Source organism: Myceligenerans crystallogenes, assembly GCF_039529775.1.
In the GTDB taxonomy this organism is placed as follows: Bacteria; Actinomycetota; Actinomycetes; order Actinomycetales; family Cellulomonadaceae; genus Myceligenerans; species Myceligenerans crystallogenes.
Genome location: NZ_BAAANL010000005.1, coordinates 284,738 through 341,208, shown reverse-complemented (window position 1 = coordinate 341,208; position 56,471 = coordinate 284,738). Strand labels below are relative to the sequence as shown.

Genomic DNA, 56,471 nt, shown 5'->3' with positions numbered 1-56,471 from the left:
CTCGTGGTGGTGTCCGTCCGCTACGGCCTCGCCCCCGAGCACCCCTTCCCCGAGGGGCTGGACGACGCCGTCGCCGCGTACCGCTGGGTGCGCGCCAACGCGCGCCGGTGGCGACCGGAGCTCGGGGGCCTGCCCGTCGCCGTCGGCGGCGACAGCGCGGGCGGCAACGCCGCCGCCGTCGTCTCGTTCCTCACGAGGGACGACGACGGCCCCGGCGGGCCCGGGACGGGCGCGCCCGATTTCCAGCTGCTGCTGTACCCGGTGACCGACGCCACGACGACCTACCCCTCCCGCAGGCTGTTCGACGGGTACGGGCTGCCCGCCCGGCGCGTGGACTGGTACCTCGAGCGCTACCTGACGGACCCGGACCAGGCCAAGGACCCGCGCGTCTCGCCGATGGTCGCGGAGGACCTGACCGGCGTGGCTCCCGCGCACGTGGTGGTCGCCGGGTTCGACGTCCTGCGCGACGAAGGGCTGGCGTACGCGGACCGGCTGCGGGAGTTCGGCGTGCCCGCCACGGTGCAGGTGGCGAGCGGGCACATCCACGCGTTCGCCAACGCGACCGGCGTGAGCCGCAACGCGCGGCGCCATCTGGCGCGTGCGGCGCGCGTCACGGAACAGGCCCTGGCGCGGCGCTTACGGAGTGTCAGTCCGCCCAAGTAACATTGGCACTCGGAGATCGAGAGTGCTTGGGCGGAGGTGACCCATGAGTGATACGCGGCGGCTGGAGGTACTGCGGGCCATCGTCGAGGACTACGTGCACACGCAGGAGCCCGTCGGCTCGCGCGTGCTCACGGAGCGTCACCAGCTGGGCGTCTCGCCCGCCACTGTGCGCAACGACATGGCCGCGCTCGAGGAGGCCGGGTACATCGCCCAGCCCCACACCTCGGCCGGGCGCATCCCCACGGACAAGGGCTACCGGCTGTTCGTCGACAAGCTCGCCGAGGCCCGCCCGCTGACGCTGCCCCAGAGGCGGGCCATCGAGAAGTTCCTGTCCGAGGCCGTCGACCTCGACGACGTCATCGGCCGGGCCGGCCGCCTCATCGCCCAGCTCACGGGGCAGGTCGCCGTCGTCCAGTACCCGTCGCTGCGGAGGTCCGGGCTGCGGCACCTCGAGCTCGTGCCCACGGGCCAGGACCGCCTGCTCGTCGTCGTCATCACCGACAACGGCCGCGTCGAGCAGCGGTTCCTCGACGTCCCCGACGACGTCGACGAGGGCACGCTCGGCGAGCTGCGCGCGCGGCTCAACGCCGCCGCCGCCGGTCGCCGGCTCACGCAGATGGACGTCGCGTTCCGCGAGGTGGCCGACGTCGTCGCCCCCGAGCACCGGGCGCTCGTCACCGCGATCGGCGAGGTCGTGACCACCGCCCTCGACCAGGAACAGGAGGAACGCCTCGTCATCGCCGGCCAGGCCAACCTCGTGCGGCCCGGCATGGACTTCGAGCAGGGGCTCAGCCCGCTGCTGGAGGCGCTCGAGGAGCAGGTGGTGCTGCTCGGGCTGCTCACGGAGATGACCTCCGACGAGAACGTGGCCGTGAGCATCGGCCACGAGAACCGCGTCGCCGGGCTGTCGCGGGCGTCGGTGGTCAGCACCGGCTACGGGTCCGACGGCGACACGGTGGCCCTGCTCAGCTCCATCGGGCCGACGCGCATGGACTATCCCGGCACCATCGCCTCCGTGCGCGCGGTGGCCCGCTACCTCTCCCGGGTGCTGCCCACGTGAGCACCCTGCCCCCGACCTTCCAGCCCTCCGGCCTGGTGCACCCGCGGATCCGGATGCCCCGTGGCAGCCGGGTGCCGCTGCCTTCCGACCCAGAGCGAGCGAAGAGAGACTTGTGACCGACTACTACGAGATCCTGGGCGTCCCGCGGGACGCCACGCCCGAGCAGATCAAGAAGGCGTACCGCAAACTCGCCCGCACCCTCCACCCGGACGTCGCCGGGGCCGAGGGCGAGGAACGGTTCAAGGACGTCGCCCGCGCCTACGAGGTGCTCTCCAGCCCGGAGAAGCGACAGCAGTACGACATGGGCGTCGACCCGAGCGCCCCGGGCGGCGGCGCCGGCGGCGGATTCGGCAACGGGTTCGGGTTCCAGGACATCTTCGAGACGTTCTTCGGCGGCGGCCAGCCCACCGGCCCGGTCCCGCGCGCCCGGCGCGGCAACGACTCGCTGGTCCGCCTCGACATCGACCTGGCCGAGGCCACGTTCGGCGTCAAGCGCGAGCTCCAGGTCGACACGGCCGTCGTCTGCTCCACGTGCACCGGCGACGGCGCCCGCCCGGGCACGACGTCGCGCACGTGCGACGCCTGCCACGGGCGCGGCTCCGTGCAGCGGGTCGCGCGCTCCTTCCTGGGCCAGGTCATGACGACCGCGCCCTGCTCGGCCTGCGGCGGCTTCGGCACCGTCATCCCCGAGCCCTGCCCGGACTGCTCCGGCGAGGGCCGGGTGCGCTCGCGGCGAACCGTCACCGTGAACGTGCCCGCGGGCGTGGACACCGGGACGCGGATCAAGCTCTCCGCGCAGGGCGAGACGGGCCCCGGCGGCGGCCCGGCCGGCGACCTCTACGTGGAGATCCGCGAGAAGCCGCACGACACGTTCGTGCGCCGCGGCGACGACCTGCACTGCACGCTCCCCGTCCCGATGACCGCCGCCGCCCTCGGCACGGTCCTCGAGCTGGACACGCTCGACGGCGCGCAGGAGATCGACATCCGGCCCGGTACCCAGCCGGGCCAGGTGGTCACGCTCAAGGGCCTGGGCGTCGGGCACCTGCACAACGGCGGCCGCGGCGACCTCAACGTGCACATCGAGGTCCAGGTGCCGACGTCCCTCACCGACGAGCAGACCGACCTGCTGAGCAAGCTCGCGGCCCTGCGCGGCGAGGAGCGTCCCGAGCCCCGTCTGGCCGCGGCGCACCCGGGCGTGTTCTCCCGGCTGCGCGACAAGTTCTCCGGGCGCTGACGGGCACGCGATGAGCGCACCGGTCTTCCTCGCGGAGGGGGCGCGCCTGGGGGAGTACGGCGTCGGCTCGGTGTTCGTGCTCGACGGCGCCGAGGGGCGGCACGCGGGGGTCGTGCAACGCCGGGGGCCCGGCGAGCGGATCGACGTCGTCGACGGCTGCGGCCTGCGGCTGGAGGGCGTCGTCGAGGCGGTCGACGACGGTGACGTGCGGCTGAAGGTCCGGGCCGTGGTGGCCGAGCCCGCGCCCGACCCGGTCCTCACCCTCGTCCAGGCGCTGGCCAAGGGCGACCGCGACGAGCAGGCGATCGAGGCCGCGACGGAGGCCGGCGCGGACGCGGTGATCCCGTGGCAGGCCGAGCGCTCGATCGTGGTGTGGCGCGGCCCGCGGGCGGCGAAGTCGCAGGCGAAATGGGTCGCGACGGTCCGCGCCGCCACCAAGCAGGCCCGTCGGGCCCGCGCTCCGGAGGTCGCCGCCCCCGTCACCACCAGGCAGCTGGCCGCCCGCGCCCGCGAGGTGTGCGCGGCGGGCGGGGCGGTGATCGTCCTCCACGAGGAGGCGACGACGCCGCTGCGCGAGGTGGAGCTTCCGGTGCCGCCGGAACGCGTCGCGCCGCCGGAAGCCGGCGCCGCTGCGCCGGATGAGGCGACCGGACCGGACGACGGTGGGGTGCCGGCGCGCGACGGCGGGGTGCCGGAGCGGCACGGCGGGGCGCCGGTGCGTGAGCTGCTCGTCGTCGTGGGGCCGGAGGGCGGCATCGCCGAGAGCGAGGTGGACCTGCTGACCGCGGCGGGCGGGGTCACCGCCCGCCTGGGTCCCCACGTCATGCGGACCTCGACGGCGGGCCCGGTGGCGATCGCCCTCCTCAGCGACCGCCTGGGCCGCTGGTCCTGAACGCGGGGATCCAGCGGCCGTCCGGGCCGCCGTCCTGAACACGGAGCTGCCGTGCCCCCCGGCGGAGCGCGCCCTGGCCGCGCGCTGGTACGACGCGCGGCCAGGGCGCCCTGGTGCGCCCGGAGGCACTGCCTCGCCGGGGTGGATCCCGGTGGGTCAGTCGGTGACGACGAACTCGACCCGGCGGTTCTTGGCCAGGTCGGACGCGGCCGTGGCGTCCTTGACGACCGGGTCGGACTCGCCCAGGCCGCGGGCCGTCAGGCGCTCGGCGTCGACGTCCTGGGCGGTGAGCGCCTCCAGGACCGCGGTCGCGCGTCGCTTGCTGAGGGCCTTGTTGGCGCCCGAGGGGCCGACGCTGTCGGTGTGACCCTCGATCGTGACGCGGACGTTCTCGAACTCGTCGAGCGTGTCCGCGGCCTCCCTCACGGCGCGCTCGCCGTCCGCGGTCAGCTCGGCGCTGCCCGTGACGAACGTGATCGCCGCGGTCTTGTCCAGGGCTGCCTGGGCCTCGGACTTCTCCGCGTCCGTGGCCGCGCCGTCGTCGTCGCCGTCCGCCATGTCGTCGTCCCCGGCGGCGTCGTCGGTCGCGTCGTCCCCGGCCGCGTCGTCATCCGCCGCGTCGTCCTCGGCGTCGTCCCCCGCCCCGGCGGAGTCGTCGCCCTCGTCATCCGTGGCGTCATCCGTGGCCGTGTCGTCGGCGTCGTCCGTGCTGTCGCCCTCGGCGGCGGAGTCGAGTGCGACCTCGCCGTCCGGGCCCATGGCCGTGACTCCCTCGACGCCGTCGACGCCCGCGACCACCTCACCCGCGGCCGCGGCGTCGTCCGCGCTGTCGGCCTCGACGGTCGCCTCGCGGCCCTCGAAGCTGACCTCGGCCGAGTCGAGCCCGGCGTCCGACAGGGCCTGCGTCGCCTTCTGGGTGAGTTCGCCCTCGATGTCCCCGCCCTGGCAGCCGGCGAGCCCGATGACCAGGGCGGCGGCAGCGATGGGCGCCAGGAATGGCTTCGTCTTGCGCATGGTGTTTTCCCCCTGTGGCCTCGGCGACCTCTGCGCCTCGGCTTCCGGCACGGCCTGTTTTCCCGGCCGCGTCCCTGATGTCGTTCACGGGCAGCGTAATTCACCCCGTCCGGAATTTCTCGTTGAGGATATTCCGGGCAGTGATGGCAGGGTCGACCGCCGCCGCGGGCCCGCGGTCCCGGGCCCTGCCGCTGTCCCCGCACACGACAGGACCGCCGGGGCAGCGGCCTGTCGAGCCACTGCCCCGGCGGTCCGGGCCTCGCGGGGATCAGTCGGTGACGACGAACTCCACGCGGCGGTTCTTCTCGAGCTCCGCCAGATCGCGGGGGTTCTCCACGACGGGGTCGGACTCGCCGTAGCCCCTGGCGGTCAGGCGCGACTCGTCCACGCCCAGGCGGACCAGGCGGTCGAGAACCGTCTCGGCCCGGTCCTGGCTCAGCTCGCGGTTGTACGAGGTCGCGCCGACGTGGTCGGTGTGGCCCTCGATCCGCACCGTCACGTTCGGGTGCTCCTCCAGCAGCTCCGCCGCGTCCCGGACCACCGCGGCGCCTTCCGAGGTGAGCCTGGCGCTGTCGGTGACGAAGGTGATCGTCTCGATCTCGACGAGCTCCTCGAGCTCCTCCTGCGCCTCCTTCTTCTCCTTGGCGGTCGGTTCCTCGGTCTCGTCGCCGGACCCGGAGTCCTCCTCGCCGGAGTCCTCCGAGCCGGCGTCGCCGGACTCGTCGCCGGCCCCGCCGTCGTCGGACGAACCGTCGTCGTCCGACGCCGAACCCTCGTCCCCGGACGCCGAACCGCCGTCGTCCGACGACGCCTCGTCCTCCCCGGCGGGGTCGTCGGCCGCGGCATCCTCCGACGCCTCCGCGGACGCCTCGGCGCCCGCCTCCGCCGTCGCGTCACCGGACGCGGCGCCGTCGGCGTCGCTCCCCGCCGCGCCGCCGATCTCGACCTCCCCGTCCGGCCCGAGGGCCGTGACCACGCGCACGCCCTCGACGCCCTCGACCACCGCACCCGCCGCGGACGCCACGGCGTCCGTGCCGGCCTCGACGGTCCCGTCCCGCCCGACGAACGACACGTCGGCGCCGTCGATCCCGGCCTCGGCCAGGGCCGCCGCCGAGCTACCGGTGAGCTTGTCCTCGATGCCCTCGCGGAAGGCGGTGTCCTGGCAGCTCGACAGGCCCGCCAGGGCCACCACGGCCACCGCGATCGGAGCGAGGAACGGCTTCAGCTCGGTCATGCCTGACCGCCCTCGGCCTCGGCCTCGGCGACCTTCTTCGCGTCCGCCTCCAGCGCGGCCTGCTTGGCGGCCTCGCTCTCGATCTCGTCGACGTCGGTGTAGTCGACCTCGTCGACGAACTTGGTCCTGCCACGGTCCTGACCGCCGATGAGGTAGTCCTGGTACTCCTTGAGCCCGTCGTCGTCGCCGTTCACGAGGTACTCCGCCTGGGCGGCCCAGCTGGAGATCGACGGGGCGAACTTGATGCCGCTCTTGGCGATCGTCTCGCGCAGCGCGGCCTCGTCCATCCCCGCGACCTGCGCGTACGAGGTGATGCCGTCCGCCTTGAGCGCCTTCTCGATCTTCGGGCCGATGCCCTCGATCACCTTGAGGTCGTCGTCCGACGGCGTCGCGGCCGCGGTGTCCGTGGCCACGGCCGTTTCCTGGGACGCGGCGTCGGTGTCCTCGCCGGTCGCCTCGGCGACCTTCTCGGCGTCGGCCTCGAGCGCGGCCTCCTTGGCGGCCTCGCCCTCGACCTCGTCGACGTCCGTGTAGTCGACCTCCTCGACGAACTCCGCGCTCTTCCGGTCGCGGCCGGCGATCAGGTAGTCCTGGTACTCGGCCAGGCCCTTCTCGTCGCCCTCGGCCAGGTACTGCGCCTGCGCCGCGAACGACGACGCCGCCGGCGCGAACTTGATCCCCGACGCGGTGAGCGCGGCGCGGATGTCGTCCTCGGAGGCGGCGGCGACCTTCTCGTACGTGCCGTAACCGGCCGCCTCGAGCGCCTTGGCGATCTTCGGGCCGACACCCTCGATCCGCGTGAGGTCGTCCTCGGCGGCCTCGCTCGCGACGGCCCCGGCGGCGGCCTCCGGAACGGCCTCCGGAGCGGTCTCCCCGGTTCCGGAGACGACGGCGGCCGCGGCCCCGGTCCCGGCGAGAGCCGCGGTTCCCGCCGTGGCGGCGTCGGGCGCGGGCGCGCCGTCCGCCGCGGTGCCGGCGTCGGTCGCGTCCGTCTCGGGGGTGCCGTCCTCCACCGCGGCGGCGTCGCGCGTGGCGGCCTCCGCCTCGGCGACGACGTCCTTCTCGGCGCCCGCGTAGAGGGCGAGGTTCTCGTCCTCGATGTCGGCGGCGTCAGCGGTGTCGACGCCGGCGCCCCCCGGGGCGGCGTCGGACGCGGTGACGGGAGCGTCCCCGTCCGTGCCGTCGTCACCGGCCGAGGCGCCGCCGGTGACGTCGTCGCCGTCCTTCTCCTCGGTGAGCGTCGCGACGGCGGCCGTGCCGGCTTCCGTCCCGGCCTCCGCCGTCGTCGAGTCGCCGGAGGGGACCGCGAGGGCGGCGACGGGGGCGGGGGTGCTGGTCTCGGCCGCGTCAGCCGCGACGGTCGCGTCGGCGTCCGCCGGGGACGACGTCGTCGTCTCGCCGGCCGTTGCGGGAGCGGCCTCTGCCGCCGTGCCCGTTGTCGTCCGCTTCTCGCTGGTCTCGGCCGTGTGGCGTCCCGCCGCCTTCGAGCGACGAGCCCAGAGGATCCAGCCGACCCACAGGCCGAGCAGGAAGAAGACGACGGCCGCGATGATGATGAAAAGAAGCGATTGGGTGATGAACCAACCCACGCTGTACCTCCTGGGTTACGGACGGCCGCCGGTCAGGGCGACGGCATCGGGGAGTGATGGCGTCCGATCTGCGGGGGTCTGGGGCCACCCGTCGAACGCGCCAGACTCAACCACAGAAACCGATGTCTGGCACTTCGGACGAGGTAACAATTTCGACTATGCCGCCGATGGTAGTCGTGCGGAACCCGCCGGAGAAATGACTGAGATGACCCGTGGCCCCGCCCGGAGGCGCGGGACCGCGGGCCCGAGGCGACGCCGGCACCCCGCCCCCGGTAGCCTGCCGCCATGGCTAGCACCGAGAGCAGCACGACGGCCGGGACGGCGAGCCCCGCCGGCGCGGACTGCCTGTTCTGCAAGATCATCGGGGGCGAGATCCCGGCCGACCTGGTCGCGGAGTCGGCGACCACGGTGGCGTTCAAGGACATCAACCCGAAGGCCCCGGTCCACGTCCTGGTCGTGCCCCGTGCGCATCACGCGGACGTGAGCGCGCTGGCCGGATCGGATCCCATGGTCCTGGCCGACGTCGTCGCGCTCGCCGATCAGGTCGCCTCGGATCTCGCGGACGGCCAGTACCGGCTGATCTGGAACGTCGGCCCCAAGGCAGGCCAGACGATCTTCCACGCGCACGCCCACGTCCTGGCCGGGACCCAGCTCGGCGGCTTCTGACGCGGCGCCGGCCCGACCAGGAGAGCAACCCGGGAAGAAACCCGAAAAGGAGCGGTGCGAACGGTCCCTTCGCCGATAGGATGGGAACGTCAACCCAGCCCTTGACCAAGGAGCGAAGCGGCTCGCAGCCGGCCCATGACAACTTCCGCATCGCACGCCCCCGTCCGCACATCGCATCGCACCACCGAGCACCGCGTCGTCGTCCCGGCCCACGTCCCGATGGTCGCCCTGCTCGGCAGCCAGGACGCCGTGCTGCGTGCGATCGAGGGTGGGTTCGCGTCCGTCGACGTCCACGCCCGCGGCAACGAGATCGCCGTGTCCGGCCCGCCGGGCGACGTCGAGCTGGTCTCGCGCCTGCTCGACGAGCTGATCCAGGTGGTCGAGGCCGGGACGCAGCTCACGCCCGACGTCGTCACCCGCTCCATCCGGATGCTGACCGCCGCCTCGGCGCAGCGCCCGGCGGACGTGCTGACGTTCGACATCCTGTCGAGCCGCGGCCGCACCATCCGCCCCAAGACGCCGGGTCAGAAGCAGTACGTCGAGGCGATCGACGTCAACACGATCACGTTCGGCCTGGGCCCGGCCGGTACGGGCAAGACGTACCTGGCGATGGCCAAGGCGGTCCAGGCCCTGCAGGCCAAGCAGGTGAACCGGATCATCCTGACGCGGCCCGCGGTGGAGGCCGGCGAGCGGCTCGGGTTCCTCCCGGGATCGCTGACCGAGAAGATCGACCCGTACCTGCGCCCGCTCTACGACGCGCTGCACGACATGGTCGACCCGGAGCAGGTGCCCAAGCTCATCGAGGCGGGCACCATCGAGGTGGCGCCCCTGGCATACATGCGCGGCCGCTCGCTGAACAGCGCGTTCATCGTGCTCGACGAGGCGCAGAACACCTCCACCGAGCAGATGAAGATGTTCCTGACGCGCCTCGGCTTCGGCTCGAAGATGGTGATCACCGGCGACGCCACGCAGGTCGACCTGCCGGGCAACCAGACGTCGGGCCTGCGGGTGGTCGAGGACATCCTCGCCGGGGTCGACGACGTCGAGTTCTGCCGTCTCGGCTCGGCCGACGTCGTGCGGCACCGCCTCGTGAGCGACATCATCGACGCGTACGCGCGCTGGGACGTCGTCACGGAAGGGCGGCGGCCCGGGCGCCAGCCGCAGGATCACAGGCAGCCGCGCCGCCGCTGACGAAGGGCGCCGGGCGGGAGCCGGGGCTTCCGCCCGGCGCCGGGCCCGGGGAAGCGGTGGGAACGGCACTGCCGTCAACAGAGAAAGCAGCAACGTGAGTATCGAGGTCAACAACGAGTCGGGGTTCGAGGTCGACGAGGCGGAGTTCGCCGCGCTCGGCCGGCATGTACTGGACGAGATGCGCGTCCACCCGCAGTCCGAGCTGTCGATCCTGTTCGTCGAGCCCGACGCCATGAGCGACCTGCACGTCAAGTGGATGGACGAGCCCGGCCCGACGGACGTGCTGAGCTTCCCCATGGACGAGCTCCGCCCGGGCCGCGAGGGCGAGAACCTCGCGCCGGGCACGCTCGGCGACATCGTGCTGTGCCCGGACGTCGCGGTCAAGCAGGCGCGTACCGCCGGGCACAGCACGGTCGAGGAGCTCCTGCTCCTGACCACGCACGGCATCCTCCACCTGCTCGGCTACGACCACGCCGAGCCTGAGGAGGAGAAGGAGATGTTCGCGCTGCAGCGCCGTCTCCTGCTCACGTTCCTCGCGAACCGCTGACCGGCCGCCCGCCACCGCCCCCGACCCCACGGACACCGACGAACCACAGTGATCTCCCTCCTTCTCGCCCTCGCCTCCGCCGTGGGCTTCGTCCTGGCCAGCGTCCTGTCCGCCGGTGAGGCCGCGCTGCTCCGGGTCACCCGCTCGGGCCTGGCCGAATGCCTCGCCGAGGCCGAGCACGGCCCCGAACCGGACGAGCCCCGCGCCGCCCGCGCGCGGTCCGCGATGGCGCTGCAGGTCGAGCCGACGGCGACCGTGGCGTCGTTCGCGCTGGTGCGCGTCACCTCCGAGGTGGTGGCCATCGCCGCCGCGACGCTGCTGGTGCACCAGGCGCTCCCGGACGCGATGTTCGGGACGCTCGTGCCGGATCTCGTCACGATGCTCGTGGTGCTGGCGGTCGGCCTGGTGGTCGGCGTGCTCTTCGTGCGGATCTCGCCGCGCGCGGTCGCGTTCCGCCGCCCGGTCGAGGTGCTGCTCACGCTGGCGCCCGCCCTGACGGTGATCTCCCGCGGCGTCGCCTGGCTGACCCGATTCTCGGTCCCGCGCGTCCCGCAGCCGGCCCCGGAGGAGGACCGGCGCGACGTCGCGTACCGCGTGGGCGAGTCCGAGGACCTGGAGGACGAGGACCGCGAACTGCTGCGTTCCGCGATCGAGCTCGGTGACACGATCGTGCGCGAGGTCATGGTGCCGCGCACGGACATGATCACGGTCGCGGCCGGCACCCCCCTCGGCAAGGTGCTGCGCCTCTTCCTGCGGTCCGGCTTCTCGCGCGTGCCCGTCGTGGGCACGTCGGTCGACGACGTCGTCGGCGTCGCCTATCTCAAGGACGTCGTCGCCGCCGTCCACTGGCCGGTCGACGACGCCGAGGGCGCGGGCCTGCAACCCGCGGCGGAGGTCGCCCGCGAGGCCGTCTTCGTCCCCGAGTCCAAGCCGGTCGACGAACTCCTGCGGGAGATGCAGGCGTCGGCCTCCCACATCGCCCTGGTGGTCGACGAGTACGGCGGCATCGCCGGCCTGGTCACCATCGAGGACCTCCTGGAGGAACTGGTCGGCGAGCTCACCGACGAGCACGACACCGTCCCGGTCCCGGAGGTCGAGGAGCTCCCCGACGGCGGCTTCCGCGTCCCGGCCCGCATGCCGGTCGACGAGCTCGGCGAGCTCTTCGAGCTGCGCCTGGACGACGACGACGTCGACACCACGGGCGGCCTCCTGGCCAAGGCCCTGGGCAAGGTCCCCCTCGCGGGCTCCCGGGCCGAGGTCTCGGGCCTCCACCTCACCGCGGAACGCGTCGAGGGACGCCGCAAACAGCTCGCCACGATCCTGGTGAGGCGGGTGGGTCCGGCGGACGGCGCCAACTCGAACGGTGACGGGGGCGCCGCCGACGACCAGGGCGCATGATCCCTGCGCCCGTGTCGGCGATCAAGCTGGCCGGGTCGCTTTGAGCGGGTAGATGTTCCCGTCGAAGACGGCGGAGACCTGAATGGTGCCGCCGAGCGCGGCAACGTACCGTGCGATCACTGCAAGCGTCGAGACCTCGCCACGCTCGATCTGGGACACACGGCCCTTGGTGACACCCATCTCCTGGGCGACCTCAAGCTGAGTCATCCCGAGTTCCTTGCGGCGCTGCGCGAGGCGGTAGGCGTCGATGTAAGCCTGGTTCACCTTGCGAGCGTCGGCAAGTGCCTCTTCGCCGAACTCCTTGACGACCTCGGCGCGCATCTCGGACCACTTGGTGTAGTTACTCATCGCTGTCGTCCTTCCCGCGTTCCTTCAAGTATTCCGCGAACAGTCGCTCCGCCTGCGGTATCGCGATGCGGTACCACGAGGACCACTTGCCCGACTTGTCGCCGCCGATCAGCAGGATCGCCGATCGCCAGGGATCGAAGGCGAAGAGTGCCCTGATCTCGGTGTTTCCCTTCGACCCTGGCCGGAGTTCCTTCATGTTGTGCAGTTGTGACCCCTCGATGCGGTCGACCAGCGGCTGTCCCAGCTGCGGACCACGTTCGGCCAGCAGATCGATGGCGTCCGTGAGTTGCAACTTCGTGTCCCTGTCCAGGGTGTTGAACCACTGCCTGAACTCGTCAGTGGCTTGGATGTCCCACTCCTCCATGCTCGGAAGTCTAGTAAATCCTTCACCCGTTTGCTGGGTCAAGGGTGATGCGCATCACGCCGGAGCCCGGCATGCTCGCCTGTGGCAAGGCGACAATGGGACGACGGCGCGCCCGGCGTCGTCGGACATCAGGAGAAGACCACGCGTGAATGACCAGACCCCGACCATCCCGGACCACCGGTCCGGGTTCGCCTGCCTCGTGGGACGGCCCAACGTGGGCAAGTCCACGCTGACGAACGCGCTGGTGGGGGAGAAGGTCGCGATCATGTCGGCGCGGCCGCAGACGACGCGGCACACGATCCGCGGGATCGTGCACCGGCCGGACGCGCAGCTCGTGCTCGTGGACACGCCCGGGCTGCACCGGCCCCGCACCCTGCTGGGCGAGCGGCTGAACGACCTGGTGCGGGACACGCTGAGCGAGGTGGACGTCATCGCGTTCTGCTTGCCCGCGGACCAGAAGATCGGGCCGGGTGACCGGTACATCGCGCAGCAGCTGGCCGAGCTGATGCGCGGACGGCGCGGGATTCCCGTGGTGGCGGTCGTGACCAAGGCGGACCTCGTCGGGCGCGACGTCATGATGGAGCACCTGCTCGCGGTGCAGGAGCTGGCGAAGGCGGTGGAGCGGGAGTGGGCGGACATCGTCCCGGTCTCGGCGAAGGACGGGTACCAGGTCGGGGAGCTGTCCGACGTGCTGGTCTCGCACCTGCCCGAGGGGCCCGAGCTCTACCCGGGCGGCGAGCTCACCGACGAGCCGGAGGCCGTCATGGTCGCGGAGCTGGTGCGCGAGGCCGCGCTGGAGGGCGTGCGCGACGAGCTGCCGCACTCGCTCGCGGTGGTGGTCGAGGAGATCGTGCCGCGCGAGGGCAGCGGCGACGAGCAGAAGGGCCGCCCGCCGCTCCTGGACGTCCGGGTCAACCTCTTCGTGGAGCGCGACTCGCAGAAGGCGATCGTCATCGGCCGCGGCGGCTCGCGCCTCCGCTCGGTGGGCACGGAGGCCCGCCGCGGCATCGAGGCCCTCCTGGGCACCCGCGTCTACCTGGACCTCCACGTCAAGGTCGCCAAGGACTGGCAACGCGACCCCAAGCAACTGAGGCGCCTGGGCTTCTGACCGCGGCCGGCGGGGCCGGGACCGGACGGGCGGTCGATCGGGCCGTGGATGTGAAGCAAGTGGGCAGGTTCTCGAACAGGTGGCCGAACACACCGCGATTCGCAACGACATCCGCCCGCCGAGCCGGTAGAAACGATGGCGGACCCACACGCCGCCTGTGTCCGCGGCCTCACTCGCGGTACCGCGCCGGGTAGCACCACACCAGGAGTTGTGAATGACGGATATCCACGCCCCCGCGCGTGACGACCAGCAGACCCCGGGCACAGGCAAGGGCACGGAGGCCGGCGCGCCTGCCGTCTCCGCGACGTCGCCCTTCGCGACCTACCGCCCCGGCGACTACGTCCGGGACGTCGTGGCCGCGCTCCTGCTGTTCCTTGCGCTCGCCCTGCCCTGGATGGGCGGTGCGCGCGGCGCGGGCCGGGTCGAGGTGGTGCTGACGACGGCGCTCTCGCTGGCGTCCCTCGCCATCCCGTACCTCGCGCGGTTCGGGGCGCTGCCCGTGGCCTGGACCGTGCAGTCGACCCGCAAGTGGCGCGTGTGGGCGAACCTGCCCCTGGTCCTCGCCGGGCTGTTCGCCGTCGTCCTCGACCTGTTCACCGGGTCCGGCGTGGGGACGGGCCTCGGCCTGGCGCTCGCGGGCGCCCTGCTGGCGGCGACCCCGCGTGACAGCGAGCTCGGCCCGGCGGACCTCGACGGCCGCGTCCACGACCGCTGGCGCACCGTGCTGATCGCCGCGGGCGGCGTCGTCGCGGTCTGTGCGCTCATCTCCCTGGTGCAGACCTTCTTCACGGACCGCGACCTGGGCGCGATGCTGCGTGGGCCGGTCAACTTCGTGCTGGTGATCGGCCTGCTGCTGCTCCTGGTGCACAGCACCTGGCGCCGGGACCGCGCGGCCCGGCTGGTGCTCCTGGCGCTGGGCGTCGTGCTGAGCGTGTGCGCCGTCTTCACCGCCGGTGGCGGCCTGCGCGGCCTGGAGTCCACCCACGACCAGCGCTACGGCATCGTGCTGCTCCCCGTGCTCGCCGCGCTGGCGGCGGCCCCGGCCGTGCGTCGTTCGCCGTTCTGGGAGTCCCAGGGTGCCGGCGCGTCCGGGCAGGAGCCCGGGACGACGACGCCGGGTGACGTCGGCGTCTGGGTGCGCACCGCGGTCCGGTCCTTCGAGGTGCTCATCCTGGTGGCCGCGTGCGGCGCGGCCGGCGGGCTCGCGACGCTGGTGGGCGACGGGTTCGACGTCGTCGCCCTGCTGCGGCTCATCCTCTGCCTGGTGATCGCGGGGGTCGCGGCGTTCGCGCGCCGTTCCCTGAGCCGCGAGGCGTCCACCGGGCACGTCCCGGCCGTCGCGGCCGCGTGCGTCGCCGGGGTGCTCGGCCTCGTCGTGGTCTTCGCCGCGTCCGGCGTGAAGTCGGGCGTCCTGATCGTGGACCTGGTCATGGCGCTCGGCCTGCCGGGGATCGCCGCGGCGGCGCTCATGGTCCCCAAGGCCGTCCGCGAGCACTTCGACACCACCGGCATCGCCGGCGACGGCGAGGCCGACCACAGCCCGGCCTGGATCTGGGCCCCTGCCTCGGACGCCGTGCCCGCCAAGCTCCCCTCGGAGCCCGCCCGCGAGCGGCAGCAGTTCCCGCAGGGCGGCAAGGCCGACGCGCCGGGCGGCAGGTGGACGGGTGGTCAGGTCGGGACGGCGTCCGACGACGTCGCCGCCGGCCGGACCGGGACGGACGCCGACGCCGTGTACGGCGCCGAGACCTTCACCGACAACCACCCGGTGCCGGCCGGCGGTGGCGCGACCGCGGTACTCACCGGGGTGGCGGCCGCCGGTGCCGGGTCCGACGCGGACCGCACGCACGAGGTCGGTTCGTCGACCGGGGAAAACCGTCAGCTGTCGCCCGCCGCGGCCGGTCCCGCGTCGTCGGCAGGTACCTCGTCGCCGGGAACGGAAGCGACGCGCCCGCCGTCGTCGGCCACGCCGTCGCAGCCGACGGACGCGGTGCGCCCGGCGTCGTCGGCCGCGACGCAGCAGGGGACGGACGCAGCCCGCCCGGCGTCGTCGGACATCGACGACGCGCCGCAGGAGACGCGCGACATGACCGCGGTGCTCGGCTCGGGTGCCGGCCGCGGGCCGGAGCCGCGCGCCCAGGATGTCGAGGCGACGCCGGCGACGCCGTCCACACCGGCCACGCCGACGCCCGACCGGCCGCGGAAGCGGATCTCCTCGTCCAACTCCGTCAAGACCTACGCGGGTCAGGAGCGCCGCGGGTACCCGGGCGAGCAGCCGTCGGTCGCGCAGGTCGCGCAGGAGCCGACCGCGCGCGAGATGCAGGGCCTCGGCGGGCAGCAGTCCGCCGGGGACACCGCCGTGATGCAGCCGCTGGGCGCCACGGCGCAGCTGAACGCGCCGGCGGCGCAGTCCCGCTGGACCTCGGACATCGCCCTGAACCCGCACACGCCGCTCGCGGACCTCGCCGTCATCGTGCAGGAGGCGCCGCACCTGCGGCCGCACGTGGCGCGGAACCCGTCCACCTACCCGGCCCTGCTCGACTGGCTCGGCCAGCTCGGCGACCCGGATGTGGACGCCGCGCTGCGCTCCCGGCGGTGAATGAGAGAATCCCTTCTGTGCGCCCGATCACACAGTCCAGCAAGCTGCGAGATGTCCGCTACGACGTGCGCGGACCGATCCTGGTCGAGGCGGAGCGCCTCGAGGCGGAGGGCCACCAGGTCCTCAAGCTGAACATCGGGAACCCGGCGCCGTTCGGGTTCGAGGCGCCGGAGGTCGTGCTGGAGGGCGTGCAGCGGCACCTGCACGCCGGCGAGGGCTACTCCGACTCGCGGGGCGTGCTGCCCGCGCGCGAGGCCGTGGCCGCGTACTACACCGGCCGCGGCCTGGACATGGACCCCTCGGATGTGTTCATCGGCAGCGGCGTGTCCGAGATGATCTCGCTCGTGCTGCAGGCGCTCGTCGACGTCGGCGACGAGGTGCTCATCCCCGCGCCCGACTACCCGCTGTGGACGGGCGCGGTGACGCTCACCGGCGGCACCCCCGTCCACTACGCGACCGACGAGGCCGCCGGCTGGGCGCCCGATCTCGCCGACATCGAGCGCAGGATCACGCCGCGCACCAAGGCGCTGGTGGTCATCAACCCGAACAACCCGACCGGCGCCGTCTACCCGGCCGAGACGGTGCGGGCGCTGGCCGACCTCGCCCGGCGGCACGACCTGGTGCTCCTGAGCGACGAGATCTACGAGAAGGTGCTGTTCGACGGCGCGACGCACCACCACACCGCCACGTTCGCGGGCGACGACGTGCTCTGCCTGACCTTCTCCGGCCTGTCCAAGGCCTACCGGGTGGCGGGGTTCCGCTCCGGCTGGGTGGCGGTCACGGGGCCGCGGCACCTGGCCACGGACTTCCTGGAGGGGCTGACCCTCCTGTCGAACATGCGCATGTGCGCGAACGTCCCGGCGCAGTACGCGATCCCCGCGGCGCTGGGCGCCGGCCCCGAGATCGTCGACGAGATCCTGCTGCCCGGCGGGCGCCTGCTGGAGCAGCGCGACACGGCGGTGCGGCTCCTCAACGAGATCCCCGGCGTCTCGACGGTCGCGCCGCGGGGCGCGCTGTACTGCTTCCCTCGCCTCGACCCCGAGGTCTACCAGGTGGACGACGACGAGAAGCTGGTCCTCGAGCTCCTGCGCGACAAGAAGATCCTGGTCACGCACGGCACCGGCTTCAACTGGCCGCGGCCCGACCACTTCCGGCTCGTGATGCTGCCGAGCGTCGACGTGCTGACCGACGCCATCGGGCGGATCGCGGAGTTCCTGGAGACGAAGCGCGGGTAGCTCCGCGCGGGCCCGGGAGGGGTCGCGCGGAGCGCGCCGTCGCCGGTCCGGAATCGTCGCCACATCGTGGACGGCTGTGGTCCGCGACACCCTCGGAGGTAGAGTGACAGCGTGCACCCGGCGAAGAGCCTCCTCCTTCGGTGCCGCGGCGAGGCCCCATAAGAGGCCGGACTCCTCGCCGCGGTGGCTTCGTGATGCCGGCCGCGGCCCGTGACCCGGGCCGAGAGCCTGACAAAGGTCACTTCAACAGGAGGACTCGCCAGTCATGAACATCAGCACGGAGAACACGACCGACAACCCCGCGCGCGGAGCGACGCACGGTGACCCCGTGTACGGCACCGCCGGCGGGCTCATCGAGGACAACCCGCAGCGGCCCTCGGGGATGCCGGTCCACAAGTACCAGCCGTTCCACGAGCAGTTCGCCGTCGACCTGCCGGACCGCACCTGGCCCACCCGCCGCATCGAGCAGGCGCCCCGCTGGTGCGCCGTCGACCTGCGGGACGGCAACCAGGCCCTCATCGAGCCGATGGACGCCGAGCGCAAGCTGCGCATGTTCGACCTGCTCGTGCGGATGGGCTACAAGGAGATCGAGGTCGGCTTCCCGTCCGCGAGCCAGACGGACTTCGACTTCGTGCGCAAGCTGATCGAGGAGAACCGGATCCCGGACGACGTCGTCATCCAGGTTCTGACCCAGTCCCGCGCGCACCTGATCGAGCGCACGTACGAGTCGATCCGCGGCGCCAAGCAGGCGATCGTGCACCTGTACAACTCGACGTCGGTGCTGCAGCGCGAGGTCGTGTTCCGGACCGATCAGGACGGAATCGTCGACATCGCGCTGGACGGTGCGAAGCTGTGCCGCAAGCTCGAGGAGACCGTGCCGGACACGCGGGTCTACTACGAGTACTCGCCCGAGTCGTACACCGGCACCGAGCTGGAGTTCGCCGTCCGCATCTGCAACGAGGTGCTGGAGGTCTTCGAGCCGACGCCGGAGCGCAAGGTGATCATCAACCTGCCGGCGACGGTCGAGATGGCCACCCCGAACGTCTACGCCGACTCGATCGAGTGGATGTGCCGGCACCTGAACCACCGCGAGAACGTCATCGTCTCGCTGCACCCGCACAACGACCGCGGCACCGCCGTGGCCGCCGCGGAGCTGGGCTACCTGGCCGGTGCCGACCGCATCGAGGGCTGCCTGTTCGGCAACGGCGAGCGCACCGGCAACGTCGACCTGGTGACCCTCGGGATGAACCTGTTCGCGCAGGGCATCGACCCGCAGATCAACTTCGCCGTGGACGGCGGGATCGACTCCATCAAGCGCACCGTGGAGCACTGCAACCAGCTGCGCGTGCCGGAGCGCACCCCGTACGTGGGCGACCTGGTGTTCACCGCGTTCTCGGGGTCGCACCAGGACGCGATCAAGAAGGGCTTCGAGCACATGGCCGGGCGCGCGGAGGCGGCCGGCGTCGGCGTCGACGACCTGGTGTGGGGCGTGCCGTACCTGCCGATCGACCCGCGCGACGTGGGCCGCTCGTACGAGGCCGTGATCCGCGTCAACAGCCAGTCCGGCAAGGGCGGCGTCGCGTACCTGCTCAAGCACGACCACGGCCTGGACCTGCCGCGGCGCCTCCAGATCGAGTTCTCCGGGGCCGTGCAGCGCGTCACGGACACCGAGGGCCACGAGGTCACGGGCGAGGACATCTGGCGCATCTTCGCCGACGAGTACCTGCCGATCGACCAGGCCGGCGTCGGCGCGGCCGGCGCGGACCTGCAGCCGTGGGGCCGCCTCAGGCTGGAGCACACCCGCATCCGGGCGGCCGAGGGCGGCCCGGCGACGCTGGAGATCGACGTCGTCGACCGCGGCGAGAAGCACACCCTCACGGGCACGGGCACGGGCCCGGTCGACGCCTTCACGGACGCGATCAGCCACGTGGGCGTGGACGTGCGCGTCCTGGACTACACCGAGCACGCCCTGGCCGAGGGCGGCGACGCCGCGGCCGCGGCGTACGTCGAGTGCCAGGTGGGCGACGACGTCCTGTGGGGCGTGGGCATCGACCCGTCCATCACGACGGCCTCGCTGAAGGCGATCGTCTCGGCGGTCAACCGCGCGGAGCGCACGCCCTCCTGAGCAGGGCGGTGACCCGACCACCGGTGGCGCGGAGGCCACCGGTGGTCGGGTCACGGAGGGGTTCCCGGCCGCCCGGGCGTTCTTGAACCGGCGATCTCCTCGGTGACCGCGGACGATCGGCTAAGTTCAGGGGCGTGACTGACCTCCGGGCGCCCGAAGTACTGGACAGGCTGATCGTCGCGCGGCTGACCTGCGGATCCGCGGAGGCAGTCGTGCTCCGCGTGCCGGGGGTGCCCGACGACGCCGTGCCGGGCGGCTCCTCCGCCGACCGGTCCCCGGCGGACCTCCCCGACGTGCTGGACGACGCCGAGCGGGAGCGGATGTCCCGTTACCTGCGCGCCGCCGACCGGGCGCGGTACCACGTCGCGCACACCGCGCTGCGGCTCGTGCTCGGCGCGCGGCTCGACCTGCCGCCCGCGGCGCTGCGCTTCGACCGGGCCGCGTGCCCCGGGTGCGGGGAGCCGCACGGGCGGCCGGTGCTCGCCGTCGGGCACCTGCAGCAGCGGGCGGAGTTCTCGATCTCCCACGGCGGCGGCCTGGCCGCAGTCGCCGTCGCGCCCGCGGGCGTCGACGTCGGCGTCGACGTCGAACCCGTCGTGCCGGCGCGCACCTCCGACGAGATCATCGCCTCGCTGCATCCCCGCGAGCAGGAGCTCGTCGCGCAGGCGGACCCGGCGGGCCGCGCCGCGGCCTTCACCCGCATCTGGTCCCGCAAGGAGGCCTACCTCAAGGGCCTCGGGATCGGCCTCGGCAGATCCCTGGCCGCCGACGATCTCACCGTCGCCCCTCCGGGCTGGGACCTCGCAGAACGTGACGTCGACAACCACAAGGTGGCTCTCGCGGTCAAGAGCACCGTCCGGGATCTGGCACACTCACTGATGTGAAGCACGGCACACGAGCTGCGTTGTTCCTGACAGGGACGCTCGTCTATGTTGCCGCGATCGAGGCGCAGGGGACGCTCGCCGGGTGGTTCGACGGCGTGCTGCTCGCGATCGCCGTCATGCTGCTGGTCCTGGCGGTGCGCCATCCGGTGCACGACGTCGCCGAGCCGAAGGACTCCGCCGTGCGCATCCTCGACACCGGCGGGTCGTCGCGCGACCGCGTCCGCGCGATCCTGCGCCTGGAGCCGGCCGCCGCCGCCCGGCCGCCCGCCCTCGCGCGGCCCTCGGTGGCCGGCCGCGACGCCGCGGACGGCTGGATCGTGGCGCGCGGCCTGACGCGCGTGCGCTCCGAGCAGGCCGTGGCGCACCTCGCGGTGCGGGGGATCCGCGCCGTGCGCGTCACTGACGGTCACGAGCTCGCGCACCGCGCGCTGCTGCACGTCACGCCGGTCATCTCGGCGCCGCTGGTGCTGTCCGTGGCCGACCGGATCGAGCTGCTCCCGGTCATCGGGCCGATCGGCTGCGTCGCGGCCTGGGCCGCGGTTGTCTTCGTCGCCTACCTCGTGACCGACGTGCTCATGGCGCGCCGCGGCAGCTCCGAACCCGGGTTCTCAGTGCAGGGCCCCTTCACGGTGCGGCTCGTCGGGGTCGACGCCGAGCACGAGCTGGACGCCCACGAGCTGATCAGCGCCCTGCGCTCGGTCGCGGCGCTCGGCGTGGACGAGGCCCGCACGGTCTTCCGCCGGATCCCGACGACCGTCGCCGACCGGGTCACCGCCGCCGAGGCCCATCGCTACCGCACCGCCCTGGAGCGGGCGGGCGCCACCATCGAGGTCGTCGCGCAGTAGATCGGGCGCCGGGGCGCTTATGGTGAAGTCCGCAGGCCGAACGACGTGTGCGCGCCGGAGAACCGCACGCGGGCGGCCGCGAGACGAACAGGAGACATCATGACCGACGCCGACGACCGCTGGCTCGCCCGGGCGGTGGCGCTCGCCACGGAGAACGTCGCGGGCGGTGGCGGCCCCTTCGGGGCCGTCGTCGTGCTGGACGACGCCGAGGTGGCGGCCGGCGCGAACGACGTGACCGGCGGCATCGACCCGACCGCGCACGCCGAGGTCGTGGCGATCCGCCGCGCCTGCCGGGCGCTCGGCACCCACTCGCTCGCCGGCGCCACCCTCTACGCCTCGTGCGAGCCGTGCCCGATGTGCCTGTCCGCGGCGCTCTGGGCGCGCGTCGACCGGCTCGTGTTCGCCGCCGACCGGCGCGACGCCGCGGCGGCGGGGTTCGACGACAGCCTGTTCTACGACCTGCTCAGCGGCGCCCGGCAGGACTGGCCGACGGCGCTCGTCCCGCTCCGGATCGACGTGGCGCCGGAGCCGTTCGCCGCGTGGCAGGCGTCCGGGAACCGCCGGGAGTACTGACCCCTGGGCGAATCCCGGCCGGTTCCCGACCGGTAGCTACCCGACCGGTAGCCACCCAATATGTAGCCACGCTACTATTGCCGAGTGAGCGCCGCGGAACTCGCTCGCCTGGAGTTCGCTCTCCTGGCGGGAATCCACTTCCTCTTCGTGCTGGTGACGCTCGGGCTGGGCCCGGTCGTCGCCCTGTTCGGCACGCGCTGGGCGCGCGCCGAGCGGCGCGGGGCCTGGCAGGCCGGGGTGCTGGAGCGCGCCACCCGGTTCTGGGGGCAGCTCTACCTGGTCAACTACGCGCTCGGGATCGCGGCCGGGATCGTGCTGGAGCTGCAGTTCGGGCTGCATTTCCCGGGGCTGCTCGACGTGGTGGGCGAGGTGTTCGGGGCGCCGCTGGCGATCGAGACTCTGGGGGCGTTCTTCCTGGAGTCCACGCTCCTGGGGCTGTGGGTGTTCGGCTGGCACGTGATCCCGCGGGGCGCGCACCACCTGATCTTCTGGGGCGTGGTCGCCACGGGCTACGCCTCGGCGTTCACGGTGATGGTCGCGAACGGGTTCCTGCGCAACCCCGTCGGGTACGAGCTCACCGGCGACCCGGCCGCCGGCGGCGTGGCCACCATCACCGATCCGGTCGCGCTGGTCACCAACCCGGCGGCGCTCCTGTCCGCCCTGCACGTGCTCGGCGCCTGCCTCACCGCGGGCGGCTTCGTGCTGGTGGGGGTCGGCGCCTGGCACCTGCGCCGCGGCCACGGCCCCGGCGGGCCCTGGGGCGGGCGCGGGCCCGCGGACGCCGACGAGGACCTGTGGCGGCGTTCGATGCGCACCGGCATCGTGACCGGCCTGATCGGGCAGCTGCTCGTGCAGGGGTTCGGGTTCGCGCAGTTCAGCTACGTGCGCGGCCTGGACAGCCCCGGGGCCGCCGGCGGCGACCCCGGCGACGGGTTGCTCGACACCCTCGCCGCCGTCGGGCTGGGGTTCATGATCCTCGGCGGCGAGTGGATGTTCCTGGGCGCGATCACGCTCGCCCTGCTGCTCGCCGGCGGCGCGATCTTCCGGATGCACCGGCCGCTGCGCGTCGCGCTGTACTGGCTGGCGATCGTCGCGGTCCCCGCCCCCTTCGTCACCGCGATCCTGGGCTGGATGACGCGCGAGCTGAGCCGGCAGCCGTGGGTCGTGGCGGGCGTGCTGCGCACCGAGGACGCCGTCAGCGACCAGCCGGCCGCCGTGGTGCTGACCTCGCTCCTCGTGCTCGTGGCCGTCATGGTCACGCTCGCGGTCATCGACTGGACCGTGCTCGCCGGGCTCGCCGCCCGGGGCGCCGGCCGCCTCGTGCTGGGCGCGCCCCCCGCGGAGGTGCTAGGGCAGGAGCCCGGTGCCGACGCCGAGATCCTGCGGTTCGCCGGAGCCGCGCCGGAGGAAGCCCGATGACCGCCGCCTGGGGAATCCTGCTCGCCGTCCTGCTCACGGGCTGGGCCGTGCTCGACGGCGCCGTCGAGGGCGCCGGCGCCCGGAACCCGGGCGTGCGCGGCGACGCCGCCCGCCGGGTCCGCCTGGCCGCCGTCGGCCCGCTGCTGCTGCCGGGCGAGGTGTGGCTCGTGGCCGCCGCGGGCGTGCTGCTCGGCGCCTTCCCGCACGCCGAGGCCGAGCTGCTCCACGCCGGCTACCCGGTCGCGATCGCGCTGATCGCCGCGTGGGCGCTGCGCGACGCCGCGCTCTGGCTGCGCTCGCGCCGCCCCGGCCCGGCCTGGCGCACGGGCTGGGACGTGGTCCTGGCCGCGGCGTCCACCCTGCTGGCGGCCGCCTGGGGCGGGTTGCTCGGGGTGGCGTGGGGGAGCCCGGCCGACGTCGTCGTCCTCGCCGCCTGGACCGTCGTCGCGACGCGCCTGCACGGCGCCGCGCTCGTCGCGCGGCGCCTGCAGGAGCCGGCACGCCCCGGCCTGCGGACGACGACGGCGCTGGTGGCCGCGCCCGTTCTGGTGACGGTCGTGGTGGCCTGGCCGGAGCTCATGGACGGCACGGCAGCCGGCGGCCCCTCCGGGTTGCTCGGGGCCGTGGTGCTCGTGCTGCTCCCGTTCCTCGCCATCGTGCAGTGGTTCGCCTGGCGGTTGCTGCGGCACCCGCTGGGCCCGCGCGACGTCGTCTTCTTCTGACGATCCGCCCCCTGCGGCCGCCGCACGAGACCGGCGCGGGGTGTGCCCAGGATGTCCCCGGATTCACCGGCTGGTTGTGTCCGTGCCGCGACCCGGAATCGGTAGGGTTGGAGGCACCATGACCACGAAGAACCGGATCCTCACCGCCCTGCTCGGCGCGGCCGCCGTCAGCGTCACCTTCCTCATCCTCTCGTGGGCGCCCGGCGCCCTGACCTGGCTGCTCGGCGTCGGCGGATCCGTGCTGTTCCTGGTCTCGCTCGCCGTGCCCGGGCCCACCTACATGAAGCAGCCGCCGTGGCACAGCGTCACGATCCTCGACCGCGGGTACATGACGCCCGCCGAGGTGCACCAGATGCTCGGCATCTGGCTGCCCGCGCAGAGCGAGACGCTCGAGGTCAAGGGCGCGCAGTGGACCGTCGCGCGGCACGTGCCCCGCTGGCGCGCCGACCACGTCGTGCAGGTGCTCGACTACCGCGGCGTCGTGGCCGAGCGCCGGTTCGAGCTGCTGTCCGCGCTCCAGTGGGTGGGCGTGCACCTGTTCCCCGTCATCCTCGGCGCCGGCCTCACCGTGCCGCTGCTCGCGGTCATCCGGTTCGGGAGCTACGGCGACAACTGGCTCAAGGCGCTCCTGCTGTTCGCCGTGTGGGGCATCGTCTCCATGGTGGTGCGCATCGTGCTCGAGCGCTGGGTGATCCACCGCGTGGTGTGGGAGCCGGAACTGACGCCGGACGGGACGCGGTTCGTCGAGCGCTGAGGCCGCGGCAGACGGGTACGTGAACGCTCCTCGGGTCACCGGATCAGGGCATCGGTATCCAGTTGGCGTCGAAGGCCAGTGAGGTCGCCGGCGTCGTCCTGTCGTCCGTCGGATCGGTCGAGGGCGTGAGCAGGACGAGGCCGAAGCCGCCGACGAAGGTGAAGTCCAGGGTCGTCTGGTAGTAGCGGCGGTGCCCGGACTCCCCGGCACGCATGTCGAGGGCCGCGCAGGTCCGGTCCGCCACGTCGCGCGAGTCCCACATCCCGGTGAACTCCGGGCTCGCCTCCCGGAGCTCCCGGGTCAGCTCGCGGATGTCCGGGTCGTGCAGGTACCCGGCGGCGTGGGCCTGAAAGCGGGACACCGCGTGCCCGGCCTCGCGCCGCCAGTCGACGAAGCGGCTCTGGACCCTCGGGTTCGTGAAGAGGAGGCGAAGGTAGTTGCCGCTCGCGAGTTCCGGGCCGAACAAGCTCAGCGCGGCGCTGTTCGCGCAGAGGACGTTCCAGTAGCGGTCGACGATGTAGGCGGCGTTGGGCTGGTATCCGTTCACGACCTGGTTGAGCAGGTTCATGTCGTAGTGGGGCAGTTCGGACGGGGTTTCGGACAGGCCGGCAAGTCGCAGCAGGTAGCGGTGCTGCACGGCGTCGAGCTGCAGCGCATGGGAGATGGATTCGAGCACTTCACGGGAGACGTTCTTGGCGCGGCCCTGCTCGATCCACTGGTACCAGGAGGCGCCGACCCCTGCCAGCATGGCCACCTCTTCTCGACGGAGGCCGGGGCGTCGCCGTCGGGTCGTGGGGAGACCGACGGCCGTGGGTTGAATCTCGGCGCGGCGAGCAGCCAGAAAGCGACCGAGTTCAATGGCTGCGGAATCTGCCGGAGTTATCCGCTTCGTCATATCCTGAGCCTATGTGCCGCGGCGCGAACATACAATAGGGCGCCCGGGTGTGAGCAGCCTCACTTATCGAATAGGGTGAAAATTCATGTCTCGGATGCCGGCTGCGGCCCGGGCAGGCGGCGCCACCCTCGTCCCCGGGCGATCCGTGTGAGCGTCGAGTCGTTGCCGACCACGACGGCCTTGCCCACCGTGGTGAGCATCGGGACGTCGGAGACGTGGTCGCCGTACGCGGTGCAGTTCGAGGGATCCGCTCGGTGGCTGGTCGCCGCGAGCCGGACCGCCGTTGCCTTGTACTCGCCGATCATCGGCGGCGCGGCGAGCCGCCCCGTGTAGTTCCCGTTCCTGATCTCCGGGGACGTGCACCAGACGTCGTCCACGCCGAGGTTGCGCGCGATCGGTGCCAGGGCCGCCGGGAACGCGCTGGACACCAGGACGGTTCTGGCGCCGGAGGCGCGGTGCGCGCGCAGCTCGGCCAGCACCGGGGCATGGAACAAGGACCCCTGGCGGGACTCGGTCTGGAACCAGTCGTTCCCGAGCCGGAACACCTCCGCGCCCGGCGAGTCGGCCAGGCTGCAGAAATAGGCGCGGATCAGGTCGGCGCGGGGCTTCCCCTGCTCCTTCAGGGCGTCAAAGCGTCGTCGCGCGGCCCGGTACAGGTCCGTGCGGTTGTGCGCCTTGGTGAGATAGAACTCCAGGAACGACCACATCGTTGATCGTGCGGTCAGGGTTCCATCGACATCGAAGAAGGCCACGTTTGTCATCTGGGCCTACCTCTCTCGTGGTTCATTTCGTCGTGACCAGATGAATGTGCGCCGCGCAATTCCACCGCCGATTTCCGGCGGGTGCGCGGACGCATTCGGGGCTCCTCCGAAAGGCGTTGCCGGCAGGAGCCTCCCGGAAGGATCGAGCGGCCGCGCGGGAGGTCGTCACGACCTGCCCGCGCGACCTCGGGTTCACGGCCGGTCGACGTCAGGGACCTCGAGCGTGGGGTGGCCGAGCTGTCGCATGAGGTCGGCGATGTCGAACCAGGCCTCACGCTCGACGATGAGGTCGCCGTCGAACCGGTCGATCCCGACCGCCCCGAAATCGGCCCGGCGACCACTCGCCGGAAGGCCGCGGAACGGTCCGAGCTGCGTGCCGACGCAGCGGACCCGCGAGACCACGACGTCGCCCTCGGCGACCTGGTGGACCACGTGGTCCTCCATGTCGGGGAACGCGGTGCGGAACGCCCGCACCCAGGTGCGCACGCCCTCCGGGCCGCGCAGCCCGAACTGGGGCCAGACGAAGTCCGGCGCGAAGATCTCGTCCGCCAGCTCGAGCCGGTTGTTGGTGATGATCTCCTCGAAGAGCAGCGACGCGCGCTGCTTGCGGCGGGTCAGGAGGTCGGTTGCCGGAGTGACGGTCATGGTGCTCTCCTTCGATGGGTGGGACGTGGTCGGCCGGGTCAGCGGCCCTGCAGGGCCGCGAGGACGGTGGATTGCGAGAGCGGGAGACGGCGCAGCGGCCCGGCCAGGCCCAGGGCGTCACGGACGGCGTTCATCACCGCCGCGCCGACGCCGGCGATCCCGGCCTCCCCGACGCCGCGGACTCCCAGGGGGTTTCCTGGCGCGGGAACGTCCTCGAAGAGGTGCACGTCGATGTCCGGGACGTCGCGCGCGTGGGGCGCCCGGTAGTCCCGCTGGGTGCGGACGAGGGGAACTCCCGCGTCGTCGTACGGCAGGTCCTCGAGGAGCGTGCCGCCGATCCCCTGCGCGACGCCGCCCGTGACCTGGCCGCGGGCCATGCCCTCGTGCATGATGCGGCCGATCTCGTACGTCACCGCGTACCGCGTGACCCGGACGATCCCGGTCCCCGGGTCGACGGACACCTCGGCGAAGTGCGTCCCCGGGGGATACGTCATGGTCGGTGCGCTGAAGGTGGAGCGGGCGACGAGGCCGGGCTCGTCGCCCGGCCGCAGGAAGCCCGGCGCCGAGGCCGTGCGAGCCAGGAGCGCGAGGTCGAGCCGGCGTCGCGCACCGTCGCGTTCGACGACGGCGTGATCGGCGACGACGACGTCGTCGGGCGCCCTGTCCAGGATCCTTCCCGCGGTCCACGCCAGCCGGTCGCGCAGGAGCTGCGCCGCCTGATGGACGGCGGCGCCGGCCACGACCGTGGTGCGGCTGGCGAACGTGCCGCCCCCGTCGTGCAGCGTGTCGGTGTCCGACAGGACGACGCGCACGTCGTCCGGCCGGATGCCGAGGACCTCGGCGGCGGCGACGGCGAGCGCCGTCTCCGCCCCCTGGCCCACCGAGACGGCGCCGACCGCCACCCGGACGCCTCCGCTGCTGTCCACCGAGACGACGGCGTTCTCGAGGCCGAGCCCGGCCTTCTCGAGGATCGCGGCCATCCCCACGCCGACCAGCTCACCCCGCGCACGCGCGGCCGCGGCGCGGTCCTGCCAGGCGTCCCAGCCGACCGTGGTGAGGGACTTCTCGAAGTGCGCGAGGTGGTCGCCGCCGTCCAGCAGCATCGGGGCACCGAAGATCTTCATCGGGCGGCCCGGCTCCGTCTCCCGGGCGGTCGGCAGGTTCCGCCTGCGGATCTCGGCCACGTCCAGGCCCAGCCGGGCGGCCGCCAGGTCCATCAGGTGCTCCCGGGCGGCGTTGTTCTGGAACCGGCCGGGCGCGCGGTACGTGCCGACGCCCATCTTGTTCGTGACCACGAGGTGCACCCGGCTCCGGAACGCCGGCACCCGGTACGGCCCGGCGAACATGCCCGCCGTGAGCGCGGCGACGACGGCGCCGTGCGTCCGGATGTAGGCGCCGGTGTCGAGCCAGGCCTCGTCGTCGAGCGCGAGGAGGCGCCCGTCGTCGTCGAACCCGGCACGGACCCGGTGCTGCTGCTCCCGGGCGTGGTTCGCCGCGATCAGGTGTTCCTCGCGGTCCTCCACCCAGCGGACCGTGCGGCGCAGGTGCCAGGCGGCCCACACGACGAGGAGGTCCTCGGCGTACAGCTCGCCCCGGATGCCGAAGCTGCCGCCGACGTCGGACTCACGCAGGTGCAGCGTGTCGTCCGGGACGCCGAGGAATCGGGCCATCACGTTGCGGTTCCAGAACGGCACCTTCGACGCACCCCACACGAGGAGTCGCTCGGGATCGGTGTCGTAGGCGACGGTCAGACCCCGGTTCTCCAGCGGCGCCGCCGTATGGCGCCCGCAGTCCAGATCGAGCTCGACGACGACGGGCGCCTCGGCGAGCGCGGCCTCGACGTCCCCGTACCCGGTGTCGATCGTGCCGACGCGGGCGGGCGCCGCGCCGAGCGACTCCACCGTGGTGCCGTCCGCGCGCCGGGCGTCGAGCACGGGAGGCCGCTCCGCGATCTCGGTGCGGACCCGCAGGGCGGCGTCCTCGGCCCGGTAGGGATCGTCGGCGACGACGAAGGCCACCGGCTCGCCGACGTACCGGACCCATTCCCGTGCCAGCGGTGCCTGCAGGTACGGGGTGAAGTCGATGCCCGGACTGGGCTGGCGGGCCGGGATGACCACGTCGCCAGGCAGGTCAGCGGCCGTGAACACGCCGTGGACACCTGGCATCGCGGCGGCGTCGGCGGTGTCGACGCGCACGAGCCGCCCGTGGGCGACCTGCGAACGCACCACCCGCAGGTAGGTCGTGCCGGCGCGCCGCACGGACTCGTGGAACCGGCCCCGGCCGACGGCGAGCCGCCGGTCCTCGAGCCTGCTGACGACCGGTTCCGCCGTCATGCGGTGCCGCCCTCGTTGCGCCACAGGCCGTGCCCGCGGGCGATGTCGCGGAACGCGGCGATGATCTGCCCGTAGCCCGTGCACCGGCAGAGGTTGTCCGACACGATGTCCAGCAGGTCGTCGTCGGAGACGCTTCGCCCCGACTCGATCATCTCGGCGGCCAGCACCATGAATCCCGGGGTGCAGAACCCGCACTGGATCGCGTGATGCCGGCTGAAGGCCTCGGACAGGCCGGTGCCCAGCGGCCCGGCCAGGATCGACTCGGCCGTCCGGACGGTGCGCCCGTCCGCCTCGTGGCCCAGCGTCAGGCAGGCACGGACCGGCTTGTCGTCGAGCAGCACGGTGCAGGTGCCGCACACGCCGTCCGAGCAGCTGGTGGCCGCGGTCGTCACGTCGAAGTCGTCCCGGAGGACGTCGACGAGCAGTCTCCGCGGCTCACGGCGCAACGGCCGGCCGACGCCGTTCACCGTGGGTGCGTAGGCGACGGTCGCCGGTCCCGTCCCGTCGGACGCCGGGCGCGGTGGTGCCGGCGCCGGGGAGTGTGTCCCTGTCGTGTCGGTGCTCAAGCCGCCTCCTCCTCGAGGTCGTTCCTGGCTCGTCGTAGCACGGTGTGCACGACCGTCCGCCAGAGTTCCGTCTCGTCCTCCGGTCCCGCCGGCCGTGCCGTCCGCGCCGGCGCGGAGGCGCCGGCGACGGCGCTCCGGGCCAGCTCGCCGAGGGCCTCGTCCGCGGGCGGCACGTTCTCGTGGCGGACGACGACGGGAGCGAGGCCCGAGAGCCACGCCGTGACCGTCCCGTCGTCCTCGCGTCGTACCCCGCAGGCGACGCGGCAGCTCCGGCCCGAGGCTCGTACGGTCGCCTCCGCCCAGCCGACCTTCCGGCCGGCGGGTACCTCGAGGGCCGTCACGACGTACCTCTCGGCGGCGAACCGCACGGCGTCCCGGACGTCGCCGCGCGCCGTGCGCCCGTCGGGCGTCCGCGCCTCGACCGTGGTGCCGTACGCCCCGAGCAGGGCGGGCCAGGTCGCGCCCCGGAACCCGGCGGCGAGATTTCCGACGACGGTGCCGCGCACCCGGATCGGGCGCGGCGCGACCGTGCGTGCCACCCGGGGGACGGCCGCGAGGGCCGGGGGCAGGTCTCCCTCGCCGATCCCGGCCAGTTGCTCGTGGGTCGTCAGCGCGCCGATCCGGAGGACGTCACCGGACAGGGCCAGCTCGTCGAGCTCGCGGATCCCCTTGATGTCGATCACCGTGCCGACGGTTCGGTGGCCCGCGTTGAGGTCGGCGACGAGCGACTGCCCGCCGGCGAGCAGCGCCGCATCGGCACCCGGGGCGTTCCAGGCCTCCAGAGCCTCGTCGAGGGTGCGCGGACGGAGCAGGTGGAACGGTCGGGGTCTCATCGGTGGCCTCCTTCCGGCGCGCTCACGGACGCCGTCGTCATCGGGGGGCTCTCGCGGCGTTCCGCGAGCCCAGGAGCAGGGCCAGCCAGATCCCGACGATCACCAGGGCCAGGTCGCACCACACGGCGACGCCGAACGCCGAGGCGAAGCCGGCGGTGCCCTCGGCGGTCCCGAGCAGGGTGAAGAAGATCCCGCCGACGACGGCGATCCCGAGGGCGCTCGAGAACTGCTGCGCGGTGGTCAGGACGCCGGAGGCGGCACCGGCGTCGGCGGGCCGGATCCGGGCGAGCACCTGTCCGATCACGGCGGGTACGGCCAGGCCGTTGCCGAAGCCGACCGCGATCATCGGGCCGACCAGCGCGACCGCCGTGAGCTCGTCGCCCAGCACGAGGAGCAGGACCTGGGTCCCGGCCAGTGCCACGGCGACCAGGGCCGTTCCCGCGACGATCGCCTTCGTGCCGTACCGCTGCACGTACGGTCGCCCGCCGACCGAGGCGACGGCGAACGCGACCCCGAGCGGCCCGAACGTGAGGCCCGCCGTGAGGGGCGTCAGGCCGAGGCCGTTCTGCAGCACCAGGGTGAGGCAGAAGACGAAGCTGAAGAAGGCGCCGAACAGGACGATCGAGAGCACGAGACCCAGGTTGAACGCACGCTCCCGGAACAGGCCCAGCGCGAGGATCGGCCGGTCCCCGCGGGCGATGACCCGCCGTTCCCAGGCGACGGCACCCGCGAGCACCGGAACCGCCAGGACGAGCAGCACCCAGGTCCACCAGGGCCATCCCGAGCTCTGACCGACGACGAGGGGGAACAGGACGAGCGACAGGCCCAGCACGATGGAGCCGAGACCACCCAGGTCGAGTCGGGTGCGGGCCGTGTCACCCGCCGGCGGGAGGCTGCGCAGGGCGAGCACGAGCGTGACGGCCGCGATCGGCACGTTGATCAGGAAGATGGTGCGCCAGCCGAGGTTCGCCAGGTCGTACTGCAGCAGGACCCCGCCGAGCACCTGACCGGCGACGGCTCCGACGCCCATGACCATGCCGTAGCGGGACAGCGCGTGCGGGCGCTCCGCGGCCGGGAAGGCCGCGGTGATGAGCGCGAGGACCTGAGGAACCAGGATCGCGGCGGTGGCGCCCTGGAGCAGCCGGAACGCGACGAGCCACGCGGCGCTCGGGGCGATCCCGCACAGCAGGGAGGCGATGCCGAAGGCGAGCATCCCGGCGCGGAACATCCGGCCGTGTCCGAACAGGTCTCCGAGCCGCCCGCCGACGAGCAGCCCGGCGGCGTAGGTGAAGGCGTAGCCGCCCACGATCAGCTGGAGCTGGACCTCGTCCGCTCCCAGGGCGTCCTCCAGGACCGGGAGCGCCACGTTGACGACGTACAGGTCGAACTGCGCCATGAACATCGCCACGAGGATGACCGGCAGCATCAGCTTTCGCCGCGAGAATCCTGCCTCGGCAGGTGGTGTGGTGGTCGACGGGGTGGTCATGATCCTCCTTGTGGTGCCGGCCGCGCGAGGAGACGGCGTCGTTCGAGCGAGCGGGAATCGGAGGGACCAGATCTGTGACCGGTCTGCGCGGCGGTAGGCCGACCGAACCCCGTGGCATCCACCTTTCCCTGGCCGGAAGCCGGTGCCCAGCCTCCATCGGGACCATTGCCGTCGGCAGTGGTGGTGGCACCACCAGGTAACGGGTCGCCCGCGACCTCGGAGGACAGGACCTGGCGGACGACCGGGAGGGCACGGGCACCGGTGGGGCCGATGAAGAAGTGATCCCCGGCGAACCGGTGGAAGGTCACCGGCCCGCGCGAGACGAGCGCCCAGCCGCCGATGCGGTCCGGGCGGGTGAGCGGATCGCCGTCGCTCCACAGGACGTGGACCGGGCAGTCGAGGACCGGCGGGGTGCGCACGGGGTCGTGGGACAGCGACAGGTCGTGCGCGAGCCCGGCGAGGAGGGGCCTGGCGAGGTGCGGGCGCGCGGTGAGGTCCGGGGGTATGCCGCCCCAGGAGGCGGCGTTCGCCAGGAGCTCGTCGAGCGACCCGATGCCGACCGGGGACACCGGCCCGTCGCCGGGCGGGCGGCGCCCGGAGACGAACACCGCCCGCGGGGGAGTGGTGCCCGTCCGGTGGGACGCCTCCGCGGCGGCCCGGTGAGCCACCATCGCACCCATGCTGTGCCCGAACACCGCCCAGGGCTCGCCGGGGCGGACCTGCCGGCGAACCGCGTCCAGGACGTCGTCCACGAGCTGCTCCGGCGAGGCGGCCACGGGCTCCCGGTGCCGGCGGCCGCGGCCCGGGAAGTCGAGCGGGACGACCTCGGTGCCGGGCGCGAGCGGGGCGCGCCACGACCCGTAGAGGGTCGTGGCGTCCCCGCCCGCGTACGGCAGGCAGAAGAGCACCGTCACCGAGAGGTTCCCGCCAGCGCGCGCTCGTGCTCGAGCCGCGTGTCGATCGCCGCGTAGTCCTCGCGCATCCGCGTGATCGCCTCGTCGGTGGACATCACCGGCGTGAAGGAGAAGCGCTCCGAGATCTGCACGAGCCGCTCCTCGAGCGACCCCCGGTACTCGTGGAGGGGGATCCCGAGTTCCTGCACCGTGCTCAGCAGCATGTCGTCGCAGTACCTGCGGAACGCCTCGTTCATCGGCCGGTGACCGTCGTCGGCGATCGGCCGGTCGTTGACCAGGTGCACGACGGCGTCGTAGGTGTCCGCGACGTGCTGGCGGAACGCCTGGCCGAGCTGCCCGGTCACCTGCTCGAAGAACAGCATGTCGCCGCTGAGCTCCTCGCGGGGCACCGCGGTGTTCCGGCCGCTGTTCGGGTCCATGCCGAACTGGACGCGCGCAGCGGCGTAGATCCACTCCTGCAGGGACGTCCCGTCGGAGATGAAGGTGTCGCCCAGCCGGGCCTCGGCCGCCACGCGTCCCGAGTGGCGGCGGACCGCGAGCTGGACGTACTCGGCGGGGGTGACGTCCGCGAGCCGCTTTCCCGGCACGGCCTCGGGCATGATCTCCCGGATGGCACGGGCGACGGTGCGCGGGACGCCGGTGTAGTAGGACAGCGCGATGACCGTGGAGGTCTTTCCGGACGAGTACGTGCCGGAGATCGCCAGTTTCATGATTTCTCCTTGGTGGGTGGGGTTATCGGCCGGCGAGGACCGGGGCGCCGGCCGGCAGGTTGTGGGCGAACACGCTGCGCTGGCGCACGGGGCCGGCGGTCGACTCGAAGGTGAGGTTGCGCCAGGTGGTGTCGCCGAGCTCGAGCAGCTCGGACGAGGTGATGCCGACCCTCACGTCGTGCGACGCCCGGTCCCCGGGAACCCGTGTGAGCGTGGTCTGCTGCATCCAGAGGGTGTTCGACTCGGCCCGGCTGAGCCCGTCGAGCTCGTAGAGCATGACCTGGAAGACCTGGAGCGAGCTGACGAACGCGTCCACGAGGGTCACCCGGTCGGGCCGCCCGCCGAGGCCGTGCACGAGCGTGCCGGGCAGTTCGTCCGTCGTCAGCCTCGCGGTCGCCGTGAGCGAGGACAGGTCCGCGACGACGTCGTCGATCGACTGACGGCTGGCGCGGTAGCCCTCGCCCCAGAAGCGGGTCCGCGGATCCCCGAGCACCTCGGGGACCGGGCGGGTGCCCGCGTCGGCCCGGGGACGCGCGATCCGGTGGCTCGTGTGACAGCGCAGCCGCATCCGGCCGACGGTCACGTCGACCATCGAGGTGGCTCGTCCGGTTCCGTCCTCGGTGGTGCGCCTGAGGCCGGCGCTCACCGGGACGGCCGCCAGGACCTCGTCCGGTTCCGTGCCGGCCTGGATCACGACCTTCGTCAGGTCGATCCCGGCACGATCCGCCCCCGTGAACCCGAACTTCTGGGTCAGCAGGGCGTCGGCGAGCTGGGCCGCGACGAGCAGGCCGTCGATCGTGGACAGGTGGGGCCGGAGATCGACGCCGGTCTTCTTGCGCGACCAGTCCTGCGGGTACCTCACCGACAACGTGCCGGCGGCATGGTCGGTACCGGTGCGAACGTCGTCCAGGTCGATCTCGGAACGGCGGTAGCCGGCGCCGAAGAACCGCTGGGCGGCAGGGCCGAGGTAGTCGTCGATCGACGACAGCCGCAGGGTGGTCACGAGCCCACCTCGGCCGGCTGCTTGCGCGCCTCGGTGTAGACGGTCACGAGCTCGCCGATCGTGTGCACGTCCACGATGGACGTGTCGCCGGTGAACGGGTCCAGCCCGGTCTCGGTCTCCAGCATGATCACGAGCCGGGCGATCATGAGGGAGTTGAGACCGAGGTCCGCGAACGAGGCGTCCGTCGGCAGGGCCTCGTCGGGGTCGTGCATGTCGCCGAGCAGCTCGGCGACGGCGTCGTTGACGATCGTGGTGACCTCTGGGGTGTTCATGATGTCAGTCCTCCGTCGACTGTGATGGTCTGGCCGGTGATGAAGGCCGATTCCTGGGAGATGAGGAAGGCCGCGACGCGGACGATCTCGTCAACCGTCCCGAGCCTGCCGAGCGGGGTGCGCCGCTTGATCCTGTCGCGGTTCTGGTCGGTGACCTGTGACGTCATCGCCGTCTCGAAGTAGCCGGGGACCAGGGAGTTGACCCGGATGCCCGCGGGGCCCAGCTCTCGGGCGAGCGAGCGGGTGAGGCCGTCCAGCCCGGCCTTGGCGGCCGAGTAGGGCGCCACCCCGCGAAAGCCGCGCAGGGCGTTGATCGACGAGATGTTGAGGATCACGCCGCTCCCGCGCCCGGCCATCCGGCGGGCGCACGCCTGGGCGAGACGCGTGGGCCCGATGAGGTTCGCGGCGAAGAGCTCGTCGATCCGCTGCTCGGAGGTCGTGAGGAAGAGCTCCTGGTGCAGGACGCCGGCGTTGTTGACGAGAACGTCGATCGGGCCGGTCCGTTCCTCCAGCAGCGCGACCGTCCTGCGCATGTCGTCGGCGACCACGTCGGCACGCACCCAGGAGAAGGTGTCGGGCCGGCGGTCCAGGGCCTTGTCCAGCTCCTCGGTGCGCGAGCGGCTGAACGCGGCGACGGACCAGCCGTTGTCGAGCAGGTGCTCGGCGACGGCGAGGCCGAGTCCGCGGCTCGCGCCGCTGACGAGCGCGACGGGCCGTGCAGCGCTCATGCGCGCACCTTCTTGAAGCGCTCGGAGTGGTGCGCTCCCTGGGTGATGCTGATCTTGGCGGGCACCTTGTAGGGCTCCAGCCGGTTGCGGCAGTGGGCGTCGATGCGCCGGCGCAGGGTTCTGAGGTCCTCGTCGTCCGCCAGGTGCAGGGCCGCCTGGACCACCTGGCCCGTCACCGGGTTGGGCAGCCCGGAGACCGTGACGTCGATAACGTTGTCGAGTTCGAGCAGCACCGACTCGACCTCGTTGGGGTAGACCTTCTCGCCGCCGACGTTGATGATCTCGGACCTGCGGCCGAGGATCTGCAGGTACTCGCCGTCGACCCGTACCGAGTCCTGGGTGTTGAAGTACCCGTCCTCGTCGAACGGGGCTTCGGCGTTGAGGTATCCGAGCATCGCCATCTCGGACCTGATCCACAGCACGTCGTCCACGATCTTGTAGTCGAAGCCCTCGCCGCCGAGCTTCACCCAGAGGCTGTCGTCGCTCTTCGACCGGGTCGCCAGGATCCCGAGCTCGGACAGCCCGTAAGTCTGCTTGAGCCGGACCTCCGGAAGCGCCCGGGAGAGCCGCTCCAGGGTCTGCTGCGGCATCGGTTCGGTCCCGTACGTGATGTGCGTCAGCGACGACAGGTCGTAGTTCTCGATCGCGCCGCTGATGAGCAGCATCGTCAGGAACGTCGGCGTGGTGGGCAGCACGTTCACCCGGTGTCGCTGGACCGTGGCGAGCACCTCGTCCGGCGTGCGGTCCGGGACGGTCACGACCGTCCCGCCGTGACCGAGGGTGTGCAGCAGGGTGTTGATGCCACCGATGTGGTCGAGGTTGAGGAACGACAGGATCCGCTGCGCCGGGCGGTTGCCCTGGTACCGCTCCACGATCCGGTTCAGGTCGAGCACGGACGCCTTGCTGCGCCCGGTCGTCCCGGAACTGAAGAGGACGAGTCCCGGCAGCGCCTTGTCGCGCAGCTGGTCGTACAGGGGGTGCGACGCCGTGACGCCGGTGCGTGAGACGGTAGGGTCGGAGGTGAGGTCGTCCGGGATCCGTACGATCCACTCGACCTCACCGACCTCGAGGAATTCGGTGCGCTTCGCCTCGGGCAGGCGCGTCATCGGGACGCAGATCGCGTGCAGCTCGGCCAGCGCGAGCAGCGCCGCGGCGGCCTGGGCGGAGTGCGGCGCCTCGACGGCGACGACCGCCCCCGACCCGATGCCGGCGTCACGGAGCGCGTCCCCGATCCGCGAGATGTCTCCGAGGAGCGTCAGGTACGTCGTGCTTCCTGTCTCGTCGATGATGGCGTCCTGGGAAGGCCATACCGTAAGTCGCTGGAGGTACGTGTCGATCATGTGGGTCAGCTCCTTGTTCGGTTCCAACGGGATCGATCCTGACCCTCGTCGTCGGGGTTGCCCAGCCACCGTCGGAACCAGTGCCGTGGGCACTGGTGGCAGCACTACCAGCACAAACGCATCCGGCCGGCCTCTGCCGTGGGTAGGTTTGCGCCGGAGGTGATCGCCGTGCGCGACGTGATGGACGAGCTGCTCGGATGGTGGCGCGCAGGAAGGTCCGTGGGGATGGGAACCGTCGTGGGCACCTTCCGTTCCGCGCCTCGCCCGCCCGGCGCGGTGATGCTCGTCGGCCCGGGTGACGACGGCACGTCGCGTGCTGTCGGATCGGTCTCCGGCGGCTGCGTCGAGGGCGCCGTGTTCGACCTGGCGCACGAGGTGGCGGTCTCCGGCGGGCCCGTGCTGCGGCGCTACGGCATCTCCGACGACGACGCGTTCGCCGTCGGCCTCACCTGCGGCGGCATCCTGGACGTGTTCACCGAACGCGTCGACAGGGAGTCCTTCCCGGAGCTCGGGCAGATCGCCGACGACGTCGCCGCGGGGCGTCCGGTCGCCGTCGCCACGCTCGTCGAGCACCCGGTCGCGTCGCTCGTTGGCCGGCGGATGGTCCTGCGTCCGGGCGGGGCGGCGTCGTCCCCGACGTCGGCAGGCCCCGCCGTCCTCGCCTCGGCGCGGATGGACGACGCCGTGCGCGACGACGCCCTCGGCCTGCTCGCCGGCGGGCTCAGCGAGACGATCACCTACGGCCCCGACGGCGAACGACGGGGTGCGGGCGCCCGCGTGTTCGTCGCCTCGTTCGCACCGCGCCCGCGCCTGCTCGTGTTCGGTGCCATCGACTTCGCCGCCGCCACCGCACGCATGGGCTCGTTCCTCGGGTACCACGTCACCGTCTGCGACGCACGTCCCCTCTTCGCCACCGCCACGCGGTTCCCCGGCGCCGACGAGGTCGTCACCGACTGGCCCCACCGCTACCTGCGCGCGGAGGCCGAGGCGGGGCGCGTCGACGGGCGCACCGTGATCTGCGTCCTGACCCACGACCCGAAGTTCGACGTCCCCGTCCTGGAGATCGCCCTCGGCCTGGACGCCGCGTACGTCGGGGCGATGGGCTCCCGCCGCACCCACGACGACCGCCTCGCGCGGCTGCGCGAGGCCGGGGTGCCCGACGACGCCCTCGCCCGCCTGCACAGCCCCATCGGCCTGGACCTCGGCGCCCGGACCCCGGAGGAGACCGCGGTCAGCATCGCCGCGGAGATCGTCTCCACGCGCTGGGGCGGCTCGGGAAGATCGCTGACCGCCAGGTCGGGTCCGATCCACGCGGGCGTCGGGAGCTGACCACGTTCCGGGCGGCAGGGATCGTGCTCGCCGCGGGCGCCGGGTCCCGGTTCGGGAGGCCGAAGGCGCTCGCGGCCTCGGCCGACGGCGTGCCCTGGGTGCGGCGGGCGTGCTCCCTGCTGCGCGACGCCGGGTGCGAGCGGGTGGTCGTCACCCTCGGCTCCCGCGCGGACGAGGCCGCCGGCCTCGTCCCCGGAGGGGCGGACGTCGTCGTCGTCCCGGACTGGAGGGACGGGATGTCGGCCTCGTTGCGCGCGGGCCTCGGGACCCTGGCGCAGGGTGACGCCGACGTCGCGGTGATCACGCTCGTCGACCTGCCCGGGCTGCGCGCCGACGCGATCGGCCGGCTTCTGGAGGCTCCGTCCTTCCCGCCGTCGCCGCCGGGCCCGGCGCGCGCGATGCTGCGCCGGGCGGCCTACGGGGGGCGGCCCGGCCACCCCGTGGTGATCGGGCGCGATCACTGGACGGCGGTCGGGGCGTCGGTGACCGGGGATCGCGGCGCCGCGAGGTACCTGGAGGCGCACGGCGCCGCCGTCGTCGACTGCACGGACCTCGGCGGCGGCGACGACGTCGACGCCGGGCCCGGTGCGCGGAGCGGTGATCCCGCCGGACGGTGACCGTGTCGGACAGGAGTGCGATGATGTGGCCGTGCCCCTGTACCGAGACGATGCGATCGTGCTGCGTACCCAGAAGCTGGGCGAGGCCGACCGGATCGTGACCTTCCTGACGCGCGAGCGCGGGAAGGTGCGCGCCGTCGGGCGCGGGGTACGGCGCACGTCGTCCCGGTTCGGGGCGCGGCTGGAGCCGTTCATGTCCGTGGACGTGCAGTTCCACACCGGCCGCACCCTCGACACCGTCACGCAGGCCGAGACCATCGGCGCCTACGCCCGCCCCATCTGCGAGGACTACGAGCTCTACACCGCCGGGACCGCCATGCTGGAGGCAGCCGACCGGCTCGTCAGCCACGAGGACGAGCCCGCCGTGCAGCAGTACTGGCTGCTCGCGGGCGCCCTGCGGGCGCTCGCGGAACGCCACCACGTCGCGGGGCTCGTGCTGGACTCCTACCTGCTGCGGGCACTGGCGGTGGCGGGCTGGGCGCTGTCGGCGCTCGACTGCGCGCGCTGCGGCGAGCCGGGCCCGCACACGGCGTTCAACGTGTCGCACGGCGGGGCGGTCTGCACCCGCTGCCGCCCGCCCGGCTCGCCGTCGCCGGCACCGGAGACGTTCGTGCTGCTCGCGGCGCTGCTGGCGGGGGACTGGACGACGGCGGACGCGTCCACGGCGCGGCACCGGAACGAGGCGAGCGGCCTGGTGGCCGCGTACAGCCAGTACTACCTGGAGAGGACCCTGAGATCGTTGAGGATGGTCGAGCGCTCATGACCGACGTGCACGCAGCCGCGGGCTCCCCGTCGCGGAACGGCCGGTACCTGGCCCCGTACCCGCACCCGTCGGGGGCGACGGCGCCGGAGATCCCCCGGAAGTTCCTGCCCCGGCACGTCGCCGTCGTCATGGACGGCAACGGGCGCTGGGCGAACGCGCGCGGCCTGCCGCGCACCGAGGGGCACCGGGCCGGGGAGGCCGCGCTGCTCGACGTCGTCGCCGGGGCCGTGGAGATCGGCGTCGAGCACATCTCGGCGTACGCGTTCTCGACCGAGAACTGGAAGCGGTCGCCCGAGGAGGTGGCCTTCCTCATGAACTTCACCGAGGACGTGATGCGCCGCCAGCTCGAGACGATGGCCTCGTGGGGCGTGCGGATCCGCTGGTCCGGGCGCCGCCCGAAGCTGTGGCAGAAGGTCATCAAGGTCCTCGAGCAGTGCGAGGAGTCCACGAGGAACAACACGGGCACAACGCTGACGATGTGCGTGAACTACGGCGGCCGCGCCGAGCTGGCCGACGCCGCCGCGGACATGGCCCGCGACGTGAAGGCCGGGCGCCTGAACCCGGAGCGCATCTCCGAGAAGACGATCCAGAAGTACCTGTACCTGCCGGACGTCCCCGACGTCGACCTGTTCCTGCGGTCCGGCGGCGAGCAGCGGTCCAGCAACTTCATGCTCTGGCAGGCCGCCTACGCCGAGATGATCTTCTTCCCGGAGCCCTGGCCGGACGTGGACCGGACGCACCTGTGGCGGGCGGTGGAGGAGTACGCCCGCCGCGACCGCCGCTACGGCGGCGCGATCGACGCGGTCGCGACATAGCGAAGGGCGAGGGCGAGGTCGGTGACCTCGCCCTCGCCCCGTTCCTGGGTCAGCCCAGGATCTTGCCGAGTTCCTCGGCGAGGGCCGGGACGCCCTCGGGCCAGTCGTAGGACAGGGCCGTGGGCGGGGAGACCGAGGAGACCGGGACCTGGCCGACGACCTGCGCGACCATTCCGGCCTTCACGGCCGGGAGGGCCCGCAGCTGCTTGGAGTCCGGCAGCTTCTCGGCCTCCTCCTCGGTGTACGTGTAGGCGACGACGACGTCGGACTCGAGCTTGTCCAGCTCCTCGTACGAGAGGGTGTAGAAGAAGTCCTTGCCCTGGGTCGGGTCGAGCTCGTCGACGGCCGGGGCGGTGGTGAAGCCGAGCTTCTCCAGGAATCCGGCGCGGGCGTCGGAGGAGTTGTAGACGTAGACCAGGCCCTCGGACGGGGCGTCCACGATCGCGGCGACCGTCTTGCCCTCGAACTCGGGGTGCTCGGCCTTGATGCCGGCCAGGTACTCGTCGACGTCGGCGAGGACCTGGTCACCCTGGTCCGCCAGGCCCAGGGCCTCGGACGTGATCTCGATGGTCTCGTCCCACTCGGTGGTCCACGGGTCGCCGGTGTAGGCGACGACCGGGGCGATCTCGGAGAGCAGGTCGTACTGCTCCTGCGTGACGCCCGAGTAGGGCGCGAGGATCAGGTCCGGCGCGGCCTCCGCGAACTGCTCGTAGGGGACCTCCTCGCCGCCGCTGGCGTCGTCGAGGACGACCGGCAGTTCCTCGCCCGCCTCCTCGTAGGCCTGCTCGACCCACGGCAGCAGGTTGTCCTCGCCGACGGTCCAGACCTGCTCGGCGACGGCGACCGGGAACACGCCCACGGAGATCGCGGCCTCGGTGGAACCCCAGCCCCAGGTGGCGACGCGCTCGGGCGCCCGGTCGATCGTGGTCTCGCCGAAGGCGTGCTCGATCGTGACGGGGAACTGCCCGGCCGCGGCAGCGGAGGCGGTCTCGTCCGCCGCCGGGGCGGCCTCGCCCGCGGCACACGCGGACAGGGACAGGGCGGCAGCGGCGACGACGGCCGCAACGGAAGTGCTCTTCATGAGGCGAGCCTAACCTTCGTTCATCCGAATTAGGTCACGGGAGTGTTGCGAATTGCTGCGTGCCGCATCACAGTGCGGCCGCTCGGCCGGGCCCGCGCCAGGGTTCCGTCAGCGCGGTACGGCGTGCCGCCGTCCCCGCGGCACCACCAGCGGCGTGCCGGACACCGGGTCCGGCACGATCTCGGCGTCCAGGTCGAACGCCTCGCGCACGACCTCGCTCGTCAGCACCTCGCCCGGGTCGCCCTGGGCGACCACGGTCCCGGAGCTCATCACCACGAGGTTGTCCGCGTACCGGGCCGCCAGGTTCAGCTCGTGCAGCACCATCGCGACAGTGGTGCCCCGCTCCTTGTTGAGCTCCGCGAGCAGGTCGAGCAGGTCGAGCTGGTGCCGCACGTCGAGGAACGTCGTCGGCTCGTCCAGCAGCACGATGTCGGTCTGCTGGGCGAGCACCATCGCGATCCACACGCGCTGCCGCTGCCCGCCGGACAGCTCCTCGAGGGGGCGGTCGGCGAGATCCTCGGTGCCGGTCGCGGCCAGCGCGGCGGTCACGACGGCGTCGTCGTCCGACGAATGGTGTCCGAACCAGCCCTGGTGCGGGTACCGGCCGCGCGCGACGAGCTCGGCGACCCGGACGCCGTCGGGCGCGATCGAGGACTGCGGCAGCACGCCGACGACGCGCGCGAGCTCCTTGCGCGGCATCGCGGACACGTCGCGGTCGCCGAGCAGCACGCGCCCGCCGGACAGGGGGTGCAGGCGCGCGAGGCCGCGCAGCAGCGTCGACTTGCCGCAGGCGTTCGGGCCGACGATCGCGGTGACGCGGCCCTGCGGCAGCGTCAGGTCGAGACCGTCGATGACGGTGCGGCCGTCGTAGCCGAGGACGACGCCGTCGGCGCGCAGGGTCAGGTCCGCCGGGGAGGTGTTCACCCGAGGTTCCTCCTCTCGTTCGTGGCGAGCAGCCACAGCAGGTACGGGGCGCCGACCAGGCCGGTCACGATCCCGACGGGGGCGCCGACGCCGAACAGCTCGTGCTGCCCGGCGAGGTCGGCGGCGAGGGTGAGCACGGCGCCCGCGGCGGCGCTGGCGGCCAGGGCCGGCGTGCCGTCGTCGAGCAGACGACGGGCGATCGCGGGGGAGACCAGGGCGACGAACGCGATCGGCCCGGCCATGGAGGTGGCGAGCGCGACGAGGCCGACCGCGGTGAGCAGGGAGCCGACCCGGACGGCGTCGACGTGCACGCCGAGCGCGCGGGCGTTGTCGTCGCCCAGCGCCAGCGGGCCCTGGGACCGGGAGAGCAGCGCCGCGACCAGGGCGAGCGTGAGCACCCCGGCCAGGAGCAGGCCGATCTCCCCGTCGCGGACGTCGGCCACCGAGCCGACGGTCCACATCAGGGCCGACGCCGCCTCGCGGTCGTCGGCGCGGGCGAGCAGCCAGGACAGGAACGAGCCGCACAGGTAGGAGAAGCCGACGCCGACGAGCACGAACCGGATCGAGTGCAGGCCGCGGCGCCAGGCGAAGAACCAGATCGCCAGCGCCACGAGCGTGGCACCGCCGAACGCGGACGCGGCGACCGCGAAGCCCGACAGCCCGAACGCGAGCAGCGCGGTGACCGCGCCGAGGCTCGCGCCGGCGCCGATGCCGAGGATGTCCGGGGAGGCGAGCGGGTTGCGCAGCGTGCCCTGGAACAGCGCCCCGGCCAGGCCGAACGCGGCCCCGACCAGGATCGCGGCCTGGACCCGGGGGAGCCGGAGGCGCTGCACGACGAACAGGTCGCCGCGGTCGCCGATGCCGAAGGCGGCGCCGAACGCGCGCAGTGGGGTGAGGTCGGAGTCGCCGAGCATCAGGCCCGCCGTGGCCAGGGCGGCCAGCGCGACCAGCGCGACGCCCAGCACGAGGGTGAGCCGACGACGCCGGGCGAACCGCAGCGAGCGGACCGCGGTCCCGGGCGGGAGAGCGGTGGTGAGGGGTGCGGTGGTGGTCATCTCACACCCCCGCCACGCTGCGGCCGCGGGCGACCGCGACGAGGACGGGCGCGCCGACGAGGGCGGCGACGACGCCGGCCTCCAGCTCGCTGCCCGGCAGCACGAGCCGCCCGGCGACGTCGGCGCCGAGCAGCATCACGGGGCCGAGGATCACCGCGACGGCCACGATCCAGCGGTAGTCGGTGCCGACCAGGCGCCGGGCCGCGTGCGGCACGGCCAGGCCGACCAGGGCGATCGGCCCGGCGAGCGCGGTCGCGGTGCCCGACAGCAGCACGATGGCGAGCCCGGACAGCACCCGGGTGGTGCCGACGCGCTGGCCGAGCGCGGCGGCGACGTCGTCGCCGAGCGCGAGCATGTTGAGGCGGTTCGCCATCACGACGCTCAGCACCAGGCCGACCACGACGAACGGCCAGAGCTGGGCGAGCGCGGCCGAGCGGACCCCGGCCAGGGACCCCACGGCCCAGAACCGGTACAGGTTGAAGGCCTCCTGGTCCTGCATGAGGACGAGGGTGACCAGCGGCGTGAGCAGCGCGGTCACCGTGGCGCCGACGAGCGCCAGCCGCACGGGGCGGCCCGCGCCGATGGAGAAGACGAGCAGGGCGGCCGCGGCGGAGCCGGCGAACGCGAACCAGATGTAGCCGAGGGGCGAACCGACGCCGAGCAGCAGGGCCGAGCACACGATCGCGAGGCTGGCGCCCGCGTTGAGGCCCAGGAGCCCCGGGTCCGCGATCGGGTTGCGGGTCACCCCCTGGACCAGGGTCCCCGCCAGGGCGAGGGCGGCGCCGGCGGTGATGCCGACGATCGTGCGGGGCAGGCGTTGTTCGAGCACGACGCGGGTGTCCTGGTCGTCCGGCAACGGGGCGCGCGTGGCCCAGGTGACGAGGGTGTCCCACACGTCCGCGGGGTGGATGTCGCGGACACCCAGCGCGAGGCTCGCCAGGATGGTCGCGCCGAGGGCCGCGGCCAGGCCGAGCAGGACGAGGGTCCTGCGCCGAGCCCTGTCAGGGGTGCGGGTCACCTCACCGGCCGCAGCCGGACTGGGTGAGGTAAGCATTGCCTAAGTCTGACACATGGGGTGCGGTGGTTGGACCGCGGGTCCGCGCAGTGCGGCCGGGCGGGTGGCTCCGGGAACGACGCAGCCGAGGCAGCAGGTCCGGTCTGGACCTCGCTGCCTCGGCCGATGGCGCCGGGTCCCTCGTCAGACGCCCGGGAGGTGGCCCGCCAGGTAGGTGACGAGCTGGTCGATCGAGACGCGCTCCTGGGCCATGGAGTCGCGGTGGCGGATCGTGACCGCCTGGTCCTCGAGGGTGTCGAAGTCGACGGTGACCGCGAGCGGCGTGCCGATCTCGTCCTGGCGGCGGTACCGCTTGCCGATGGCCTGGGTCACGTCGTAGTCGATGTTCCAGTACTTGCGCAGCTCGGCGGCGATCTTCTCCGACGTGGGCAGCAGCTCCGCGGACTTCGACAGCGGCAGCACCGCGACCTTGACCGGCGCGAGGCGCGGGTCGAGGCGCAGCACCGTGCGCTTGTCCACGCCGCCCTTCGTGTTCGGCGCCTCGTCCTCGTCGTAGGCCTCCACCAGGAAGGCCATCAGCGAGCGGGTCAGGCCCGCGGCCGGCTCGATGACGTACGGGAAGTACTTCTCGTTGGTGGCCGGGTCGCGGTACTGCAGGTCCTTGCCCGAGTGCTCCGAGTGCGTCTTGAGGTCGAAGTCGGTGCGGTTCGCGATGCCCTCGAGCTCGCCCCACTCGCCGCCGGTGAAGCCGAAGCGGTACTCGATGTCCACGGTGCGCGTCGAGTAGTGGGACAGCTTGTCCTTCGGGTGCTCGTAGTGGCGCAGGTTCTCCCGCGCGATGCCGAGGTCCGTGTACCAGTCCGTGCGGTAGTCGATCCAGTACTGGTGCCAGCGCTCGTCCTCGCCCGGCGTGACGAAGAACTCCATCTCCATCTGCTCGAACTCGCGGGTGCGGAAGATGAAGTTGCCCGGCGTGATCTCGTTGCGGAACGACTTGCCGATCTGGCCGATGCCGAACGGGGGCTTCATCCGGGCCGTCTGCGCCACGTTGGCGAAGTTCACGAAGATGCCCTGCGCGGTCTCGGGGCGCAGGTAGTGCAGGCCGGACTCGTCCTCGACCGGGCCGAGGTACGTGCGCAGCATCATGTTGAAGTCGCGCGGCTCGGTCCACTCGCCGCGGTTGCCGCAGTTCGGGCAGGCGATCTCCGCCAGGCCACCCTCGGGGGCGCGGCCCTTCTTCTCCTCGAACTCCTCGAGCATGTGGTCCTCGCGGAACCGCTTGTGGCAGCTCAGGCACTCCGTCAGCGGGTCGTTGAAGGCGCCCACGTGGCCGGACGCGACCCACACCGGGCTCGGGAGGATGACCGCGGAGTCCAGGCCGACGACGTCGTCCCGGCTCTGCACCATCGAGCGCCACCACTGCCGCTTGATGTTCTCCTTGAGCTCCACCCCGAGCGGGCCGTAGTCCCACGCGGACCGCGTACCGCCGTAGATCTCGCCCGACTGGAAGACGAAACCTCGCTTCTTGGCGAGCGAGACGACGGCGTCGAGCTTGGCGGTCTGCGCGGAGCGCGATGGCTTGTCGGACACGGGGTATCTCTCCAGATGGATGGGCTTGCCGAGTGGGTCCCGGCAAACGGCGTGATGTCGTGCTCCAGCCTACCCGCCGAGGGCCCGGGGGCCCGGGAGTCATCCACAACGGGGCCGGAGTTTGACTTGGGTTCTTCGCAGGCGTGAGAATCGTTCTCATGAATCGCCGACACCTCGCACTGCCCGCCCTCGCCTCGGCGGCCCTGATCGCCGCCGCCGGATGCACCGCGGCGGGCGGTCCGGGGCCGTCCGGGGCCGACGGCGTGTCGGTGCTCGCCTCGTTCTACCCGTTGCAGTACGTCGCGGAGCAGGTGGGCGGCGAGCACGTCCAGGTGGACAACCTGACCCCGCCGTCGGCCGACCCTCATGACCTCGAGCTCTCCCCGGCCCAGGCGCGCCGGATCGGCCAGGTCGACCTCGTCGTGTTCCAGTCCGGCCTGCAGCCCGCCGTCGACGAGGGCATCGAGGCGCGCGCGCCCGCGCACGTGGTCGACGCCGCCGGGTTCGCCGATCTGGCCGCGGCGGAGGCGGACGAGCACGCCGGCGAGGAACACGCCGGCGAGGAACACGCTGAAGACGAGCACGCCGGGGAGGAGCACGAGCACGGCGCCACCGACCCGCACTTCTGGCTCGACCCCAGCCGCCTGGCCGCCCTGGGCCAGGTCGTCGCCGACGAGCTGTCCGCCGTCGACCCCGAGCACGCCGACGACTACGCGGCCGGTGCCGCGAAGCTCGGCCGGGACCTGGAGGAACTGGACCAGGAGTTCGCCGACGGCCTCGCGACCTGTGCGGGTTCGACGGTCGTGACCAGCCACGCCGCCTTCGCCTACCTGGCGGACCGTTACTCGCTCGAACAGGTCGGCCTCACCTCGTTCGACCCGGAGGCCGAGCCGTCGCCGGCCCGCCTGCGCGAGGTCGCCGGGATCGCGCGCGAGAACGACGTGACCACCGTCTTCAGCGAGACGCTGGTCAGCCTCGAGGTCGCCGAGACCCTCGCCGGGGACCTGGGCCTGCGGACCGCCACGCTCGATCCCCTGGAGGGCCTGAGCGAGGAGCGCCTCGCCGAGGGCGCGGACTACCCGGGCGTCATGCGTGAGAACCTGGACGCACTGACGGAAGGCCTGGAGTGCGAGTGACCGAACCAGCAAGGACACGGCCCGGCGGCATCGGGACCGTTGTCACCGAGCCCGGCGCCGAGCCGGTGATCGACGTCGGGCGTCTCCATGTCCACGCGGGCGCGAGCCACATCCTGCGCGGGATCGACCTGACGATCCGCGCGGGGGAGACCGTCGCGCTGCTCGGCGCCAACGGCTCCGGCAAGTCGACGCTCGTCAAGGCGCTGGTGGGCACGGTGACTCCGTCGCAGGGCACCGTCGGCCTGCTGGGCGCGCGGCTCGGGACGGACCGGGTGCCCTGGGAGCGCGTGGGTTACGTGCCGCAGCGCGTCGGGGCGGGCGGCGGCGTGCCGTCGACGGCGGCCGAGGTCGTCGCGTCCGGCCTGCTCAACGGGCGCCGCTGGTGGCTGCCGCGCGGCTGGCGGGGGCGCGTGCGCGACGCGCTGGGCGAGGTCGGGCTCGCGGACCGAGCGGATTCCGCGATGCAGGTGCTGTCCGGCGGTCAGCAGCAGCGCGTCCTGATCGCGCGCGCCCTGGTCCGAGACCCGGACGTGCTCGTGCTCGACGAGCCGGTCGCGGGTGTCGACCGGCCCAGCCAGGAGGCGTTCGCCGCCACGGTGCGCCGGCTCGGCGAGCGCGGGGTGACGGTGCTCGTCGTCCTGCACGAGCTCGGGGAGCTCGCCGGTCTCGTCACGCGCGCGGTCGTGCTGCGGCACGGCGTCGTCGTGCACGACGGCGAACCGCCGCGGCCTCGCACCGAGCACGGCGCGGCGACCCATCATCACCAGCATCCGCACGACGACGCGACGCGCCGGCGGCCTGCGCTCACCCAGAACCCCGTCGCCGCCGACCCCGAGGAGGTGGCGCCGTGAACCCGCTCGCGGAACTCGGCTGGATGTTCACCGACCCGTTCATGCAGCGCGCCCTGCTGGCCGCGCTCCTGGTGGGCGCGTCGGCGCCCGTCGTCGGGACGTACCTGGTGCAGCGCCGGCTGTCGCTGCTCGGTGACGGGATCGGGCATGTGGCGCTGACCGGCGTCGCGCTCGGCTGGCTCATCGGGGCCGCCCTCGGCGTCGCCCCCGACACCCTGGCGGTGCCGGGTGCCGTGGTGGCCGCCGTCGCCGGGGCGCTGGCGATCGAGCTGGTGCGACGGCGCGGGCGGACCTCCGGCGATCTCGCGCTGGCCATCATGTTCTACGGGGGGATCGCCGGCGGCGTGCTGCTGATCGGCATCGCCGGAGGTTCCAACGGGAACCTCATGCAGTACCTGTTCGGGTCGATCTCCACGGTGTCCGACACGGACCTGGCGCTGACCGTGGTGCTGTCCGTCGTGGTGCTCGCCGTGGGGGTGGGGCTGCGGGCCGCGCTGTTCTCGGTGAGCCACGACGAGGACTTCGCCGTCGCCTCCGGGCTGCCGGTGTGGCTCCTGAACGCGGCGGTCGCGATCGTCGCGGCGCTCACGGTGACCGTCGCCATGCGGGTGGTGGGGCTGCTGCTGGTCAGCGCGCTGATGATCGTGCCGGTGGCCGTGGCCCAGCAGCTCACGCACTCGTTCGCGCGGACGATGACGACGGCGTCCGTGGTCGGCGTCGTCGTGTGCGTGACGGGCCTGACCATCACCTACTTCCAGGACGTGTCGCCGGGCGCGACCATCGTCGTCCTGGCTGTGGGGGTCTACGCTGTGGCTGCCGCCGTCCGCCCGCTCGTGGCGCGACGGCGTCCGGCCCAGGATCCCCATCCTGATCTGCCCGACGACGTCGAGCTGCCGCCCGCCGAGCGGAAGGCCGCCGACCAGGAGGTGTGCACGTGACCACTCGCATGACCAGGCAGCGGGCCGCTGTCGCCGAGGTGCTCGACGAGCAGGACGAGTTCCGCTCGGCGCAGCAGCTCCACGAGATGCTGCGGGCGCGCGGCGACTCGGTCGGGCTGGCGACGGTCTACCGCACGCTCCAGACCCTCGCGGAAACCCACGAGGTGGATCACCTGCGCAACGCCGACGGCGAGGTGCTGTACCGGCGGTGCGAGCGGGTGGAGCACCATCACCACCTGGTGTGCCGGTCCTGCCGCCGCACGATCGAGATCGACGGCCCGACGGTCGAGACGTGGGCCGCCAAGGTGGGCGCCTCGCACGACTTCACCGACATCGACCACACCATCGAGCTGTGGGGGACGTGCAAGGACTGCCGGTCGGCCTCAGGTTGAGTCGCGTTCCACCAGCGACGTCGGGAGCGTGATCCCCGCGGGCTCCTCGCCGTTGATCACCTCGTGGAGCAGCCGGACCATCTCCGAGCTGATGCGGGCGAACGGCTGGCGCATGGTGGTCAGGGCCGGGTGCATCGCGGCGGCGACGCCGGAGTCGTCGAACCCGCCCACGGCGACGTCGCCGGGCACGCTCCGGCCGGCGGCCTGCAGGGCGGCGAGGGCCCCGGCCGCCATGAGGTCGGAGGCGACGAACACCGCGTCGAGGTCGGGGCGCCGCTCCAGCAGCTCGGTCATGGCCAGGCGGCCGGACTCGCGGGTGTAGTCGCCGGTGGCGACCAGGGACTCGTCGAACCGCTCGCCCAGTGTCTGCCGGTATCCCTCGAGGCGCAGGGTGCCGCCCGGGGTGTCGAGCGGGCCCGTGATGGTCGCGATCCTGGTGCGTCCCCGGTCGAGCAGGTGGCGCGTCATCGTGACCGCCCCGGATCTGTCGTCCGCCGCGACGTACCCGACCCTGCCCTCGAACCCCAGGGGGACGCCGCACGCGACGACCGGGACGTCGTGGTCGATCAGGTCGGCGACGATCGGGTTGCCGCGGTGCGACGAGATGAGCAGAACCCCGTCCACGTGCCCGGCGGCGACGTACCGGGTGATCTGCCGCCGCTCGGCCGCGGTGCCCGCGACCATGAGCAGCAGCGGCATCTCCCGGCCGGACAGCTCCTCGGCGACCCCGCGCAGCAGCACGGAGAAGTTGGGGTCCTCGAACAGCAGGTGCTGCGGCTCGGTGAGCAGGAACGCGATCGAGTTCGACCGGGACGTGACCAGCGAGCGGGCGTGCTGGTTGGCCACGTACCCGACCTCCACGATCGCCCGCTCCACGGCGTGGTGGGCCTCGGGGGAGACCCACTTGCCGCCGTTGAGGACGCGCGACACGGTGCCGCGGGACACCCCCGCGGCGGCCGCGACGTCGCGGATAGTGGGTCTCTTGTTCGCGGTGCTCACGCCTTGACGGCCCCCGCGGCGAGGTCGACCTGCCAGAACCGCTGCAGGAGCAGGAACAGGGCGATCAGGGGCACGATCGACAGCAGCGCGCCGGTCACCACGAGGGTGTACATGGCGGGCTGCGATGCGCCCTGGTTGAGCAGTCCGGAGAGTCCCACGGTGAGCGGGAACAGTTTGTCGTCGCCGAGCATGATGTAGGGAAGCATAAAGTTGTTCCAGATGGCGACAAACTGGAAGAGGAAAACGGTCACCAGCCCGGGCGTCATCATGGGAGCCGCGATCTGCACGAACGTGCGCAGCTCCCCGGCGCCGTCGGTGCGCGCGGCCTCGACGACGTCGTCCGGTACGGCCGCGGCCGCGTAGATGCGGGCGAGGTAGATGCCGTACGGGCTGATGATGCTGGGCAGGAGCACGGACCAGTACGTGTTCGTCAGCTCCACCTGCGCCAGCAGGAGGTACTGCGGGATCGCGAGGACGACGCCCGGGACGAGCACCCCGGCGAGCAGGATGTCGAACACCACGCGCTTGCCGCGGAAGGAGTACTTCGCCAGGGCGTATCCGGCCAGCGCGGAGACGACGACGGACAGTGCCGCGCCTGCTCCGGCGTACAGGGCGGTGTTGAGCATCCAGCGCCAGAAGACCCCGTCCCGGTAGGCGGAGAGCTCGGCGATGTTGTCGGCCAGGTGGGCGGAGGGCACGAAGGTGAGGGTGGAGAACAGCTCGGCCGGGCTCTTCGTCGCCGCCAGGACGACCCAGACGACGGGCAGCAGGCAGTACAGGGCCCCGGCCAGCAGGATCGCGGTGGCCGCGGCACTGGGGCGGTCCCCCGCGGGGCGCCGCGGCGCGCGCGGGGGCGTGGCGGGGACGAGGGCGTCCGGGGTGGTGGTCACGGCGGTCATCGTTCCTCCGAGGCGAAGGCCCGGGACTGCACGAGGCGCAGGAACCCGAACGAGATCACGAACGTCGCCACCGCGATGATCACGGACGTCGCGGCGGCCGCGTACAGGTCGCCGCGCGTGAACGCGTCGCGGTACACCTTCATCAGGGGCGTCCAGGTGCTGGAGATGGCGTTCGACAGCGGTCGCAGCGTGGTGGGTTCGGCGAAGACCTGGAGCGTGGCGATCATCGAGAACACGAAGGTCATGATGATCGAGGGCGTCACGATCGGGATCTTGATCCGCCAGGCGATGCCGAGCTGGCCGGCGCCGTCGAGCTCGGCGGCCTCGTACAGCTCCTGCGGGATCGCCTTGAGCCCGGTGTAGATCACGACCATGTTGAAGCCGATCCCCGCCCAGATCGCGATGTTCGCGACGGCGAACATCACCAGGTCCGACTCGAACAGCGACGGCACGGACCAGCCGAACCGCTCGAAGATCCAGTAGAACGGACTGACCTCCGGCAGGTACAGGAAGCCCCAGAGCAGGGACGAGATCACGGCGGGCACGGCGTACGGCAGGAAGATCGCGATGCGGCTGAACCTGCGGGCGCGTGCCCGGCGGGCGTCGAGCAGCAGGGCGAACAGCAGCGCAGCGCCGAGCATGACGGGCACGACGATCAGTCCGTACAGCCCGACACGGCCGACCGAGGCGAGGAACTCGCTGTCGGCCAGCGCGGAGCCGTAGTTCTCCAGGCCCGCCCATACCTCCTGGCGGGAGCCCGCGCCGAGACCCAGGCCGCTGACCTTCTCGGTGCGGAAGCTGAGGTACACGGCGTACCCGATGGGCGCCGCGAGGAACGCGGCGAACAGGACGATCGCGGGGGACAGGAACAGCCAGGGGGCGGCGTGGCGGCGGGGGCCGGTGCGGCCGCGGCCGGGGGCTGCGCCACCGGTGCGGCCGCGGCCGGGGGCGGTGCCGCGTCGTGTGCTGGTGGCCGGCGGCAGTTCGAGCACGCCGGCCGGCGCCGGGCGGCGTGCCTCGGGGGCCCGCCGGCGCGGTGCGTCGGTTCGGGTGGGGTCCGTCATCGTCACTCCGCGACGCTGAATCCGGAGTTCACGAGGTCGTCCGTCGTGATCTGCTGGATCGCGGTGACCGCGTCGGTGAAGGCGCCGGCGTCCTTCGCCTTGGTCGCCTTGGCGAACTCGTCCTCGTAGGCGCTGTACGCCACGTTGATGTTCGGCCCGTAGACGAACGGCTGCGTGGTCCTGGCGGTCTGCGCGGCGATCTCGTAGAAGTCCTTCTGGTTCGAGAAGAACTCGGGCGGGGCGGACAGCGCGTCCTCGGAGCCGGGGATGTCCGCGGGGTACAGGCCGGACTCCTCCACCAGGGCCTTGACCGCCTCGGGGTCGGTGTTCAGCCACTCGATGAACTGCGCGGCCTGTGCCGGGTGCTCCGACTGGGTGGTGACCGCTGTCGCGGAGCCGCCCCAGGCGCCCGTCGCCTCGGTTCCCTCGTCCCACTGCGGCATCGGCGCCATCTCCCACTTCCCGGCGGTGTCGGGTGCGTTCCCCGCGAGCACGCCGGGCGCCCAGATCGCCGACAGCCAGCCCACCTGGGTGCCGTCGTTCAGGCCCTGGTTCCACTCCGGGGTGTACATCGGCTTGTTGTCGATGACGCCCTCCTCGACGAGTTCGCCCCAGTACTCGGCCACGCGCGTGACCTCCGGGCCGTCGACGTTCACCGACCAGGCCTCGCCCTCGATCCCGTACCAGGACGCGCCCGCCTGCTGGGTGAGGCCGGCGAACCAGCCGGGGTCGGCGGCGGAGAACGTGCCGAGGTACTTCTCCGGGTCCTTCTCGTGCAGTTCGCGGGCGACCTCGGCGTACTCGTCCCAGGTGGCGGGGACCTCGAGGCCGTGCTCCTCGAAGATGTCGGCGCGGTAGTAGAACTGCATCGGGCCCGAGTCCTGCGGCACGGCGTAGACCGCGTCGGTCCCGAGGGTGACCGCCGTCCAGACACCCTCGGCGAAGTGCCCGGCGGTGTCCTCGCCGAGTTCGCCGGAGATGTCCGCGAGCGCCTCGCTGGAGACGAGGTTCGGGATCGACTGGTACTCGGCCTGCATGACGTCGGGCGCGCCGGAGCCCGCCTCGATCGCGGTGAGCAGCTTCGTCACGGCGCCCTCGCCGCCGTCCTGCTTGTTCACGGTGACCTGGATGCCGGGGTTCTCGGCGTTCCAGGTGTCGACGACCTTCTCGATGCCGGGGGCCCACGTCCAGAACGTGAGCTCGACGGGGCCGGCCGGTTCGCCGGGCTGCTCGGCGGTGGAGCCGGAGCAACCGGCGGCGAGCAGAGCGGTGGCGGCGAAGACCGCACCGGTCCTCCTGGTGCCTGGGGTCAGGCGCATCTGTCCTCCTCGTCAAGGACCATCGCGCGGACGGGCTGGGGCCCGGCCGTTTCACGACAGCGTGAGTTCTTCCGTGTACGGCTGTGCACGGTCACAGTAGAGCCCGGGTCCGGCCGGCGCAAGGTGTCCACAGATTCCGGCGAGAGCTTGCGTTCCTGCCCGATCCTGGTGTGAACTGTGGGTCAGAACGACTGGGACCGTACACAGACCGAACGATCGTTCCGTCCCGGTGAGACCGCACGACGCTGTGTCGAGGAGAATCGATGCCCTGGAGTCACCCGCCCGTCGGGCCCGCCTACGACGGCTGGCTGCCCGGAACGGAAACCCTCTGCTACGGGGGCGACTACAACCCCGAGCAGTGGCCCGAGGAGGTCTGGGCCGAGGACGTCCGCCTGATGCGAGAAGCGGGCGTGAACCTCGTCAGCATCGGGATCTTCAGCTGGGCGCTGCTGGAACCGCGCGAGGGCGAGTTCGACTTCGGCTGGCTCGACCGCGTCATCGAGCTGCTCCACGCGAACGGGATCCGCGTCGACCTCGGCACCCCTACGGCCGCACCGCCCGCCTGGTTCTACGCCACCCATCCGGACACCCGCGTCGTCACCCGCGACGGCACCGTGATGGGCCCCGGCTCCCGGGGCATGGTCTCGCCGAGCGCGCCCGCCTACCGCCGCGCGGCCGTCCGGATCACCACCGAACTCGCCAGGCGCTACGGGCGGCACCCCGCTCTGGCGCTCTGGCACGTGCACAACGAGTACGGCGCCCCGGTCTCCGACGACTACTCCGTCCACGCCGAGCGCGCCTGGCGCCGGTGGCTGCGCGAGCGGTACGGCACGCTCGACGCGCTGAACGCCGCCTGGGGTACGGCCTTCTGGGGCCAGGTCTACGGCGAGTGGGACCATGTGCAGGTCCCGGCCGCCGCGCCGACGACGGTCAACCCGGCACAGCGGCTCGACTTCGCGCGCTTCACCGACACGCAGCTGCTGGCCTGCTTCACGGCCGAGCGCGATGCGATCCGCGAGCACTCCGACGTGCCGGTGACCACCAACTTCATGGCCGCCTCGTGCCCGTCCACCGACCTGTTCCGGTGGGCCCGCGAGGTGGACGTCGTCTCGAACGACCACTACCTGACGGCCGCCGACCCCCGCGCCGAGGTCGGCCTGGCGCTCGCTGCCGACCTCACCCGGTCGGTCGCCGGGGGCAAGCCGTGGCTGCTGCTGGAGCACTCGACCTCCGCCGTGAACTGGCAGCCCCGCAACGTGGCCAAGCGTCCCGGCGAGATGGCCCGCAACTCCTTCTCCCACCTGGGCCGCGGCGCCGACGCGATCATGTTCTTCCAGTGGCGCGCCTCCCGCTCGGGCGCGGAGAAGTTCCACTCGGCGATGCTGCCGCACGCCGGCACGTCCAGCCGGGTGTGGCGCGAGGTGATGGAGCTCGGCGCCGACCTCGGCAAGCTCGCCGAGCTCCGCGGCTCCCGGGTGCGCGCCGACGTCGCGCTCCTGTGGGACACCGAGTCGTTCTGGGCCCAGGACCTCGAATGGCGCCCCAGCGAGGCCGCCGGACACCGCGAGCGCGTCGACGCGTTCTACGACCGCCTCTGGCGCGACGGCCACACCGTCGACCTCGCGCGCCCGGAACACGACCTCAGCGGCTACAAGCTGGTCGTCGCGCCGGCGTCCTACCTGCTCACCGCCCAGGGCGCCGCGAACCTGACGCGGTACGTGGAAGCCGGCGGCACGCTCCTGGTCTCGTACTTCTCGGCGATCGTCGACGAGAACGACGCGGTCCACGAGGGCGGGTTCCTGGCCCCGCTGCGCGACGCGCTCGGCGTGACCGTCGAGGAGTTCCTGCCGCTGCGGGCCGGCGAGCGCCTGACCGTCAGGTACCAGGGCGCTCACGGACAGGACACTCCGGCGGACCTCACCGGGACGGTGTGGGCCGACGACCTGACGCCGGCGGGGGCCGAGACCGTCGGAACCTATGCCGGCGGGCCCAAGCCGGGCGGCGCGGCCGTCACCCGGCACCGGTACGGGGCAGGCACCGGCTGGTACGTCTCGACGAGCTTCGACGTCGAGACCCTCGCCACCGTGATGGCGGACGTGTACGCCGACGCCGGTCTGGCCCCGTCCGGCCTCCCGGAGGACCTGGAGGTGATCCGACGCCACGGTGACGGGGCCGGCTACGTGATCGCGATCAACCACGGCGCCGCCGACGCCAAGCTGCCGCTCGGCGGTTCGGCCACCGATCTGCTGGCCGGGGGCACGGTCGATCCGGGCGTGATCGTCCCGGCGGGGGCGGTGCGGGTGCTGCGCCAGGAGCGCTGACCGCGACACCAGCACCGACGGGCAGCACCACCGAAGTCGCATGACCGGACCCGGTACCGGCGGAACCTGGCGGGCCATCCGAACCCGCGAGATCCGCCGGTCCCGGTACGGACGAGAGACACGACGTCAAGGAGGACGTATGCGTAGGAGACGAGTACTGACATCACTGGCCGTGCTGGCCCTGGCCCTGCCCGCGGGCGCGGCTGCCGCGGTGACCGCCGAGCGCGCGCCCCGGGCCGAGGCCGTCGCGCGGAACGTGGTCGCCCTCACCAACCCCGGCTTCGAGAACGGGCTGGCGGGCTGGACGATCACCTCGCCCGCCGGCGGCGCCGCGGCCGCGAAGACGGAGGCGGGCGGCACGTCGTCCGCGAACCGGCTCACGCACTGGGCGGACCGCGAGTTCTCCGTGACCACGA

Annotated in this window: 55 protein-coding genes (2 of these 55 running past the window's edge); 28 read left to right on the top strand and 27 right to left on the bottom strand. The window is 72.7% G+C overall.

The features are described from left to right. From ABD208_RS14025 to ABD208_RS14010, 4 genes are all read left to right on the top strand, one after another. Positions 1-663, top strand: partial view of an alpha/beta hydrolase gene (locus ABD208_RS14025; protein WP_344103905.1) — the 3' portion only. Its footprint begins 432 nt before the window's first position; only the last 663 of its 1,095 coding nucleotides appear in the window; the start codon falls outside the window, past its left edge; its stop codon occupies positions 661-663. 43 nt (positions 664-706) lie between these two features. Next, positions 707-1,723 (top strand): heat-inducible transcriptional repressor HrcA, encoded by a 1,017-nt coding sequence (gene hrcA, locus ABD208_RS14020; protein ID WP_344103903.1) that lies wholly within the window; start codon positions 707-709, stop codon positions 1,721-1,723. A gap of 112 nt (positions 1,724-1,835) precedes the next feature. Continuing rightward, positions 1,836-2,957, top strand: a complete 1,122-nt coding sequence (gene dnaJ, locus ABD208_RS14015) for a molecular chaperone DnaJ (protein WP_344103901.1) — start codon at positions 1,836-1,838, stop codon at positions 2,955-2,957. Between the two features lie 10 nt (positions 2,958-2,967). After that, the gene (locus ABD208_RS14010; RefSeq protein WP_344103899.1) at positions 2,968-3,849 is read left to right on the top strand and encodes a 16S rRNA (uracil(1498)-N(3))-methyltransferase; all 882 of its coding nucleotides are present in this window, start codon (positions 2,968-2,970) and stop codon (positions 3,847-3,849) included. Between the two features lie 156 nt (positions 3,850-4,005). On the opposite strand, the gene ABD208_RS14005 is transcribed toward ABD208_RS14010, so the two are convergent. From ABD208_RS14005 to ABD208_RS13995, 3 genes are all read right to left on the bottom strand, one after another. Then, positions 4,006-4,863, bottom strand: a complete 858-nt coding sequence (locus ABD208_RS14005) for an OmpA family protein (protein WP_344103896.1) — start codon at positions 4,861-4,863, stop codon at positions 4,006-4,008. Between the two features lie 268 nt (positions 4,864-5,131). Beyond that, positions 5,132-6,097 (bottom strand): OmpA family protein, encoded by a 966-nt coding sequence (locus ABD208_RS14000; protein ID WP_344103894.1) that lies wholly within the window; start codon positions 6,095-6,097, stop codon positions 5,132-5,134. Continuing rightward, positions 6,094-7,686 (bottom strand): helix-hairpin-helix domain-containing protein, encoded by a 1,593-nt coding sequence (locus ABD208_RS13995; protein WP_344103892.1) that lies wholly within the window; start codon positions 7,684-7,686, stop codon positions 6,094-6,096. Before ABD208_RS13995 ends, ABD208_RS14000 begins: the two co-directional genes overlap by 4 nt. A 285-nt stretch (positions 7,687-7,971) precedes the next feature. On the opposite strand from ABD208_RS13995, the gene ABD208_RS13990 reads away from it, so the two are divergent. The 4 genes from ABD208_RS13990 to ABD208_RS13975 all read left to right on the top strand — a co-directional run bounded on the left by ABD208_RS13990 (position 7,972) and on the right by ABD208_RS13975 (position 11,488). After that, complete coding sequence (locus ABD208_RS13990; RefSeq protein ID WP_344103890.1) at positions 7,972-8,352, top strand: histidine triad nucleotide-binding protein; 381 nt, start codon at positions 7,972-7,974, stop codon at positions 8,350-8,352. 135 nt (positions 8,353-8,487) lie between these two features. Next, positions 8,488-9,543: a PhoH family protein gene (locus tag ABD208_RS13985; protein WP_344103888.1), complete on the top strand. Its 1,056-nt coding sequence runs from the start codon at positions 8,488-8,490 to the stop codon at positions 9,541-9,543. A 94-nt stretch (positions 9,544-9,637) separates the two neighbouring features. Continuing rightward, positions 9,638-10,090 carry an rRNA maturation RNase YbeY gene (gene ybeY, locus ABD208_RS13980; RefSeq protein ID WP_344103887.1) on the top strand — a complete coding sequence of 151 codons (453 nt, stop codon included), beginning with the start codon at positions 9,638-9,640 and terminating at the stop codon, positions 10,088-10,090. 48 nt (positions 10,091-10,138) lie between these two features. Continuing rightward, complete coding sequence (locus ABD208_RS13975; protein WP_344103885.1) at positions 10,139-11,488, top strand: hemolysin family protein; 1,350 nt, start codon at positions 10,139-10,141, stop codon at positions 11,486-11,488. Between the two features lie 21 nt (positions 11,489-11,509). On the opposite strand, the gene ABD208_RS13970 is transcribed toward ABD208_RS13975, so the two are convergent. Further along, a complete protein-coding gene (locus ABD208_RS13970; RefSeq protein WP_344103883.1) occupies positions 11,510-11,836 on the bottom strand; it encodes a helix-turn-helix domain-containing protein in 327 nt (108 codons plus the stop codon). Then, positions 11,829-12,200 carry a type II toxin-antitoxin system RelE/ParE family toxin gene (locus ABD208_RS13965; RefSeq protein WP_344103881.1) on the bottom strand — a complete coding sequence of 124 codons (372 nt, stop codon included), beginning with the start codon at positions 12,198-12,200 and terminating at the stop codon, positions 11,829-11,831. Before ABD208_RS13965 ends, ABD208_RS13970 begins: the two co-directional genes overlap by 8 nt. A gap of 145 nt (positions 12,201-12,345) precedes the next feature. On the opposite strand from ABD208_RS13965, the gene era reads away from it, so the two are divergent. From era to ABD208_RS13915, 10 genes are all read left to right on the top strand, one after another. Then, complete coding sequence (era, locus tag ABD208_RS13960) at positions 12,346-13,308, top strand: GTPase Era (RefSeq protein ID WP_344103878.1); 963 nt, start codon at positions 12,346-12,348, stop codon at positions 13,306-13,308. A 214-nt stretch (positions 13,309-13,522) separates the two neighbouring features. Beyond that, the gene (locus tag ABD208_RS13955; protein WP_344103876.1) at positions 13,523-15,904 is read left to right on the top strand and encodes a DUF7937 domain-containing protein; all 2,382 of its coding nucleotides are present in this window, start codon (positions 13,523-13,525) and stop codon (positions 15,902-15,904) included. A gap of 17 nt (positions 15,905-15,921) precedes the next feature. Then, complete coding sequence (locus ABD208_RS13950) at positions 15,922-17,139, top strand: pyridoxal phosphate-dependent aminotransferase (RefSeq protein WP_344103874.1); 1,218 nt, start codon at positions 15,922-15,924, stop codon at positions 17,137-17,139. Between the two features lie 382 nt (positions 17,140-17,521). Then, complete coding sequence (leuA, locus tag ABD208_RS13945; protein ID WP_344104168.1) at positions 17,522-19,264, top strand: 2-isopropylmalate synthase; 1,743 nt, start codon at positions 17,522-17,524, stop codon at positions 19,262-19,264. Positions 19,265-19,398: 134 nt separating this feature from the next. Continuing rightward, the gene (locus ABD208_RS13940; protein WP_344103871.1) at positions 19,399-20,148 is read left to right on the top strand and encodes a 4'-phosphopantetheinyl transferase family protein; all 750 of its coding nucleotides are present in this window, start codon (positions 19,399-19,401) and stop codon (positions 20,146-20,148) included. After that, a complete protein-coding gene (locus tag ABD208_RS13935; RefSeq protein ID WP_344103869.1) occupies positions 20,145-20,993 on the top strand; it encodes a ribosomal protein L7/L12 in 849 nt (282 codons plus the stop codon). Before ABD208_RS13940 ends, ABD208_RS13935 begins: the two co-directional genes overlap by 4 nt. Before the next feature lie 99 nt (positions 20,994-21,092). Continuing rightward, positions 21,093-21,566, top strand: coding sequence for a nucleoside deaminase (locus tag ABD208_RS13930; RefSeq protein ID WP_344103867.1), 474 nt, complete (start codon positions 21,093-21,095; stop codon positions 21,564-21,566). Positions 21,567-21,650: 84 nt separating this feature from the next. Beyond that, positions 21,651-22,985, top strand: a complete 1,335-nt coding sequence (locus tag ABD208_RS13925) for a cytochrome ubiquinol oxidase subunit I (protein ID WP_344103865.1) — start codon at positions 21,651-21,653, stop codon at positions 22,983-22,985. Continuing rightward, complete coding sequence (locus ABD208_RS13920) at positions 22,982-23,707, top strand: cytochrome d ubiquinol oxidase subunit II (RefSeq protein WP_344103863.1); 726 nt, start codon at positions 22,982-22,984, stop codon at positions 23,705-23,707. Before ABD208_RS13925 ends, ABD208_RS13920 begins: the two co-directional genes overlap by 4 nt. Positions 23,708-23,825: 118 nt before the next feature. Beyond that, positions 23,826-24,461: a hypothetical protein gene (locus ABD208_RS13915; RefSeq protein WP_344103861.1), complete on the top strand. Its 636-nt coding sequence runs from the start codon at positions 23,826-23,828 to the stop codon at positions 24,459-24,461. Between the two features lie 43 nt (positions 24,462-24,504). Here the strand turns inward: ABD208_RS13915 and ABD208_RS13910 are convergent, their stop codons facing one another. The 13 genes from ABD208_RS13910 to ABD208_RS13850 form a co-directional block, all read right to left on the bottom strand. Further along, the gene (locus ABD208_RS13910) at positions 24,505-25,356 is read right to left on the bottom strand and encodes a helix-turn-helix transcriptional regulator (protein WP_344103859.1); all 852 of its coding nucleotides are present in this window, start codon (positions 25,354-25,356) and stop codon (positions 24,505-24,507) included. A gap of 83 nt (positions 25,357-25,439) precedes the next feature. After that, positions 25,440-26,117 (bottom strand): HAD family hydrolase, encoded by a 678-nt coding sequence (locus ABD208_RS13905; RefSeq protein WP_344103857.1) that lies wholly within the window; start codon positions 26,115-26,117, stop codon positions 25,440-25,442. Between the two features lie 192 nt (positions 26,118-26,309). After that, positions 26,310-26,762 (bottom strand): ester cyclase, encoded by a 453-nt coding sequence (locus ABD208_RS13900; protein ID WP_344103854.1) that lies wholly within the window; start codon positions 26,760-26,762, stop codon positions 26,310-26,312. A 38-nt stretch (positions 26,763-26,800) separates the two neighbouring features. Next, entirely contained in the window at positions 26,801-29,095 is a 2,295-nt protein-coding gene (locus ABD208_RS13895) for a xanthine dehydrogenase family protein molybdopterin-binding subunit (RefSeq protein WP_344103852.1), read from the bottom strand. Continuing rightward, on the bottom strand, positions 29,092-29,661 hold the full coding sequence (locus tag ABD208_RS13890; protein ID WP_344103849.1) for a (2Fe-2S)-binding protein: 570 nt from the start codon (positions 29,659-29,661) through the stop codon (positions 29,092-29,094). The genes ABD208_RS13895 and ABD208_RS13890 overlap by 4 nt, the downstream gene beginning before the upstream one ends. Then, the gene (locus ABD208_RS13885) at positions 29,658-30,494 is read right to left on the bottom strand and encodes an FAD binding domain-containing protein (protein WP_344103847.1); all 837 of its coding nucleotides are present in this window, start codon (positions 30,492-30,494) and stop codon (positions 29,658-29,660) included. Before ABD208_RS13885 ends, ABD208_RS13890 begins: the two co-directional genes overlap by 4 nt. 37 nt (positions 30,495-30,531) lie before the next feature. After that, positions 30,532-31,980 (bottom strand): MFS transporter, encoded by a 1,449-nt coding sequence (locus ABD208_RS13880; RefSeq protein WP_344103845.1) that lies wholly within the window; start codon positions 31,978-31,980, stop codon positions 30,532-30,534. Then, positions 31,977-32,894: a thioesterase II family protein gene (locus ABD208_RS13875; RefSeq protein ID WP_344103843.1), complete on the bottom strand. Its 918-nt coding sequence runs from the start codon at positions 32,892-32,894 to the stop codon at positions 31,977-31,979. The genes ABD208_RS13880 and ABD208_RS13875 overlap by 4 nt, the downstream gene beginning before the upstream one ends. After that, entirely contained in the window at positions 32,891-33,604 is a 714-nt protein-coding gene (locus ABD208_RS13870) for an ATP/GTP-binding protein (RefSeq protein ID WP_344103841.1), read from the bottom strand. The genes ABD208_RS13875 and ABD208_RS13870 overlap by 4 nt, the downstream gene beginning before the upstream one ends. A 22-nt stretch (positions 33,605-33,626) precedes the next feature. Next, on the bottom strand, positions 33,627-34,607 hold the full coding sequence (locus ABD208_RS13865; protein ID WP_344103839.1) for an AvrD family protein: 981 nt from the start codon (positions 34,605-34,607) through the stop codon (positions 33,627-33,629). Continuing rightward, positions 34,604-34,879: an acyl carrier protein gene (locus ABD208_RS13860; RefSeq protein WP_344103837.1), complete on the bottom strand. Its 276-nt coding sequence runs from the start codon at positions 34,877-34,879 to the stop codon at positions 34,604-34,606. The genes ABD208_RS13865 and ABD208_RS13860 overlap by 4 nt, the downstream gene beginning before the upstream one ends. Beyond that, positions 34,876-35,607, bottom strand: a complete 732-nt coding sequence (locus tag ABD208_RS13855; RefSeq protein WP_344103835.1) for an SDR family NAD(P)-dependent oxidoreductase — start codon at positions 35,605-35,607, stop codon at positions 34,876-34,878. The genes ABD208_RS13860 and ABD208_RS13855 overlap by 4 nt, the downstream gene beginning before the upstream one ends. After that, entirely contained in the window at positions 35,604-36,974 is a 1,371-nt protein-coding gene (locus tag ABD208_RS13850; protein ID WP_344103833.1) for an ANL family adenylate-forming protein, read from the bottom strand. The genes ABD208_RS13855 and ABD208_RS13850 overlap by 4 nt, the downstream gene beginning before the upstream one ends. A gap of 141 nt (positions 36,975-37,115) precedes the next feature. On the opposite strand from ABD208_RS13850, the gene ABD208_RS13845 reads away from it, so the two are divergent. Genes ABD208_RS13845 through ABD208_RS13830 form a run of 4 tightly spaced genes read left to right on the top strand, consistent with a single transcriptional unit; the run spans position 37,116 to position 40,471 of the window. Next, positions 37,116-38,276 carry an XdhC family protein gene (locus tag ABD208_RS13845; protein ID WP_344103831.1) on the top strand — a complete coding sequence of 387 codons (1,161 nt, stop codon included), beginning with the start codon at positions 37,116-37,118 and terminating at the stop codon, positions 38,274-38,276. A 23-nt stretch (positions 38,277-38,299) separates the two neighbouring features. Further along, positions 38,300-38,893 carry a nucleotidyltransferase family protein gene (locus tag ABD208_RS13840; protein ID WP_344103829.1) on the top strand — a complete coding sequence of 198 codons (594 nt, stop codon included), beginning with the start codon at positions 38,300-38,302 and terminating at the stop codon, positions 38,891-38,893. Between the two features lie 31 nt (positions 38,894-38,924). After that, on the top strand, positions 38,925-39,656 hold the full coding sequence (recO, locus tag ABD208_RS13835; protein WP_344103827.1) for a DNA repair protein RecO: 732 nt from the start codon (positions 38,925-38,927) through the stop codon (positions 39,654-39,656). Further along, positions 39,653-40,471, top strand: a complete 819-nt coding sequence (locus ABD208_RS13830; protein ID WP_344103825.1) for an isoprenyl transferase — start codon at positions 39,653-39,655, stop codon at positions 40,469-40,471. The genes recO and ABD208_RS13830 overlap by 4 nt, the downstream gene beginning before the upstream one ends. Before the next feature lie 49 nt (positions 40,472-40,520). On the opposite strand, the gene ABD208_RS13825 is transcribed toward ABD208_RS13830, so the two are convergent. From ABD208_RS13825 to ABD208_RS13805, 5 genes are all read right to left on the bottom strand, one after another. After that, complete coding sequence (locus ABD208_RS13825) at positions 40,521-41,552, bottom strand: iron-siderophore ABC transporter substrate-binding protein (RefSeq protein WP_344103823.1); 1,032 nt, start codon at positions 41,550-41,552, stop codon at positions 40,521-40,523. A 108-nt stretch (positions 41,553-41,660) separates the two neighbouring features. Beyond that, on the bottom strand, positions 41,661-42,476 hold the full coding sequence (locus ABD208_RS13820) for an ABC transporter ATP-binding protein (RefSeq protein WP_344103821.1): 816 nt from the start codon (positions 42,474-42,476) through the stop codon (positions 41,661-41,663). Continuing rightward, the gene (locus ABD208_RS13815) at positions 42,473-43,531 is read right to left on the bottom strand and encodes a FecCD family ABC transporter permease (protein WP_344103819.1); all 1,059 of its coding nucleotides are present in this window, start codon (positions 43,529-43,531) and stop codon (positions 42,473-42,475) included. Before ABD208_RS13815 ends, ABD208_RS13820 begins: the two co-directional genes overlap by 4 nt. A gap of 1 nt (position 43,532) precedes the next feature. After that, entirely contained in the window at positions 43,533-44,585 is a 1,053-nt protein-coding gene (locus ABD208_RS13810; protein ID WP_344103817.1) for a FecCD family ABC transporter permease, read from the bottom strand. Positions 44,586-44,729: 144 nt separating this feature from the next. Then, positions 44,730-46,136: a glycine--tRNA ligase gene (locus tag ABD208_RS13805; RefSeq protein ID WP_344103815.1), complete on the bottom strand. Its 1,407-nt coding sequence runs from the start codon at positions 46,134-46,136 to the stop codon at positions 44,730-44,732. 158 nt (positions 46,137-46,294) lie between these two features. Between ABD208_RS13805 and ABD208_RS13800 the strand changes: the two genes are divergently transcribed. Genes ABD208_RS13800 through ABD208_RS13785 form a run of 4 tightly spaced genes read left to right on the top strand, consistent with a single transcriptional unit; the run spans position 46,295 to position 49,453 of the window. Then, complete coding sequence (locus ABD208_RS13800) at positions 46,295-47,272, top strand: metal ABC transporter substrate-binding protein (RefSeq protein ID WP_344103813.1); 978 nt, start codon at positions 46,295-46,297, stop codon at positions 47,270-47,272. Next, positions 47,269-48,123 carry a metal ABC transporter ATP-binding protein gene (locus ABD208_RS13795; RefSeq protein WP_425561113.1) on the top strand — a complete coding sequence of 285 codons (855 nt, stop codon included), beginning with the start codon at positions 47,269-47,271 and terminating at the stop codon, positions 48,121-48,123. The genes ABD208_RS13800 and ABD208_RS13795 overlap by 4 nt, the downstream gene beginning before the upstream one ends. 23 nt (positions 48,124-48,146) lie before the next feature. Beyond that, positions 48,147-49,061: a metal ABC transporter permease gene (locus ABD208_RS13790; protein ID WP_344104164.1), complete on the top strand. Its 915-nt coding sequence runs from the start codon at positions 48,147-48,149 to the stop codon at positions 49,059-49,061. Positions 49,062-49,069: 8 nt separating this feature from the next. Further along, the gene (locus tag ABD208_RS13785) at positions 49,070-49,453 is read left to right on the top strand and encodes a Fur family transcriptional regulator (protein ID WP_344104162.1); all 384 of its coding nucleotides are present in this window, start codon (positions 49,070-49,072) and stop codon (positions 49,451-49,453) included. On the opposite strand, the gene ABD208_RS13780 is transcribed toward ABD208_RS13785, so the two are convergent. From ABD208_RS13780 to ABD208_RS13765, 4 genes are read right to left on the bottom strand one after another with little or no spacing between them, the layout of a single operon-like run. After that, the gene (locus ABD208_RS13780) at positions 49,445-50,452 is read right to left on the bottom strand and encodes a LacI family DNA-binding transcriptional regulator (protein WP_344103811.1); all 1,008 of its coding nucleotides are present in this window, start codon (positions 50,450-50,452) and stop codon (positions 49,445-49,447) included. The two genes, ABD208_RS13785 and ABD208_RS13780, sit on opposite strands and share 9 nt — an antisense overlap. Further along, complete coding sequence (locus ABD208_RS13775; RefSeq protein WP_344103809.1) at positions 50,449-51,351, bottom strand: carbohydrate ABC transporter permease; 903 nt, start codon at positions 51,349-51,351, stop codon at positions 50,449-50,451. The genes ABD208_RS13780 and ABD208_RS13775 overlap by 4 nt, the downstream gene beginning before the upstream one ends. After that, positions 51,348-52,415, bottom strand: a complete 1,068-nt coding sequence (locus ABD208_RS13770) for a carbohydrate ABC transporter permease (RefSeq protein WP_344103807.1) — start codon at positions 52,413-52,415, stop codon at positions 51,348-51,350. The genes ABD208_RS13775 and ABD208_RS13770 overlap by 4 nt, the downstream gene beginning before the upstream one ends. 2 nt (positions 52,416-52,417) lie before the next feature. Further along, the gene (locus ABD208_RS13765; RefSeq protein ID WP_344103805.1) at positions 52,418-53,734 is read right to left on the bottom strand and encodes an ABC transporter substrate-binding protein; all 1,317 of its coding nucleotides are present in this window, start codon (positions 53,732-53,734) and stop codon (positions 52,418-52,420) included. Positions 53,735-53,997: 263 nt separating this feature from the next. Here ABD208_RS13765 and ABD208_RS13760 point away from each other — a divergent pair, with 263 nt between their 5' ends. Together ABD208_RS13760 and ABD208_RS13755 are read left to right on the top strand one after the other, a co-directional pair. Beyond that, positions 53,998-56,055, top strand: coding sequence for a beta-galactosidase (locus ABD208_RS13760; protein ID WP_344103803.1), 2,058 nt, complete (start codon positions 53,998-54,000; stop codon positions 56,053-56,055). Positions 56,056-56,194: 139 nt separating this feature from the next. Continuing rightward, a protein-coding gene (locus tag ABD208_RS13755) for a glycoside hydrolase family 53 protein (RefSeq protein ID WP_344103799.1) crosses the window boundary here: on the top strand, positions 56,195-56,471 show its beginning. 1,358 nt of this gene lie beyond the right edge of the window; the window shows 277 of its 1,635 coding nt (coding positions 1-277); it begins with the start codon at positions 56,195-56,197; the stop codon falls past the right edge of the window.

Coding starts and splice junctions, on each gene's coding strand:
- ABD208_RS13990 (WP_344103890.1), top strand. CDS start 7,972: ATGGCTAGCACCGAGAGCAGCACGACGGCCGGGACGGCGAGCCCCGCC.
- ABD208_RS13825 (WP_344103823.1), bottom strand. CDS start 41,552: ATGAAGAGCACTTCCGTTGCGGCCGTCGTCGCCGCTGCCGCCCTGTCC.
- hrcA (WP_344103903.1), top strand. CDS start 707: ATGAGTGATACGCGGCGGCTGGAGGTACTGCGGGCCATCGTCGAGGAC.
- ABD208_RS13885 (WP_344103847.1), bottom strand. CDS start 30,494: ATGAGACCCCGACCGTTCCACCTGCTCCGTCCGCGCACCCTCGACGAG.
- ABD208_RS13765 (WP_344103805.1), bottom strand. CDS start 53,734: ATGCGCCTGACCCCAGGCACCAGGAGGACCGGTGCGGTCTTCGCCGCC.
- ABD208_RS13910 (WP_344103859.1), bottom strand. CDS start 25,356: ATGACGAAGCGGATAACTCCGGCAGATTCCGCAGCCATTGAACTCGGT.
- ABD208_RS13900 (WP_344103854.1), bottom strand. CDS start 26,762: ATGACCGTCACTCCGGCAACCGACCTCCTGACCCGCCGCAAGCAGCGC.
- ABD208_RS13860 (WP_344103837.1), bottom strand. CDS start 34,879: ATGAACACCCCAGAGGTCACCACGATCGTCAACGACGCCGTCGCCGAG.
- ABD208_RS13770 (WP_344103807.1), bottom strand. CDS start 52,415: ATGACGGACCCCACCCGAACCGACGCACCGCGCCGGCGGGCCCCCGAG.
- ABD208_RS13760 (WP_344103803.1), top strand. CDS start 53,998: ATGCCCTGGAGTCACCCGCCCGTCGGGCCCGCCTACGACGGCTGGCTG.
- ABD208_RS13920 (WP_344103863.1), top strand. CDS start 22,982: ATGACCGCCGCCTGGGGAATCCTGCTCGCCGTCCTGCTCACGGGCTGG.
- ABD208_RS13965 (WP_344103881.1), bottom strand. CDS start 12,200: ATGGAGGAGTGGGACATCCAAGCCACTGACGAGTTCAGGCAGTGGTTC.
- ABD208_RS13775 (WP_344103809.1), bottom strand. CDS start 51,351: ATGACCGCCGTGACCACCACCCCGGACGCCCTCGTCCCCGCCACGCCC.
- ABD208_RS13915 (WP_344103861.1), top strand. CDS start 23,826: ATGACCACGAAGAACCGGATCCTCACCGCCCTGCTCGGCGCGGCCGCC.
- ABD208_RS13955 (WP_344103876.1), top strand. CDS start 13,523: ATGACGGATATCCACGCCCCCGCGCGTGACGACCAGCAGACCCCGGGC.
- ABD208_RS13815 (WP_344103819.1), bottom strand. CDS start 43,531: ATGACCACCACCGCACCCCTCACCACCGCTCTCCCGCCCGGGACCGCG.
- ABD208_RS13880 (WP_344103845.1), bottom strand. CDS start 31,980: ATGACCACCCCGTCGACCACCACACCACCTGCCGAGGCAGGATTCTCG.
- ABD208_RS13930 (WP_344103867.1), top strand. CDS start 21,093: ATGACCGACGCCGACGACCGCTGGCTCGCCCGGGCGGTGGCGCTCGCC.
- ABD208_RS14000 (WP_344103894.1), bottom strand. CDS start 6,097: ATGACCGAGCTGAAGCCGTTCCTCGCTCCGATCGCGGTGGCCGTGGTG.
- ABD208_RS13800 (WP_344103813.1), top strand. CDS start 46,295: ATGAATCGCCGACACCTCGCACTGCCCGCCCTCGCCTCGGCGGCCCTG.
- ABD208_RS13905 (WP_344103857.1), bottom strand. CDS start 26,117: ATGACAAACGTGGCCTTCTTCGATGTCGATGGAACCCTGACCGCACGA.
- ABD208_RS13810 (WP_344103817.1), bottom strand. CDS start 44,585: ATGCTTACCTCACCCAGTCCGGCTGCGGCCGGTGAGGTGACCCGCACC.
- ABD208_RS13855 (WP_344103835.1), bottom strand. CDS start 35,607: ATGAGCGCTGCACGGCCCGTCGCGCTCGTCAGCGGCGCGAGCCGCGGA.
- ABD208_RS13830 (WP_344103825.1), top strand. CDS start 39,653: ATGACCGACGTGCACGCAGCCGCGGGCTCCCCGTCGCGGAACGGCCGG.
- ABD208_RS13790 (WP_344104164.1), top strand. CDS start 48,147: ATGTTCACCGACCCGTTCATGCAGCGCGCCCTGCTGGCCGCGCTCCTG.
- ABD208_RS13870 (WP_344103841.1), bottom strand. CDS start 33,604: ATGAAACTGGCGATCTCCGGCACGTACTCGTCCGGAAAGACCTCCACG.
- ABD208_RS13985 (WP_344103888.1), top strand. CDS start 8,488: ATGACAACTTCCGCATCGCACGCCCCCGTCCGCACATCGCATCGCACC.
- ABD208_RS13895 (WP_344103852.1), bottom strand. CDS start 29,095: ATGACGGCGGAACCGGTCGTCAGCAGGCTCGAGGACCGGCGGCTCGCC.
- leuA (WP_344104168.1), top strand. CDS start 17,522: ATGCCGGTCCACAAGTACCAGCCGTTCCACGAGCAGTTCGCCGTCGAC.
- ABD208_RS14005 (WP_344103896.1), bottom strand. CDS start 4,863: ATGCGCAAGACGAAGCCATTCCTGGCGCCCATCGCTGCCGCCGCCCTG.
- ABD208_RS13970 (WP_344103883.1), bottom strand. CDS start 11,836: ATGAGTAACTACACCAAGTGGTCCGAGATGCGCGCCGAGGTCGTCAAG.
- ABD208_RS14010 (WP_344103899.1), top strand. CDS start 2,968: ATGAGCGCACCGGTCTTCCTCGCGGAGGGGGCGCGCCTGGGGGAGTAC.
- ABD208_RS13785 (WP_344104162.1), top strand. CDS start 49,070: ATGACCAGGCAGCGGGCCGCTGTCGCCGAGGTGCTCGACGAGCAGGAC.